Source organism: Corynebacterium guangdongense, assembly GCF_030408915.1.
GTDB classification, from domain to species: domain Bacteria; phylum Actinomycetota; class Actinomycetes; order Mycobacteriales; family Mycobacteriaceae; genus Corynebacterium; species Corynebacterium guangdongense.
In genome coordinates, this window is the sequence record NZ_CP047654.1 from 1,244,785 (window position 1) to 1,300,662 (window position 55,878).

General features: G+C 68.9%; 49 protein-coding genes and 7 tRNA genes (2 of these 56 cut by a window edge). 36 read left to right on the forward strand and 20 right to left on the reverse strand.

What is annotated here, in order from left to right; genetic code table 11:
- Both CGUA_RS05890 and CGUA_RS05895 read left to right on the forward strand, forming a co-directional pair.
- Positions 1-901, forward strand: the 3' portion of a protein-coding gene (locus tag CGUA_RS05890; protein WP_290198150.1) for a 3-isopropylmalate dehydrogenase. 119 nt of this gene lie to the left of the window's left edge; 901 of the gene's 1,020 nt are visible here — the last part of the coding sequence; its start codon lies beyond the left edge, outside the window; it ends in the stop codon at positions 899-901.
- A 254-nt stretch (positions 902-1,155) separates the two neighbouring features.
- Positions 1,156-2,832, forward strand: a complete 1,677-nt coding sequence (locus CGUA_RS05895; protein ID WP_290198151.1) for a cell wall-binding repeat-containing protein — start codon at positions 1,156-1,158, stop codon at positions 2,830-2,832.
- A 62-nt stretch (positions 2,833-2,894) separates the two neighbouring features.
- Here CGUA_RS05895 and dsdA read toward each other — a convergent pair whose 3' ends face one another.
- Both dsdA and CGUA_RS05905 read right to left on the reverse strand, forming a co-directional pair.
- Positions 2,895-4,241 carry a D-serine ammonia-lyase gene (dsdA, locus tag CGUA_RS05900; RefSeq protein ID WP_290198152.1) on the reverse strand — a complete coding sequence of 449 codons (1,347 nt, stop codon included), beginning with the start codon at positions 4,239-4,241 and terminating at the stop codon, positions 2,895-2,897.
- 26 nt (positions 4,242-4,267) lie between these two features.
- Positions 4,268-5,680, reverse strand: coding sequence for a GntT/GntP/DsdX family permease (locus CGUA_RS05905; protein ID WP_290198153.1), 1,413 nt, complete (start codon positions 5,678-5,680; stop codon positions 4,268-4,270).
- Positions 5,681-5,870: 190 nt separating this feature from the next.
- On the opposite strand from CGUA_RS05905, the gene CGUA_RS05910 reads away from it, so the two are divergent.
- The 5 genes from CGUA_RS05910 (at position 5,871) to CGUA_RS05930 (ending at position 11,018) form a co-directional block, all read left to right on the forward strand.
- Complete coding sequence (locus CGUA_RS05910) at positions 5,871-7,754, forward strand: putative nucleotidyltransferase substrate binding domain-containing protein (protein WP_290198154.1); 1,884 nt, start codon at positions 5,871-5,873, stop codon at positions 7,752-7,754.
- Between the two features lies 1 nt (position 7,755).
- Complete coding sequence (locus CGUA_RS05915; protein WP_290198155.1) at positions 7,756-8,370, forward strand: exonuclease domain-containing protein; 615 nt, start codon at positions 7,756-7,758, stop codon at positions 8,368-8,370.
- Between the two features lie 28 nt (positions 8,371-8,398).
- A complete protein-coding gene (locus tag CGUA_RS05920) occupies positions 8,399-9,205 on the forward strand; it encodes a fumarylacetoacetate hydrolase family protein (protein ID WP_290198156.1) in 807 nt (268 codons plus the stop codon).
- Complete coding sequence (locus CGUA_RS05925) at positions 9,192-9,812, forward strand: class I SAM-dependent methyltransferase (protein WP_290198157.1); 621 nt, start codon at positions 9,192-9,194, stop codon at positions 9,810-9,812. Before CGUA_RS05920 ends, CGUA_RS05925 begins: the two co-directional genes overlap by 14 nt.
- A gap of 120 nt (positions 9,813-9,932) precedes the next feature.
- Complete coding sequence (locus tag CGUA_RS05930) at positions 9,933-11,018, forward strand: inositol-3-phosphate synthase (protein WP_290198158.1); 1,086 nt, start codon at positions 9,933-9,935, stop codon at positions 11,016-11,018.
- Positions 11,019-11,052: 34 nt separating this feature from the next.
- Here CGUA_RS05930 and CGUA_RS05935 read toward each other — a convergent pair whose 3' ends face one another.
- Positions 11,053-11,346 carry an antibiotic biosynthesis monooxygenase family protein gene (locus CGUA_RS05935; RefSeq protein ID WP_290198159.1) on the reverse strand — a complete coding sequence of 98 codons (294 nt, stop codon included), beginning with the start codon at positions 11,344-11,346 and terminating at the stop codon, positions 11,053-11,055.
- Between the two features lie 64 nt (positions 11,347-11,410).
- The gene (locus CGUA_RS05940; protein ID WP_290198160.1) at positions 11,411-12,520 is read right to left on the reverse strand and encodes an isochorismate synthase; all 1,110 of its coding nucleotides are present in this window, start codon (positions 12,518-12,520) and stop codon (positions 11,411-11,413) included.
- 132 nt (positions 12,521-12,652) lie between these two features.
- Here CGUA_RS05940 and gltX point away from each other — a divergent pair, with 132 nt between their 5' ends.
- From gltX to CGUA_RS06000, 12 genes are all read left to right on the forward strand, one after another.
- Positions 12,653-14,143 carry a glutamate--tRNA ligase gene (gene gltX, locus CGUA_RS05945; protein ID WP_374725028.1) on the forward strand — a complete coding sequence of 497 codons (1,491 nt, stop codon included), beginning with the start codon at positions 12,653-12,655 and terminating at the stop codon, positions 14,141-14,143.
- A 151-nt stretch (positions 14,144-14,294) separates the two neighbouring features.
- Positions 14,295-14,366 (forward strand) — tRNA-Gln (locus tag CGUA_RS05950).
- A 33-nt stretch (positions 14,367-14,399) separates the two neighbouring features.
- A tRNA-Glu gene (locus CGUA_RS05955) sits at positions 14,400-14,472 on the forward strand.
- A gap of 83 nt (positions 14,473-14,555) precedes the next feature.
- Positions 14,556-15,359 (forward strand): DUF4349 domain-containing protein, encoded by an 804-nt coding sequence (locus tag CGUA_RS05960; RefSeq protein ID WP_290198162.1) that lies wholly within the window; start codon positions 14,556-14,558, stop codon positions 15,357-15,359.
- Positions 15,360-15,458: 99 nt separating this feature from the next.
- A tRNA-Gln gene (locus CGUA_RS05965) sits at positions 15,459-15,530 on the forward strand.
- Positions 15,531-15,563: 33 nt separating this feature from the next.
- Positions 15,564-15,636, forward strand: a tRNA-Glu gene (locus CGUA_RS05970).
- Positions 15,637-15,832: 196 nt separating this feature from the next.
- Positions 15,833-15,908, forward strand: a tRNA-Glu gene (locus CGUA_RS05975).
- Positions 15,909-16,165: 257 nt separating this feature from the next.
- Complete coding sequence (locus tag CGUA_RS05980) at positions 16,166-17,710, forward strand: Re/Si-specific NAD(P)(+) transhydrogenase subunit alpha (RefSeq protein WP_290198163.1); 1,545 nt, start codon at positions 16,166-16,168, stop codon at positions 17,708-17,710.
- The gene (gene pntB / locus CGUA_RS05985) at positions 17,710-19,191 is read left to right on the forward strand and encodes a Re/Si-specific NAD(P)(+) transhydrogenase subunit beta (protein ID WP_290198164.1); all 1,482 of its coding nucleotides are present in this window, start codon (positions 17,710-17,712) and stop codon (positions 19,189-19,191) included. Before CGUA_RS05980 ends, pntB begins: the two co-directional genes overlap by 1 nt.
- Positions 19,192-19,850: 659 nt before the next feature.
- Positions 19,851-19,926: transfer RNA gene (locus tag CGUA_RS05990), tRNA-Glu, on the forward strand.
- Between the two features lie 411 nt (positions 19,927-20,337).
- Positions 20,338-20,790 carry a nucleoside deaminase gene (locus tag CGUA_RS05995; RefSeq protein ID WP_290198165.1) on the forward strand — a complete coding sequence of 151 codons (453 nt, stop codon included), beginning with the start codon at positions 20,338-20,340 and terminating at the stop codon, positions 20,788-20,790.
- 267 nt (positions 20,791-21,057) lie between these two features.
- Positions 21,058-22,251, forward strand: coding sequence for a multidrug effflux MFS transporter (locus CGUA_RS06000; protein ID WP_290198166.1), 1,194 nt, complete (start codon positions 21,058-21,060; stop codon positions 22,249-22,251).
- Here the strand turns inward: CGUA_RS06000 and ald are convergent.
- The 5 genes from ald to CGUA_RS06025 form a co-directional block, all read right to left on the reverse strand.
- Positions 22,248-23,354, reverse strand: a complete 1,107-nt coding sequence (gene ald / locus CGUA_RS06005; protein ID WP_290198167.1) for an alanine dehydrogenase — start codon at positions 23,352-23,354, stop codon at positions 22,248-22,250. The genes CGUA_RS06000 and ald overlap by 4 nt on opposite strands.
- Before the next feature lie 117 nt (positions 23,355-23,471).
- Complete coding sequence (locus CGUA_RS06010; protein ID WP_290198168.1) at positions 23,472-24,014, reverse strand: Ltp family lipoprotein; 543 nt, start codon at positions 24,012-24,014, stop codon at positions 23,472-23,474.
- A gap of 231 nt (positions 24,015-24,245) precedes the next feature.
- On the reverse strand, positions 24,246-26,390 hold the full coding sequence (locus CGUA_RS06015; RefSeq protein WP_290198169.1) for an ATP-binding protein: 2,145 nt from the start codon (positions 26,388-26,390) through the stop codon (positions 24,246-24,248).
- Positions 26,387-27,040, reverse strand: coding sequence for a response regulator transcription factor (locus CGUA_RS06020; protein ID WP_290198170.1), 654 nt, complete (start codon positions 27,038-27,040; stop codon positions 26,387-26,389). Before CGUA_RS06020 ends, CGUA_RS06015 begins: the two co-directional genes overlap by 4 nt.
- 144 nt (positions 27,041-27,184) lie before the next feature.
- Positions 27,185-27,895, reverse strand: coding sequence for an IclR family transcriptional regulator (locus tag CGUA_RS06025; RefSeq protein ID WP_290198171.1), 711 nt, complete (start codon positions 27,893-27,895; stop codon positions 27,185-27,187).
- Positions 27,896-27,968: 73 nt separating this feature from the next.
- Between CGUA_RS06025 and leuC the strand changes: the two genes are divergently transcribed.
- A complete protein-coding gene (gene leuC, locus CGUA_RS06030; RefSeq protein ID WP_290198172.1) occupies positions 27,969-29,405 on the forward strand; it encodes a 3-isopropylmalate dehydratase large subunit in 1,437 nt (478 codons plus the stop codon).
- 14 nt (positions 29,406-29,419) lie between these two features.
- On the forward strand, positions 29,420-30,007 hold the full coding sequence (gene leuD / locus CGUA_RS06035) for a 3-isopropylmalate dehydratase small subunit (RefSeq protein ID WP_290198173.1): 588 nt from the start codon (positions 29,420-29,422) through the stop codon (positions 30,005-30,007).
- An 82-nt stretch (positions 30,008-30,089) separates the two neighbouring features.
- Here leuD and CGUA_RS06040 read toward each other — a convergent pair whose 3' ends face one another.
- The gene (locus CGUA_RS06040) at positions 30,090-31,091 is read right to left on the reverse strand and encodes an NUDIX hydrolase (protein WP_290198174.1); all 1,002 of its coding nucleotides are present in this window, start codon (positions 31,089-31,091) and stop codon (positions 30,090-30,092) included.
- A 144-nt stretch (positions 31,092-31,235) separates the two neighbouring features.
- On the opposite strand from CGUA_RS06040, the gene CGUA_RS06045 reads away from it, so the two are divergent.
- Together CGUA_RS06045 and CGUA_RS06050 are read left to right on the forward strand one after the other, a co-directional pair.
- Positions 31,236-32,234 carry an NAD(P)H-dependent glycerol-3-phosphate dehydrogenase gene (locus CGUA_RS06045; protein ID WP_290198175.1) on the forward strand — a complete coding sequence of 333 codons (999 nt, stop codon included), beginning with the start codon at positions 31,236-31,238 and terminating at the stop codon, positions 32,232-32,234.
- Positions 32,235-32,254: 20 nt separating this feature from the next.
- On the forward strand, positions 32,255-33,337 hold the full coding sequence (locus tag CGUA_RS06050; RefSeq protein WP_290198176.1) for a D-alanine--D-alanine ligase family protein: 1,083 nt from the start codon (positions 32,255-32,257) through the stop codon (positions 33,335-33,337).
- Here the strand turns inward: CGUA_RS06050 and CGUA_RS06055 are convergent, their stop codons facing one another.
- A complete protein-coding gene (locus CGUA_RS06055; RefSeq protein WP_290198177.1) occupies positions 33,338-34,333 on the reverse strand; it encodes a DUF3515 domain-containing protein in 996 nt (331 codons plus the stop codon).
- A gap of 35 nt (positions 34,334-34,368) precedes the next feature.
- Here CGUA_RS06055 and CGUA_RS06060 point away from each other — a divergent pair, with 35 nt between their 5' ends.
- From CGUA_RS06060 to CGUA_RS06095, 8 genes are read left to right on the forward strand one after another with little or no spacing between them, the layout of a single operon-like run.
- Positions 34,369-35,331, forward strand: coding sequence for a thiamine-phosphate kinase (locus tag CGUA_RS06060; RefSeq protein WP_290198178.1), 963 nt, complete (start codon positions 34,369-34,371; stop codon positions 35,329-35,331).
- Complete coding sequence (locus CGUA_RS06065; RefSeq protein WP_290198179.1) at positions 35,331-35,990, forward strand: uracil-DNA glycosylase; 660 nt, start codon at positions 35,331-35,333, stop codon at positions 35,988-35,990. The genes CGUA_RS06060 and CGUA_RS06065 overlap by 1 nt, the downstream gene beginning before the upstream one ends.
- 15 nt (positions 35,991-36,005) lie before the next feature.
- Positions 36,006-37,580, forward strand: coding sequence for a DAK2 domain-containing protein (locus CGUA_RS06070; RefSeq protein ID WP_290198180.1), 1,575 nt, complete (start codon positions 36,006-36,008; stop codon positions 37,578-37,580).
- The gene (locus CGUA_RS06075) at positions 37,581-39,722 is read left to right on the forward strand and encodes an ATP-dependent DNA helicase RecG (protein ID WP_290198181.1); all 2,142 of its coding nucleotides are present in this window, start codon (positions 37,581-37,583) and stop codon (positions 39,720-39,722) included.
- Between the two features lie 20 nt (positions 39,723-39,742).
- Complete coding sequence (locus tag CGUA_RS06080; RefSeq protein ID WP_290198182.1) at positions 39,743-39,952, forward strand: acyl-CoA carboxylase biotin carboxyl carrier protein subunit; 210 nt, start codon at positions 39,743-39,745, stop codon at positions 39,950-39,952.
- Positions 39,949-40,521: a 16S rRNA (guanine(966)-N(2))-methyltransferase RsmD gene (rsmD, locus tag CGUA_RS06085; RefSeq protein WP_290198183.1), complete on the forward strand. Its 573-nt coding sequence runs from the start codon at positions 39,949-39,951 to the stop codon at positions 40,519-40,521. The genes CGUA_RS06080 and rsmD overlap by 4 nt, the downstream gene beginning before the upstream one ends.
- Entirely contained in the window at positions 40,518-40,997 is a 480-nt protein-coding gene (coaD, locus tag CGUA_RS06090; protein ID WP_290198184.1) for a pantetheine-phosphate adenylyltransferase, read from the forward strand. The genes rsmD and coaD overlap by 4 nt, the downstream gene beginning before the upstream one ends.
- Entirely contained in the window at positions 40,994-41,731 is a 738-nt protein-coding gene (locus CGUA_RS06095) for a sulfite exporter TauE/SafE family protein (protein ID WP_290198185.1), read from the forward strand. The genes coaD and CGUA_RS06095 overlap by 4 nt, the downstream gene beginning before the upstream one ends.
- Here CGUA_RS06095 and CGUA_RS06100 read toward each other — a convergent pair.
- The 6 genes from CGUA_RS06100 to CGUA_RS06125 all read right to left on the reverse strand — a co-directional run bounded on the left by CGUA_RS06100 (position 41,728) and on the right by CGUA_RS06125 (position 46,258).
- Positions 41,728-42,795: an HNH endonuclease signature motif containing protein gene (locus tag CGUA_RS06100; protein ID WP_290198186.1), complete on the reverse strand. Its 1,068-nt coding sequence runs from the start codon at positions 42,793-42,795 to the stop codon at positions 41,728-41,730. The two genes, CGUA_RS06095 and CGUA_RS06100, sit on opposite strands and share 4 nt — an antisense overlap.
- An 80-nt stretch (positions 42,796-42,875) precedes the next feature.
- Positions 42,876-43,640, reverse strand: coding sequence for an amino acid ABC transporter ATP-binding protein (locus tag CGUA_RS06105; RefSeq protein WP_290198187.1), 765 nt, complete (start codon positions 43,638-43,640; stop codon positions 42,876-42,878).
- Complete coding sequence (locus tag CGUA_RS06110; RefSeq protein ID WP_290198188.1) at positions 43,633-44,583, reverse strand: amino acid ABC transporter permease; 951 nt, start codon at positions 44,581-44,583, stop codon at positions 43,633-43,635. The genes CGUA_RS06105 and CGUA_RS06110 overlap by 8 nt, the downstream gene beginning before the upstream one ends.
- A complete protein-coding gene (locus CGUA_RS06115) occupies positions 44,580-45,491 on the reverse strand; it encodes an ABC transporter substrate-binding protein (RefSeq protein WP_290198189.1) in 912 nt (303 codons plus the stop codon). Before CGUA_RS06115 ends, CGUA_RS06110 begins: the two co-directional genes overlap by 4 nt.
- A 57-nt stretch (positions 45,492-45,548) precedes the next feature.
- Positions 45,549-45,833, reverse strand: coding sequence for a hypothetical protein (locus CGUA_RS06120; RefSeq protein ID WP_290198190.1), 285 nt, complete (start codon positions 45,831-45,833; stop codon positions 45,549-45,551).
- Between the two features lie 38 nt (positions 45,834-45,871).
- The gene (locus CGUA_RS06125) at positions 45,872-46,258 is read right to left on the reverse strand and encodes a hypothetical protein (protein ID WP_290198191.1); all 387 of its coding nucleotides are present in this window, start codon (positions 46,256-46,258) and stop codon (positions 45,872-45,874) included.
- Between the two features lie 180 nt (positions 46,259-46,438).
- On the opposite strand from CGUA_RS06125, the gene CGUA_RS06130 reads away from it, so the two are divergent.
- Complete coding sequence (locus CGUA_RS06130) at positions 46,439-47,347, forward strand: GDSL-type esterase/lipase family protein (RefSeq protein WP_290198192.1); 909 nt, start codon at positions 46,439-46,441, stop codon at positions 47,345-47,347.
- 448 nt (positions 47,348-47,795) lie between these two features.
- Here the strand turns inward: CGUA_RS06130 and CGUA_RS06135 are convergent, their stop codons facing one another.
- Positions 47,796-48,140, reverse strand: coding sequence for a cupin domain-containing protein (locus CGUA_RS06135; RefSeq protein ID WP_290198193.1), 345 nt, complete (start codon positions 48,138-48,140; stop codon positions 47,796-47,798).
- A gap of 217 nt (positions 48,141-48,357) precedes the next feature.
- Positions 48,358-48,431: transfer RNA gene (locus CGUA_RS06140), tRNA-Leu, on the reverse strand.
- Between the two features lie 165 nt (positions 48,432-48,596).
- On the opposite strand from CGUA_RS06140, the gene polA reads away from it, so the two are divergent.
- Positions 48,597-51,221 carry a DNA polymerase I gene (polA, locus tag CGUA_RS06145; RefSeq protein WP_374725067.1) on the forward strand — a complete coding sequence of 875 codons (2,625 nt, stop codon included), beginning with the start codon at positions 48,597-48,599 and terminating at the stop codon, positions 51,219-51,221.
- A 265-nt stretch (positions 51,222-51,486) separates the two neighbouring features.
- On the opposite strand, the gene CGUA_RS06150 is transcribed toward polA, so the two are convergent.
- Positions 51,487-52,224 (reverse strand): class I SAM-dependent DNA methyltransferase, encoded by a 738-nt coding sequence (locus tag CGUA_RS06150; RefSeq protein ID WP_290198195.1) that lies wholly within the window; start codon positions 52,222-52,224, stop codon positions 51,487-51,489.
- Positions 52,225-52,510: 286 nt separating this feature from the next.
- Between CGUA_RS06150 and rpsA the strand changes: the two genes are divergently transcribed.
- From rpsA to coaE, 3 genes are all read left to right on the forward strand, one after another.
- On the forward strand, positions 52,511-53,980 hold the full coding sequence (rpsA, locus tag CGUA_RS06155) for a 30S ribosomal protein S1 (RefSeq protein WP_290198196.1): 1,470 nt from the start codon (positions 52,511-52,513) through the stop codon (positions 53,978-53,980).
- 175 nt (positions 53,981-54,155) lie between these two features.
- Positions 54,156-55,316, forward strand: a complete 1,161-nt coding sequence (locus tag CGUA_RS06160; protein WP_290198197.1) for a hypothetical protein — start codon at positions 54,156-54,158, stop codon at positions 55,314-55,316.
- Between the two features lie 10 nt (positions 55,317-55,326).
- On the forward strand, positions 55,327-55,878 hold the 5' portion of the coding sequence (gene coaE / locus CGUA_RS06165; protein WP_290198198.1) for a dephospho-CoA kinase. The gene runs 45 nt beyond the window's last position; the window shows 552 of its 597 coding nt (coding positions 1-552); the start codon lies at positions 55,327-55,329; its stop codon lies off the right edge, out of view.

Below are 55,878 nucleotides of genomic sequence, written 5' to 3' on the forward strand. Positions count from 1 at the left end.
CCGCTACCTGCGCACCGGTGACATCCTCACCGACGAGGACCTGGCCGCTCTGAAGGAGCACGACGTCATCCTGCTGGGCGCGATCGGCGCCCCGGCGGACGTCAAGCCGGGTCTGCTGGAGCGCGAGCTGCTGCTCAAGCTGCGGTTCTCCCTTGACCACCACGTCAACCTACGCCCGGTCAAGCTCTACCCGTCCTCGGTCTCGCCCCTGGCCGACCCGGGCGAGATCGATTTCGTCGTCGTCCGCGAGGGCACCGAGGGGCTCTACGCGGGCAACGGCGGCGTGCTGCGCAAGGGCACTCCGCACGAGGTCGCCTCCGAGGTCTCCCAGAACACCCGCTTCGGCGCCGAGCGCGTCGTGCGTGACGCCTTCGAGCGCGCGATGACCCGCCGCCGCAAGGTCACGCTGATCCACAAGAAGAACGTCCTGGTCAACGCCGGCGACATGTGGCAGCGCACCGTTGACGAGGTCGCCGTCGAGTACCCGGACGTCGAGGTCAACTACCAGCACATCGACGCCGCGACCATCTACATGGTCACCGATCCGGGCCAGTACGACGTCATCGTCACCGACAACCTCTTCGGCGACATTCTCACCGACCTGGCCGGCGCCGTCACCGGCGGCGTGGGTCTGGCGGCCTCGGGCAACATCGACGCCTCCCGGACCAACCCCTCCATGTTCGAACCAGTCCACGGCTCCGCGCCGGATATCGCCGGCCAGGGTATCGCGGATCCGACCGCCACCATCCTCTCGGTCGCCCTGCTGCTGCGCCACGTCGGCGACGAGGAGAACGCGGCCCGCATCGAGAAGGCCGTCGCCGAGGACGTCTCCGCCCGCGGCACGTCCACCGCCTCCACTTCCGAGATCGGCGACCGCATCGCCGCCGCGCTCGCGCAGTAACCTTTCCCACACGGCGCACCGCCCCTCCGGCAGGGGCGGTGCGCCGTGTCATTTCCTGACGCCGGCCGGCGCCGGCTCTGCCCCGGAATACACCCCCGGCACGGCCCCCACCCGGTGGTGGCTCGCTGACCCTCGGGGCGGGGCGCCGACGCTCGGAAAGGAGGGTGGGATAACGTGAGACGACCCTGAGTGACGTTGAGGTGCCCACCGGCACGCGTCACGAAAATGTTGACGAGAGGATTCTGGTGCATACGGTGCGTAGATCGCGGTCGCCGCTGAAGACGGCCACCATCGCGTTGGCCACGGCGGCCACGCTGGCCCTGACAGGTTGCTCCGCCGCGGGCCCCGACTCCGGGGAGGCCGGAGCCTCCGCCCAGTCCGGGGCGCCGAGGCTGGCGACCTCCGGCCCGGAGACGCTTGCCGACGCCGACGGCACCGGCCTGGACGTCACCCGGCGTTTCTTCGAGGCGGCAGACGAGCTTGTCGTCGCCACCGCCCAGGCCGACTCCCAGCGCACCGCGGCCACCGAGGCCGTCGAGCGGGGCGTGCCCATGCTCGTCTTCACCGGTGATAACGGGCAGGCCATCGTCGATGAGGCCGCCCGCCTCGGCGCGAAGGAGCTGCTGACCGCCGGCGAGTTCGAGATTCCGGAGGCCGGGGAACTGGAGGTCACCCCGCTGGCGGTTGGGGCCGCCGAGACGACGGCCTCCGCGGAAGCTGAAGCCGAAGCTGAAGCGGAGGCGGGCGCCACGGCCACCGCCACGGAGGCCGACGGCCCGGACGGGGCCTCGGATCCGGCGTTGCCGGTGCCGCCCTCGGAGCAGGAGGACCCGGCGCAGGCCGCCCACGAGGGTGACCCGGAGATCCTGGCCCTGGCCCGCGACATCGCCTCCCTGGCCCCGGCCCGCAACTCCGAACTGACGCTGCCGCCGCTGCTGGTCACCGAGCAGACCTCCCCGGCCGCGCTCGCCACCGCCAAGGCGGCCGGCGGCCAGACCCACCTGCTCAGCTTCCCGGACCCCCGCATCACCTCCGAGTCCATGGAGCTGGTCCAGGGCGGGGACACCATCGCGCTGGGCGCCCAGTTCGGCTCCACCGAGGAGTACGCCGAGAAGGTCGACCTGGCCGCCAACGGCGAACTGCCCGGCGGGGGCGGGCTGGCCTTCCCGGGGCGCCGCATGATCGCCATGTACGGCCATCCCTCCGGCGCCGCCCTGGGCGTGATGGGTGAGCAGTCGCCCACCGAGGCGGTGGAGCGCCTCCGGCCGATCGTCGAGCAGTACCAGGCGCTCGAGGAGCAGCCGGTGATTCCGGCCTTCGAGATCATCGTCACCGTCGCCAGCGAGTTCCCCGGTGAGGACGGCGACTACTCCAACGAGGGTGCCCCCGAGGACTTCGTCGGCTACATCGACGCCATCACCGAGGCCGGCGGCTACGCCGTTCTCGACCTGCAGCCGGGCCGGGCCTCCTTCCTGGAGCAGGCGAAGCGCTACGAGGAGCTGCTCAAGCGACCCAACGTCGGCCTGGCCATCGACCCGGAGTGGCAGATCGGCGCCGAGGAGATGCCCATGCAGCGCATCGGCAACACCACCGCCGCCGAGGTCGACGAGGTGGCCCAGTGGCTGGCGGATCTGACCCGGGACAACGACCTGCCGCAGAAGGTCTTCATCGTCCATCAGTTCCAGCTGCAGATGGTCCGCGACCGCGAGCAGATCGACACCTCCCACCTCGAGCTGGCCTTCGTGATCCACGCGGACGGCCACGGCACCCCGGACCTGAAGTTCGAGACCTGGAACGTACTGCGCCAGGGCCTGTCCGACGACTGGTTCATGGCATGGAAGAACTTCATCGACGAGGACACCCCGACCTTCACACCGGAGCAGACCTACGAGACCGTCAACCCGCGTCCGTGGTTCGTTTCCTACCAGTAGAGGGATGAAGACGACAGCACCACCGCGAGTACGCGGTGGTGCTGTCGTCTTTGCCGGAGGTGTCAGCGCGCGTTCTCGCGCAGCCGGGCGCCGGTGTCGAGGTAGGAGGCCATCTCCGGGGCCGGGACCATGGAACCGCCGGTCACCCACGCGACGTGGGTGCACTGCTCCAGGGACTCCGCGTCCAGCCCCAGGCGGGCCAGGTAATCGGCGTCGCCGGCGACGCGCGCGGGGCCGATCAGTCCGGCCGCGGCGGAGGGTTCAATGCGGATGCCTTCGGTCTCGTCGAGCAGGCTGATGAGGCGGTAGAGGTTGTCGTCGTCGACGGTGAGGTAGCCGTCGAGAAGCTTCTCCATGCGCTGGCCGACGAAGCCCGAGGGCCGTCCCACGGCCAGGCCGTCGGCCGCGGTGAGGTTGTCGATGCCGAAGTCCTGCACGCTGACCGCGTCATGCAGCCCGGTGTGCACGCCCAGCAGCATGGCCGGGGAGTGGGTCGGCTCGACGAAGATGCAGCGCACCGCGTCGCCCAGGGCCGCCTTGAGGCCGAAGGCCACGCCGCCCGGGCCGCCGCCGACGCCGCAGGGCAGGTAGACGAACATGGGGCGCTCGACGGTGGGGCGCACATCGTAGGCGGCGAGCTGGCCGGCGAAACGGGCGCCGGCGACGGCGTAGCCCAGGAAGAGGGTGACGGAGTTCTCGTCGTCGACGAAGTGGGTGAGGGGATCGCCCTCGGCCTCGGCGCGGCCCTGCTCGACGGCGACGGAGTAGTCCGACTCGTACTCGACGACGTTGACGCCGTGCTCACGCAGCTTGTCCTTCTTCCACTGGCGGGCGTCGGCGGACATGTGGACGCTGGCCTGGAAGCCCAGGGTCGCACTCATGATGCCGATCGACAAGCCCAGGTTGCCGGTGGAGCCCACGGCGACCTTGTGGCGCGAGAACAGCTCCCGGGCCTGCTCGGAGCCGAGTTCGCGGTAGTCGCTGTCCACGGTGATCAGGCCGGCCTCCAGGGCGATCTTCTCGGCGTGGGCGAGCACCTCGTAGATGCCGCCGCGGGCCTTGATCGAACCGGAGATGGGCAGGTGGGAGTCGAGCTTGGCCCACAGCTGCCCAGGCTGCTCCAGGCTGGCCTGGAGGGCGGGCACGCCCACGAGCGGGGACTCGAGGATGCCGTAGGTGCGGGTGGCGTCGGGGAAGACCTCGGCGAGGTAGGGGGCGAAACGCTTGAGGCGGTCGGCGGCGTCGCGGACGTCGGACTCGCTCAGTCCGACCGCGGCCAGACCCTCCTCGGCGGTGCGGGAGGTCGCCTCCGGGTTGAACCAGGACAGCTCCTCCAGGTTCTGCAGCCGGGTGATGAGCGGGAACTGTTCGCTGACGGCGGCGACGTCGACGGGGTGGTGCGTGTTCATGGCGGGGTCCTTTCGAGGGGCGGGGATCAGAAGAAGAGGGAGAGGAGAAGCACCATACCGAGTGCCACCACAGAGGTGACGGTGGTGCCCACGGTCAGCGTCCGGATGGACTGCTGGACGGAGATCTTCATGTAGGACTGGTACATCCAGAACAGCGAGTCGGTGACCTGGGTCAGGCCGATCGCGCCGGCGCCGATGGCCAGGGTCATGATCTCCGGGGACACGCCGGTGGTGGCCATCAGCGGGGCGACGATGCCGGCGGCCGAGATCATCGCCACCGTCGCGGAGCCGACCGCGAAGTGGAGGATGATGGCGATGAGCCAGGCCATGATGATCGGGCTGATGGGCAGGACGGCGAGGGCGTCGGCAAGCGCGGGGGCGATGCCGGAGGCGGTGAGCACGGCGTTGAAACCGCCGCCGGCGCCGATGATGAGCAATACGCCGCCGATCGGGGCGAAGGAGGAGTCGGTGATCCCGGAAATGTCCGACAGCGAGCGTCCCCGGGACAGTCCGAGGGAGTAGTAGGCGAAGAGCACCGAAATCAGCAGGGCGACGATCGGGTTGCCGATGAACCCGACGACAAGGCCCGCAGTCGACTCCGGATCGACGATCAGGTGGATGACGGTCTTGGCCACCATGATCAGAAGCGGCAGCAGGACGGTCAGCAGGGTGACGCCAAACCCGGGCAGCGCCGAAGTGGTGTCCCGGCGGGTGGCGGGCAGGGTCGCGACGCCCCCGGCGGTGGCGCCGGTGCCGCCCGTCTCCGCGGTCGCGCCGGAATCTCCGGAATCTTCGGAATCCTCGGCGTCCTCCTCGACTGCGAAGGCGCCCGGCACGAGCCTGGCGTAGAGCGGTCCGCCGGCGAGGGCGGCGGGGAGGGCGACGATCAGGCCGAGCACGATGACCGTTCCGACGTCCGCGCCGAGGGTGCCGGCGATCGCGGTGGCGGCCGGGTGCGGCGGCAGGACGCAGTGGACGGTCATCAGCGAGATCGCCAGGGGCAGGCCCACGGCGACACGGGAGATGCCGGCCGCGCGGGCCACGACGAAGACCAATGGAACAAGCAGAACGAAGCCGACCTCGACGAAGACGGGGATGCCGGCGATCAGGCCCAGCAGCGCCATGGCCACCGTGGCGCGCCGGGCGCCGAAGGCGTCGAGCAGCGAGAGGGCGAGGCGCTCGGCGCCGCCGGAGACCTCGAGCATCTTGCCGAGGACGGCGCCGAAACCGATGATCAGCACCAGGAAGCCGAGGGTACCCCCGACGCCCTCCTCGATGACGCCGACGACCTCGCCCAGCGGCACCCCGGTGACCAGGGCGACTGCGAGCGCGGCGAGGACCAGGGCGATGGAGCCGTGAAACCGCAGTTTCACGATGAGAAAAACGATCAGGGCGATGGCGGCCAGCAGAACGGCGATCAGCCCCGCGGTGGATGTCATGCGATCCCTCCTTCAATCATCAGACATTGGTGTTATTAAGACCCGGAAGAGTATACATAGCCGAAAGTGACGCCTGAGATAGGTTCCACGCAAAGGTGAGGGAGGACACCGGGACGGCGTCGAAAAGCCTTCCTGGGAGGGCGCGGGCACGTATCCTGTCTTTCAACCGACCCGTTCCGACCGCACCGACATGGAGGTATCCGCCGTGAGCGTTGAACTGGAGGAGGTTCGGCAATTCCTGGCCGCGCACGAGCCCTGGGCGCGCCTGCCCGACGAGGTGCTGGACAGACTGCCGTCGAAAATGACGATGCGCTACATCCGCCGCGGCGAGACCGTCATCGAGCTCGGCGGGCGCAACGACAACATGCACATCATCCGCTCGGGCGCCGTCGACGTCATCGGCCCGGACGGCATCCTGCTCGACCGCGTCGACGTCGGCCGGACCTTTGGCTACTCGACGATCGTCGGCGACCCGACCTCCGACTACAGCATCGTCACCGTTGAGGACTGCCTGGTGCTCGTCCTCCCGCGCGAGGAGTATGATCGGCTCGCCGCCGAGAATCCCCAGCTGACCAGGTTCTACTCCTCCCAGTCCCGCCGCCTGGCCCACGCCGCCCGGGAGCTGGAGATCAGCCGGGCGACCGACCAGTCGACGGCGGGGGTCCTTCATCAGAGCGTGGGCGCCGTCGTCGCCGGGCGCAGCCCGATCACGGTGGACCGCGGCGCCACCGTCAGCGAAGCCGCCCGCCGGATGGCCGAGCACGACATCTCCAGCATCCTGATCACCCGCGAGGGCCACGTCGACGGCATCATCACCGACAAGGACCTGCGCGCCCGGGTCGTCGCCGCCGGCCTCGACTCCACCGTCCCGGTCACCGAGGTAATGACCTCCAACCTCATCACGCTTGACCCGGAGCAGCTGGTCTTCGAGGCCTTGCTGGTCATGAGCGAATTCAACATCCACCACCTGCCGGTCACCTCACCCAGCTCGGTGCTGGGCGTCATCACCTCGGGCGACATCTCGCGGCTGCTGCGGGCGAACCCCGTCTACCTGGCCGGCGACATCGAGGGCCTGAGCCTGCCCGATCTCGAGGGCGCTTTTCGACGCGCCGCGGAGACCATCTCCCGTTCGCTGACCCAGACCATCTCCGCCGGCGAGGCCGCCCGCGTGCTCACCTCCGTCGCCGACGCCCTGGTCCGCCGCCTGGTCGTGCTGGCTGAACGGGAACTGGGCCCCGCCCCGGTCGAGTGGTGTTTCGTGGCCGTCGGCTCGCAGGGACGCCGGGAGATGGGACCGGCCAGCGACCAGGACAACGCCCTGGTCCTCTCCGACGACTACGTCGAGGCCGAGCACGGGGAGTACTTCGCGAAGCTGGCGGAATTCATCTGCTCCGGCCTCGATTCCGCCGGACAGGTCCTGTGCCCCGGGGACATGATGGCCGCCAACCCGCAGTGGCGGATGACCCGCAGCGAGTGGATCCACACCTTCCGCACCTGGGTCGGGGCTCCCCAGCCGGACGCGCTGCTCAACGCCCAGATCTACTTCGACATGCGCCCGCTGGCCGGGACGAGCGCCCTGGCCGAGGAGGTTCACGCCAACGCCGTGGCGCTGGCGCAGGCCGCCCCCCGGCTCCAGGCCCACCTCGCCGCCCTCGCCGTGCGCCGGGAACCGCCCCTGGGGTTCTTCCGTGGCTTCGTCGTCGAGCGCGGGGGAGAGTACGCCGACACCCTCGACATCAAGAAGGGCGGAACCTACCCGATCATGCAGATGGCCCGCCTCTACGCGTTGCAGGCCGGCGTGACCGAGGTCGGCACCCGGGAGCGCCTCGCCGCGGCGGCGGGGCAGACCCTCTCCTACAAGGCGGCGGTCAACCTCACCGACGCCTTCGACTACCTCTCCAGCCTCGCGCTGCAGCACCAGTCGGCGCAGTTGCGCGCCGGGAAGTCCCCGGACTACCACATCGACCCGGACCAGCTGACCTCCATGAACCGCGAGAACCTGCGGGACGCCTTCGGTATCGTCAAGAAGATGCAGACCGCGCTGGCCCAGACGAACCCGGTCAGGAGCACCTAGGATGAAGCTTCCCTGGCAGCCCCGGATCCCGGCGGCGACACCGGCGTGGGACACCCCCATCAGCGAGGCCCGACTGCTGGCCGTGGATGTCGAGACCACCGGGCTGGATCCCGACCGCGACCGCGTGGTCTCGGTCGGGTGGGTGCCCCTCGACGCCGACGGCATCGACCTGGGCGGCGCCCGCTACTACGTCATCACCGGCGGGCCGGTGGGCGACTCCGCGACCCTGCACGGACTCACCGACGACACCGTCGCCACCGGCGTCAGCGTCGAACAGGCGCACTCGGAATTCATCCACGCGCTGCAGGGGCGGATGATGCTGGCGCACTACGCCGACATCGAGCGCGGCTTCATGGCCAGGATCCACCGCCAGCTCACCGGGGAGCGGATCGACTACCCGGCCGTGGACACCTTCGCCATTGAACGCCGCCACATGGAACGCCTCGCCAGGTACCCGCGGGGCGAGGATCTGCGCCTGGCGCGGGTCCGGGAGCGCTACGGACTGCCCGGCTACGCCAACCACAACGCGCTCACCGACGCGTTGGCCTGCGCGGAGCTCTTCCTCGCGCAGACGGCCACCCTGAAAGTTGCCACGCTGAAGGACCTGCGTTACTAGCACGGGCCTCGGCGCTAGGATGGCCCTCATGCGTTTTGCACGAATTGCCACCCCAGAAGGACTGACCTTCGCCGTCATCGACGGTGAAGGCGACGATCACGCGAACCTGACCGCCAAGGCGATCAAGGGCACGCCCTACACCGAGCCGGAGTACACCGGCAAGGAATTCCCGCTCGCCGACGTGCGTCTGCTGGCCCCGACCCTGCCCAGCAAGGTCGTCGCCATCGGGCGCAACTACGCCGACCACGTCCAGGAGGTCTTCCAGCAGTCGGCCGAGCACCTGCCGCCGACGCTCTTCCTCAAGCCGCCGACATCGGTGACCGGACCCGGCGCACCGATCCGTATCCCGGACTTCGCCACCAAGGTCGAGTTCGAGGGCGAGCTGGCCCTCATCGTCGGCAAGCCCTGCAAGAACGTCAAGGCCGCAGACTGGAAGTCCGTCATCCGCGGCGTCACCATCGTCAACGACGTCTCCTCCCGTGACCTGCAGTTCGCCGACGGCCAGTGGGCGCGCGCGAAGGGCATCGACACCTTCTGCCCGCTCGGCCCGTGGATCGAGACCGATCTGGAGAAGTTCGAACTCGACAACCTCCCGATCAAGGCGCACCTGACCCACGACGGCGTCACCGAGACCAAGCAGGACTCCAACTCGGACCAGATGATCATGGGCTTCGGCGAGATCCTCGAGTTCATCACCGCGTCCATGACCCTACTGCCGGGCGACGTCATCTGCACCGGCTCCCCGGCCGGCACCGAGGCCATGACCCCGGGCGACACCATCGCCGTCGAGATCCCCGGCATCGGAGTTCTGGAGAACCCTGTTGAGCAAGCATAAGCACGACCACCCGCACACCCACGGACGCCATCACCACCCGGGCAACCATGAGCCGGTGGACTTCGAGGAAATCTACGCCTCCGGGGTCCAGTGGTCGGGCAACCCGAACGACACCCTGGTCCGGGTCGTCTCCGACCTGGAACCGGGAGCCGCCCTCGACCTGGGCTGCGGCGAGGGCGCGGACGTCGTCTGGCTGGCCCGGCAGGGCTGGGAGGTCGTCGGCGTCGACCCGTCGACGACGGCCGTCGAGCGTTCCGCCCGGCTCGTGGAGCACAACGGCCTCGGTGACTCCACCGAGCTGATCACCGGTGGGATCGAGGCCGTGGCCGACCGCGAGTTCACCCTCGTCAGCGTCTTTTACGTCCCCTTCCCTGGGGAGGACACGGTCACGGTACCGAGGCTGGAGAAGCTCGTCGCACCCGGCGGGCACCTGCTCTTCGTCCACCACGACTTCCCCGACGGCCGGGTGCTCTCGCCGCGGGCCGTCGCCGAACAGCTGAGTGAGCTGGAGGTGATCTCCCTGGAGACCACCGAGCGCCACGTCACCGGCGGCGCCGGCGCCCACCACCGTGTCGACGTGGTGCTGCTGGCCCGGCGCCCGGAGTAGTCCGGCCTGCTGACCTGTGCCCTTGACCGATCAAGGGCAGTTCCCGCTCCCGCCCGGGACGGGGGCTGCCCTAGCCTGGATAGTTGTCGCTTTGATTTTCAACTATTAGGAGGCTGCCCCATGGGCAAGATTCGCGTCGCCATCGCAGGCGTCGGCAACTGCGCCACGTCGCTCATCCAGGGCGTGGAGTACTACCAGGACGCCGACCCGGCGACGAAGGTTCCGGGCCTGATGCACGTGCAGTTCGGAAAGTACCACGTCAGCGACCTCGAGTTCGTCGCGGCATTCGACGTCGACGCCGCCAAGGTCGGCCTGGACCTGGCCGACGCCACCGAGGCCAGCGAGAACAACACCATCAAGATCTGCGACGTCCCGCAGACCGGCGTCACCGTCCAGCGCGGCCCCACCCTTGACGGCCTGGGCATCCACTACCGCGAGACCATCACGGAGTCCGCCGAGGAGCCGGTCGACGTCGTCCAGGTCCTCCGGGACGCCGAGGTCGACGTCCTCGTCTCCTACCTGCCGGTCGGTTCCGAGGAGGCGGACAAGTTCTACGCCCAGGCCGCGATCGACGCGGGCGTCGCCTTCGTCAACGCGCTGCCGGTCTTCATCGCCTCCGACCCGGAGTGGGCGAAGAAGTTCGAGGACGCCGGCGTGGCCATCGTCGGCGATGACATCAAGTCCCAGGTCGGCGCCACGATCTCGCACCGCGTCCTGGCCAAGCTCTTCGAGGACCGCGGCGTGCGTCTGGACCGCACCATGCAGCTCAACGTCGGCGGCAACATGGACTTCAAGAACATGCTCGACCGCAACCGCCTGGAGTCAAAGAAGATCTCCAAGACCCAGGCGGTGACCTCCAACATCAAGGAAGGCCCGCTGGCCGGCAAGGTCGAGGACCGCGGCGTCCACATCGGCCCCTCCGACTACGTCCCCTGGCTCGACGACCGCAAGTGGGCCTACGTCCGACTGGAGGGCACCGCCTTCGGCGACGTCCCGCTGAACCTGGAGTACAAGCTGGAGGTCTGGGATTCCCCGAACTCCGCCGGCATCATCATCGACGCCGTACGCGCGGCCAAGATCGCCAAGGACCGCGGCATCGGCGGACCGATCCTGCCGGCCTCTGCGTACCTGATGAAGTCCCCGCCGGTGCAGATGGGCGACGAGGAGGCCCGCGAACAGCTCGAGGCCTTCATCATCGAGCCTTAAACCGGCCAGGCGACGGGGCACGGGCCCGTCGGGATCACTCCCGGACAGGCTCGACCCGCTGGATCACCTCGTAGTTCGCCACGTCGTAGTTCTTGGTCGACTCGTCGTCCTGCCGGGGGTTGGCCTGGCGCCAGGCCCGGTGGGAGGCCTCGTCGCGCCAGAATGTCAGCAGCTGGTACGGGGAGCCCTCGCTGAGGGGGCGCAACAGCTGGAGTCCCTCGAAACCGTCGACGATATCGACGAATCCGCGACGGAAAGCGAAGCTGCGCTCAAATTCCGCCCGGGCGGGGGCGGGCACGGCGATCGAGGTGATCTTGCAGAAGCTCATCGGGGACTCTCCTGGGGGCTCGGTGGTCAATGCCGCCCAGCCTAGCCCGGCCCGGGGATCCGGCCTAGAGCCCCAGGGAGTTGAGGATCGTGCGCAGCTTCGCGGTGGTCTCGGCGAGCTCGTCCTCGGCGTCGGAGTCGGCGACGATGCCGCCGCCGGCCCAGGCCCGGGCGCGGGCGCCGTCGGCGGAGACCTCGGCGCAGCGGATGGCCACCATGTATTCGCCGTCGCCGTCCCCGTCGCACCAGCCGACGGCCCCGGCGTAGAAGCCCCGGTCGGATTCGGCGGTCTGGATCAGCGCCTCGGCGGCGTCGGTCGGGGTGCCGCACACGGCCGGGGTGGGGTAGACCCGCAGCGCCAGCTCGAGCGCGGTGGTGGAGGGATCGGCCAACCGCCCGATGATCGGGGTGGCCAGGTGCCACATCTCGTTGGTGCGGGTCAGTTCCGGATGCGTGGGCACGTCCAGGCGGGTGCACAGCGGTCCCAGCGTGTCGCGCAGGTGGTCGACGACGTAGGCGTGCTCCTCGAGATCCTTCGCCGAGGTGCGCAGACGGTGGCCGACGACCGCGTCCTCGTCGCGATCGCGGGCGCGGGCCGCGGAACCGGCCAGGGGATAGGCGGTCACCGTCGAGCCCTGCCGCTTGACCAGCACTTCCGGGGAGGAGCCGACGAACATGCTGTCGCGGCCGGCCGGGGAGAGGTCGGCGATGAAGCCGTCCCGGTTGTAGCTGCGGTCGATGAGGCGGGCGGCGACCAGCAGCGGATCCACCGGCGGGTCGAACGCGATGTCCACGGCGCGGGCCAGCACGACCTTCTCCAGCTTCGACTGGCGGATGGTCTCGATGGCGGCCTCCACCCGGCGCAGATGCTCGTGCGGATCCGGATCGAACCCGACGATCGTGGCGTGCAGCCGCGAACCGGGACCGTAGCGGTAGTAGGAGTGCGGCTCCAGCGGCCCGTCCTCGCGGATGATGTGCTCCGGGACGGTCAGGGCGGCGGGCGCCGAGCGGTCGAAGGGCAGCGCGCCGACCACCATGTCCACCTCGCCCGCGCGCAGCGCGTCGGCGGCGTCCCAACCATCGGTGAAGGTGCGCTTCGCTCCCTGCGTGCGCACGGACCCATGAGCTCGGGAGAGCAGGAAGTCCGGTGCAGTCACCGGTCGTTGATCAGACATAGGCCCCGAGTCTACTGCGCCGGGGTCACGGCGCGAAGATCGGCTCGGCGCCGGCGCCCGTGCGGGAACGCGTCCTCCGCGCGTCGTCAGGCATGCGCATGTGCGCTGGTGGGCTGGTCTAGCATGGACCGCATGACTTCAGACGTACGCGTTCGTTTCTGCCCGTCGCCCACCGGTACCCCGCACGTCGGCCTGGTGCGCACCGCCCTGTTCAACTGGGCCTACGCCCGCCACACCGGCGGCACCTTCGTCTTCCGCATCGAGGACACCGACGCCGCCCGCGACTCCGAGGAGTCCTACCAGGCGCTCATCGAGACCATGCAGTGGCTCGGCCTGGGCTGGGACGAGGGCGTCGAGGTCGGCGGCCCGCACGAGCCCTACCGCCAGTCGCAGCGCATGGACATCTACGCCGACGTGCTCAAGAAGCTCATCGACGCCGGCGAGGTCTACCCGGCCTACTCCACCGCCGAAGAGGTCGAGGAGCGGCACAAGGCCGCCGGCCGTGACCCGAAGCTGGGCTACGACAACTACGACCGCACCCTCACCGAGGAGCAGATCGCCGCCTTCGAGGCCGAGGGCCGCCAGCCGGTCTGGCGCCTGCGCATGCCGGAGAAGACCTGGTCCTGGACCGACCTGGTCCGCGGCGAGGTCGAGTTCAAGCCGGAGACCCAGCCGGACTTCGTCGTCGCCCGATCCAACGGTGCGCCGCTCTACACCCTGGTCAACCCGGTCGACGACGCCCTGATGCGCATCACCCACGTCCTGCGCGGCGAGGACCTGCTGTCCTCGACCCCGCGCCAGATCGCCCTCTACGAGGCGCTGCAGCGCATCGGCGTCACCGACTTCACCCCGCAGTTCGGCCACCTGCCCTTCGTCATGGGCGAAGGCAACAAGAAGCTGTCCAAGCGCGACCCGCAGTCCAACATTTTCAACCACCGCGACGCCGGCATCATCCCGGAGGGCATGCTCAACTACCTGGCGCTGCTGGGCTGGTCGCTTTCCGGCGACCGCGACATCTTCACCCGCGAGGAGATGGTCGAGGCCTTCGACGTCGCCGACGTGCTGGGCAACCCGGCCCGCTTCGACGACAAGAAGCTGCTGGCCATCAACGCCGACCACATCCGCCTGCTGGCGCCGGCCGACTTCGAGGCCCGCCTGCGCGCCTACCTCACCGAGCACACCGAGTTCCCGGTCGACTACCCGGCCGAGAAGTTCGCGATCGCCGCCGAGCTGACCCAGACCCGCATCAAAACCCTCGGCGAGGCCTGGGGCCTGCTCAAGTTCCTCGTCACGGATGACGAGGACCTGGTCCTGGACGAGAAGGCCGCCAAGAAGAACCTCAAGGAGGCCGCGATCGCGCCGCTCGACGCCGGCATCGCCGCACTGGAAGCCATCGCCGAGGGCGAGTGGACCACCGCCACCATCGAGGCGGCCCTCAACCAGGCGCTCATCGAGGAACTCGAGCTCAAGCCGCGCGTCGCCTTCGGCGCCCTGCGCGTCGGGGTCTCCGGCGAGGCCGTCTCCCCGCCGCTGTTTGAGTCCATGGAGCTGCTGGGCAGAGACTCCACCCTGGCCCGCCTGAAGGCCGCCCGCGCGGTCACCCCGTTCCAGGCGGGGCAGTAGGACGCTTGTCGACGCCCGGCCACTTCCCGGTCGGGCCTCCCTCCGTGCAGATGGGATGAGCTGCGGATTTGCCGTCGGAGATGCTCTGCGATTAAGGTAGCCAGCGTTGGATTCCACGGCCTGCGGAACATTCGCCGGCGAAGCAATCTGATGGCCTATGGTGTAATTGGCAACACAGCGGTTTCTGGTACCGTCGTTCTAGGTTCGAGTCCTGGTAGGCCAGCGGTGAACACTGAAAATTGTTCACGTCCTTTAAGCCCCGTTCGTCTAGTGGCCTAGGACGCCGCCCTCTCACGGCGGTAACACGGGTTCAAATCCCGTACGGGGTACAAACAAGCGAGGCAGTCTGATTTCGGTCAGGCTGCCTCGTTTTGCTCTTGCGCGGCCCCGGCGGGCGGGGGAGGCTGGGAGCATGAGCATTATCCGACGCCGGGTCGCCGTCACCGCCCTCGTCCTCGCCCTCGGGGGCCTGGCGGGGTGCGCCGACGCCGGCGACACCACAGACGCCATTATGCCGGAGATCGCCGAGCGCCCCAGTGACCCTGCCGCCGCGGAGCAGGCACCGGTCGAGTCTCACGTGGTGACGACGGGGGAGGCGTCGATAAGCGTGCGCGACCCAGAGCGGGCGGCGGAGGAATTCTCGACGGTGGCGCGGGAGTCGGAATCGCGGGTGGTGTTCTCGGACGTGTCGACGACCGGGGAGCGGACCTCGGCGCACGTGACCGTGCGGGTGCCGACGGAGCGTTACCAGGAGCTGGTGGATCGGCTCGACGAGTTCGGGAAGGTCACCTCGCTGACGAGCACGGCCACCGACGTCGGCCAGCAGGTGGTCGACCTCCAGGCCCGGCAGGCGGCGCTGCAGACCTCCATCGACCGACTGACCGCGCTCATGGATGAGGCCACCACCGTCGCCGACCTGCTCGAGGCAGAGAACATGCTCACCCAGCGGCAGGCGGAACTCGATTCCCTGACCGGCCAGCTGGACTACCTCAACGACCAGGTGGCCATGTCGACTCTCACCGCCAGCTTCCATGAACCCGGCGACGGCGACACCTCGCTGATCGGGCGCGCCTGGCGGGCGCTGCTCGACTCGGCCTCCTCGCTGCTGATCTTCGTCATGGCCGCGCTGCCGTGGGCGGTGCTCATCGGCCTCCTGGCGTGGCTGGCGAGGATCCTCATTCGGCGCCGCCGCGGGCCGGACGCCTCCGCACGGTAGCTCAGCGAGCCGCCCAGAGGGATTTGGTGGAATTCCACGGCTGTGGTTATAGTATTAACCGTTGCGCAGCCCGGGAACGCTCCTGAGCAGCGAGAACAATGGCCTATGGTGTAATTGGCAACACTCCGGTTTCTGGTACCGTCATTCTAGGTTCGAGTCCTGGTAGGCCAGCAGTGAACGCTGACAAATGTTCACGTCCTTTATGCCCCGTTCGTCTAGTGGCCTAGGACGCCGCCCTCTCACGGCGGTAACACGGGTTCAAATCCCGTACGGGGTACACATAAGCGAGGCAGTCTGATTCCGGTCAGGCTGCCTCGTTTGCCGTTTCCGTGGTGCTTCACGGGGGCGCGTCGTCGGCGGCCGCCACAGCCCCGGCCTACCGCCATATGTGCGAGCAGGCGATTTGCGTCGCCGGTTGGTGTCGCGCTAAGTTATCCAAGTCCGCAGCGAGAGATCGCCACGGAAGTCCTTATGCCCCGTTCGTCTAGTGGCCTAGGACGCCGCCCTCTCACGGCGGTAACACGGGTTCAAATCCCGTACGGGGTACCACTTGACACGCCCTCCCGGCACAGCGCCGGGAGGGCGTGTCTGTTTTCCGGCCCCCGTCGGGCGAGGGGCCCGGCCGGGAGGCGGTGGTGAGCGGCGGGATCTCAGCACCCGTCGGCCGCGTCCGGATGGCCGCGACCCGACAAAATAAATTTGTTGGTTTCGGCCCGGTTGCTCCCGTTTCTGTTCTATTGTTGATGACGTTGGAAAGATGGATGTCATTTTCCAACTTTAGGACGACAAGAGTGAGGAGTCATCAGATGCTCATAGGCATCCCCCGGGAGCCGGCGGCGCTGGTTTCCGCCACTCCGGACACCGTGGGCAAGCTCATCAAACTGGGCTACGACGTCGCGGTCGAATCCGGAGCCGGCGAGGCAGCCAGCTTCCCCGATACCCACTACCGGGACGCGGGAGCGCGCATCGTGGGCGGCGAGGAGGTGTGGGCTGCGGACATCATCACCACCCTGGACGCCCCGTCACCGGTACAGCGCCAGGCTCTCGCACCGGGCGCGACACTGATTTCCCGGCTGGCCCCGGGCCGCAACGAGGACCTCGTCGCAGAGTTCGCCGCCCGCAACGTCACCGCCGTGGCGATGGACGCCGTTCCCCGCATCAGCCGCGCCCAGTCCATGGACGTGCTGAGCTCCCAGGCCAACATCGCCGGCTACCGGGCGGTCATCGAGGCCGCCGCCGCGTTCGGACGCCTGTTCACCGGCCAGGTCACCGCCGCGGGCAAGGTTCCGCCTGCGGTGGTCTACGTCATCGGCGCCGGGGTGGCGGGCCTGGCGGCGATCGGCACCGCGAACTCGATGGGCGCCATCGTCAAGGCGACGGACCTGCGCCCGGAGACGGCGGAACAGGTCGAGTCCATGGGCGCCGAATTCGTCCCCATTCCAGCGGCGACCGAGCAATCGGAGGACGGCTACGCCAAGGAGATGACCGCAGATCAGGCCCAGGCCGCGGCGCAGCTCTACGCGGAGCAGTCCGCCCAGGCGGACATCGTGATCACCACCGCCAACATCCCGGGCCGCACCTCCCCGATCCTGCTCACCGCCGAAGACGTGGCGAACATGAAACCGGGTTCGGTCATCGTCGACATGGCCGCCGCCAACGGCGGCAACTGCGAACTGACCGTGCCCGAGGAGGTGGTGGTCACCGCCAACGGCGTCACCATCATCGGCTACACCGACTTGTCCGGCCGCCTGCCGGCGCAGGCTTCCCAGCTCTACGGCCAGAACATCGTCAACCTGCTCAAGCTGATGACTCCGGGCAAGGACGGCACCCTCGCCTTCGATCTGGAGGACGAGATCGTCCGCGGCATCACCGTGACGCGCGCGGCGGCGGAGAAGTCCGCGGCCGAGGTCCTGTGGCCGCCTCCGGCGGTGAAGGTGTCGGCGAGCCCGGCCACCGCGCCCGCGGAGGCGTCCGCCTCCGCGGTCAACGAGCCCGCCCCAGAGGCACCCTCTTCCGGGGCGTGGAAGTGGATCGCCGGCCTGCTGGGCGCGGCCCTGGTGCTGGCGAGCCCGATGCAGGTGGCGGGGGAGTACATGCTGCTCCTGCTCGCCGTCGTCGTCGGTTTCTACGTGATCACCGCGGTGACGCACAAGCTGCACACTCCGCTGATGTCGGAGACGAACGCGATCTCGGGAATCGTCGTGGTCGGCGCGATTTTGCAGGTCGGGTCATCCAACCTGCTGGTCGCGGGTCTGGCGTTTGCGGCGATCGTCGTCGCGTCCATCAATATTTTCGGTGGCTTCGCGGTGACCGGCCGGATGCTGCGCATGTTCGACGGGGGTAAAGACTAATGACCACCTACTCAGCCCAGGCGGCCACCGCCGTGCCCGTCGCGGCACTGGAAATGACCGACAAGATCACCAACCTGGCGTACCTTGTCGCGGCGCTGCTGTTCATTCTCGCCCTGGCCGGCCTCGCGAAGCAGGAGACCGCGTCGCGCGGCAACCGCTTCGGCATGGCGGGCATGGCCATCGCCCTGGTGGCCACCGTGCTCAAGGCCGTCGTCGCCTCCATCGACGCCGGGGAGGACTCCAGCGGCCCGGTGGTCACGCTCATCCTTATCGCGGTGGCCATGCTCATCGGCGCGGCCATCGGCATTCCGCGGGCGAAGAAGGTCGAGATGACCGGCATGCCCGAACTGATCGCGCTGCTGCACAGTTTCGTCGGCCTGGCCGCGGTGCTCATCGGCCTGAACTCCTTCATCCACCCCGACGCCAACGCGGAGGCGATCGCCTCCTTCCACCTTGGTGAGGTCTACCTGGGCGTCTTCATCGGCTCCGTCACGCTGACCGGCTCGATCGTCGCCTACCTGAAACTGTCGGCCAAGATGAGCGGCAAGCCCCTGGTCCTGCCGGGGCGGCACCTGCTCAACGCCGCGGTCATCCTGGTGTGCCTGGTCGGCATGGGAGTGTTCATCTGGGCGGGCCACGCCAACCTCACCCTCGCGTGGATTGCCATGGCGGTCAACCTCGTGCTCTCGCTGTTCCTCGGTTTCCACCTGGTGGCCGCCATCGGCGGCGGCGACATGCCGGTCGTGGTGTCCATGCTCAACTCCTACTCCGGCTGGGCCGCGGCCGCCGCGGGCTTCATGCTCTTCAACCCGCTGCTGATCATCGTCGGCGCACTGGTCGGTTCCTCGGGCGCCTACCTGTCCTACGTCATGTGCCAGGCGATGAACCGCTCCTTCATCTCGGTCATTCTGGGCGGTTTCGGCGGTGACAGCGCGGCCGACGGTGACGAGCGCGACTACGGCGAGCACACCGAGATCACGGCCGCGGACACCGCGGAGCTGCTCAAGAACGCCAAGACCGTCATGATCACGCCGGGTTACGGCATGGCCGTCGCCCAGGCCCAGTACCCGGTGGCGGCACTGGTGGCCAAGCTCAGGGAGCACGGCGTCAAGGTCGCCTTCGGCATCCACCCCGTGGCCGGTCGTCTGCCCGGCCACATGAACGTCCTGCTCGCCGAGGCCAAGGTCCCCTACGATCTGGTGCTCGAGCTCGACGAGGTCAACGATGACTTCGGCGAGGTCGACGTCGTCCTCGTCATCGGCGCCAACGACACCGTCAACCCGATCGCCGAGGAGCCGGGCTCGCCGATCGCCGGCATGCCCGTGCTCAAGGTGTGGGAGGCCGGGGAGGTCATCGTGTTCAAGCGCTCGATGGGCTCCGGCTACGCAGGCGTGCAGAACCCGCTGTTCTTCAACGAGAACACCGACATGCTTCTGGGCGACGCCAAGACCTCCGTCGAGGAGATCAACGCCGCACTCTGACCCGCCCGCGGCGCTTGCCGACGCCCCCTCCGGTCATAACCGAGTATGACCAGTGCCCGCCGGCACTGGAGTGGCCTGCGGGGACGGCATCGGGTGGGGGCAGACCGGGGTCGATTTTCGCCGGGACCCTTCCCCTGAACCGGGCCCCGGCCTAGGGTCATAGGTAACGGAGAGATTCTCGATAGGGAGAGAAAATCTCCGGTCCGCTGAACCGACAGGAAGGAGAATGAATGGCAGAGTCCATGGAAGAACATTCGTCCCGACGCCCCATCACACCGGACCGAACGCAGGCATAAGCCATAATCCACCTTCCCCAGGCGACAGTGATTCGCGAAGTGGAGCTACACCGGTTAACCGGCAACGGTGAACAGATGCGTCAGAGGAATCAGCGAACTGAATAACCACCAGGTGTCCACGGCACAGAAATTGTCTCGCGGGGAAGAGGAGTGGGTGGCCAGTCCTCACAACAAGTACCGCACCAGCGCCGGCTGGGACAGAGCGTGGAAGTCAGAGACTCGCTGACGGTAACGAACGGGACGCCTCGCCCCCGTCGCCCCACACTAGGGCGGCGGGGGTTCCCCTATTTCCTCCTGACCTGCGATTTGGTTGACGGCTACACGGGATCGTAAACTTAGCGACGTTGCTGAAACAGCGAACGCGCCCCGTTCGTCTAGTGGCCTAGGACGCCGCCCTCTCACGGCGGTAACACGGGTTCAAATCCCGTACGGGGTACCACCATGTGTCTGCGCATGCGCGAGCACGAACATCAGCGGGAGAGTCAGGTCTTCGGGCCTGGCTCTTTCGACATTTTCCCGTACGCCACTGGTGTTGAATCATCAGCGTGGGCGAGAAGGTCCTGAATGCCTGCCCTGCAGCGCTCAGCACTTACCGATCCCGGCGATGCCGAACGGAATGTGCTCGCCCTGCCACAGGCGGGAGCGGCCTGCACCTGGGGACAATCTCCCGGTCCGCGGTGTCTTCATCCAGCCCGCACCGGTTGCCAGCGGTGGGGCGTCGCTGCGCGCTACGAACCGGGGGCAGGCGCTTGTTGACCGTATCGGAGGGATCGGTAGGGGGATCTGTTTGAACAGTTTCCCTCCCGGCGGGCTCTGCGCGAGGATAATGGCGTCCATGGACCCTCATGTCATGGCACACGCGATCAGCCTGTCGAGGAAAGGCATGCTCGCCGACGAAGGCGGCCCTTTCGGCGCGGTCATCGTCCGCAACGGGGAGATCATCGCCGAGGGCAACAACATGGTCGTGGCCACCGGGGACCCGACCAATCACGCCGAGATAGTGGCCATCCGCCGGGCCACGGCCGAGCTGGGTCGTTTCGAGCTGTCCGACTGCGAGCTCTATGCCAATTGCGAACCCTGCCCCATGTGTCTGGGGGCGATCTACTGGGCCAAGGTGGGGAAGGTGTATTTCGCCAACACCCGCGACGACGCCGCCCGGATCGGTTTCGATGACTCCCTCATCTACGAGGAGCTGGCCAGGCCGATAGGAGAAAGGCAAATCGAGTTCGTGCACGTCCCGGATCCGCGGGCGCAGGAGGTCTTCGACGAGTGGCTGGCCAAGCCGGACCGGGTCGAGTACTAAGAGGGGATGCTGGGCTCGGACCGAACCCCCTTTAAGGCGGGCGGCGACTGCCGCTGCCGTCAGTAACCGTGGGTATATCCGGAAGAGGCCGGGTGCCCGTGTGTCACGCCTCTGATGTGGGGATCAGCGACGGCCGGCACCCCGCCAGCTGGGGGCAGCACGGCTGGTGCGGTTGCGCGAGATCGGGCACACCGCCGTTCTGGGCCATCCCGGCATCGTGGACGAGCTGGTCACCCTCGCCCGGACCGGCCCGTACAATCAGCGCCCATGAACACAAGGAAGGACAGACTGTCCTGGGGACTGTTGTCCGCGATCGCCCTCCTGTCGGCCTCCGGGCCCTTCGCCATCGACATGTACGTGCCGGCGATGCCGCTCATCGCCACGGACCTGGACACCACGGCCGCCATGGTGGCGCTGACCCTGTCCGGTTTCGTGGCGGGCCTGGCGGTGGGCCAGCTGGTCGCCGGGCCGCTCTCCGACGGGCTGGGCCGCAAGAAGCTGCTCGTGCCGAGCGTCCTGCTGGCGCTGCTCGCCGCCGTCCTCGCGGCAGTGGCCCCGACCATCGGCGTACTCATCGGGGCCCGGTTCATCCACGGTCTGGCCTCCGGCGCCTGCGTGGTGCTCGCCCGGGCGGTGATCCCCGACCTGCTGGAGGGACCGGCCGCGACGCGCTCCTTCTCGCTGATGATGTCGGTGCAGACCATCGCCCCCATCGTGGCGCCGGTGGTGGGCGGCTTCCTCGTCGGCCCCGTCGGCTGGCGGGGGCTGATGTGGGTGCTCGCCGGCATCTGCGCCGTCCAGCTCGTGGTGGCGCTGCGCTTCATCCCGGAAACCCTGCCGCCGCAGCGGCGCAGCCCGAACACCGTGGCCGGGGTGCTCGGCAACTTCCGTTACGTCCTGGCCTCGGCTCCCTACCGCGGCTTCCTGGTCGCCTTCGCTTTCTCCTTCACGACGATGTTCGCCTACATCGCCGCCTCCTCCTTCGTCGTCCAGGGGCAGCTGGGCTACTCGGTGCGCTTCTACTCGCTGATGTTCGGCGTCAACGCGGTCGGTCTGCTGCTGGCCAACATGCTCAATGCATGGCTGGCCACCCGCATCCGGATTCAGACCACGCTCAAGGCGGCGATGCTCATCCTCATCCTCGCCAGCGGCGGCATTCTGCTTTTCTTCGCCCTGGGCACCTGGCCGGACCCGGTGTTCTTCATCCTGCTCTTCATCGGCATCTGCCAGGTGGGCGTCCTGCTGCCCTCGCTGATGTCGATGGGCCAGCAGGAGGTCCGCGAGCGCGCCGGGTCGGCCTCGGCACTGATGGGATTCTTCCAGTTCGGCCTCTCGGCGCTCATCGGCCCGCTGGTCGGCGTCGGCGCCAACCAGGGGATGACGATGGCCGCCGGCATGCTCATCAGCTCGCTGATCGCCGCCGGCGGCCTGTCCTACGGACTGCTCAGGCACCGCGACTAGCGGAGGACCTCCGCGATGGTCATCGGCTCGACGCCGTAGGTCTCGGCCACCGCCGGGTGCACGATGCGGTCAGCATAGGTGTTTAGCCCGTCCGCGAGGTGGTGGTTAGCCGCGATGGCCTCACGCCAGCCCCCTGCCAAGGCGCTGACGTAAGGCAGCGTCGCGTTGGTCAGCGCGGCGGTCGAGGTGCGGGGGACGGCGCCCGGCATGTTGCCGACGCAGTAGAACACCTTGCCGTCGACGGTGAACGTGGGGTCTTCGTGGGTGGTCGGGCGCGACCCCTCGAAGCAGCCGCCCTGATCGATGGCGATGTCGACGAGCACTGAGCCCGGGCGCATCTGGGCGATCATCTCGCTGGTCACCAGCTTCGGGGCCGCGGCGCCGGGGATGAGGACCGAGCCGATGACCAGATCGGACTCCGCGACGTTCTCGGCGATGGAGTACTCGTTGGAGGCCAGGGTGTTGACGTCGTTGCCGTAGAGGTTCGAGATCTCGCGCAGTCGCTCCAGGTTGATGTCCAGCAGCCGCACGTCGGCGCCGAGGCCGCCGGCCATGCGGGCGGCCGCTTCGCCGGCGATGCCGCCGCCGATAATGGTGACCTTGGCCGGCTGGGTGCCCGGGACACCGGCCATGAGGATTCCGGACCCGCCCAGCGGGGACATCAGGTGATATGCGCCGACCTGGACCGCCAGTCGGCCAGCGACCTCACTCATCGGCGACAACAGGGGCAGGCCCCGGTCGCCGGTGACGCACTCGTAACCGAAGGCGGTGGTTCCGGACTCGCGCAGCGCGCGGGTGACCGCGGGCTCGGCCGCCAGATGCAGGTAGGTGACCAAAAGCAGGTCGGGGCGAAGGAAGGCGAGCTCCGCGTCCTGCGGTTCCTTGACCTTGAGCACCATCTCGGCGGCCCAGGCCTCGGCGGCGGTGTCGACGATGCGTGCCCCGGCCCTCACGTAATCCTGGTCCGCATACCCGGACGCCGCGCCCGCCGTCGTCTCCACGATGACGTCGTGGCCCTGCTTGCACAGTTCCCGGGTGCCGGCGGGTGTGAGCGCCACACGGGATTCGTTGTTCTTCGTTTCTCGGGGGCAGCCGATCAGCATGGTCAGGTTCCGTTCGTCGGTGCAGGGACGGTGATAATGCCGACAAGTCTAGGCGTGACCTGCCGCATAGCGGGTATTGGTCTGCTCGCGGTGTCACACCCGATCCGGCGAGTCCACCTACAGGCCTACGCTGGTCACCCCGTGCTGGGCCTGCTCCGGTGTGACCTCCTCGAAGATCAGCTGGTCGTAGAGCCCGGAAGCCGAGAACGCCGAGTACTCCATGTAACTGGCCGCCTTTTCCGCGGCCTCCGCGTTCCAGTCGGCGGAGACGTTGTTCATCACGTAGGTGATCTGTTCCGGGGTGAATTCCTCGTATGCCAGCTGCTCGGCCAACCCTCCGGCGGAGAAACCGGAATAGGCGAGGTAGCTCTCCGCGGTCCCCAGCGCCTGCTGGTTCCAGTCTGCGGAGACGTTGTCGACGCCGTACTGGGACTCGGACTCTGTGTATCCCTCGTAGAGCAGCTGCTCGTAGAGTCCTACCTTGGAGAATTCCGAGTACCGGAGGTAGGACTCGGCGGAGCGCAACGCGTTGCCTTCTGCGACACCAATCCCGGCGGTGTCCGCGTCGGCGTAGGCTGCCTGGCGTTCCGCGACTGCCTGCGGAGCGCTGGTGCCCGAGGTGACTGCGAGTGCGGAAGAAGCGCTGGTCGTCGGCCTCACCGGTGGCGTGCTGGGGTCCGTGACACGGAGGGGGAGCTGCTCGGCGTCAGCGACGGGGTGGTGACGGGCGTCTCCGCTCTCACGGAGGTGGTCACGCGGATGGTGGAGGTGATCGCGGCCGCCGAGGTGGTGGGCTTATCGTTGCCGGCGACGCCGCACGCGGCCCGCGTGCCCAGCGTGAGGGCTCCGGTCGTCCGAATCCCGTTCGAAAGATTCGTCGGGGCTGCCCGCCTACAGGCTGATGCGACGAGGTTCGCTGGTCACGAGCGTGGCGTAAGACGAACGTCCCGCTGGCAGGAGTCGCAGGGTCAGGCTGTCTCCCGGCTTCAGCACCTCGAGGACTGTGGTGAGGGTGTCGATGAGGACGGCGTGGCGCTCCTCGTCGGGCGGGGTGGGGAAGCGGTCGCCGATCAGCCGTACGTTGATGCCCCGGTCCCGTGCCCGCCACACGGCCTCGGTGATTTCGGGGACGTCCAGCAGGGGGGAGCGGATGGCGTCGCGCAGCCGCTTCTCCATGAGCGCGGCGGTGCGGGCGTCGCGCACGCTGGCGACCTGCTTGTTGAGCCACTCGCTGGAATCACGGACGTAGCTGCGCTGGGCTGTGGCCTGCTCGAGCTGGACGAACTCGTTCTCCATTTCCCGCTGCAGCACCGGAATCCGGCGCACCGTCCGATCGAGCAGCCAGGGGATGACGGAGGCGGGCGCCAGCAGCGTGACCACCGTGAGAAAGACCACCGGGGGAATGCTGACCTCCCCCGTGAGGGCGAGCTGTGCCCCGGAGAGGACGACGAGGATGCCGAGCGTCGCCCAGGCCAGCAGCACGCGGCCGCGCAAGGCGAGCAGGGCCAGGATAATGGCGGCGGCGTAGACGGTCCAGGCCTGTGGCCAGTAGTCGGGGAACTGCGTGCCACTGAGCTGCTGCCCCGTGACCATGACCAGCACCGACGCCGCCGAGATCGCGGCGGGCCCCGCCGGAGCCACCGACCCGGAGCCACGCGAGAAGGCCACCAGCGAGACGGCGGCCGGAATCAGCAGCCAGAGGTCGCCGCGGTCGGATATCCACGCCATGAAGAAAAACATCACCAGCATCGCCGAGCGGTAGAGCGGATGCAGCAGATACTCGATTCCGATCCTGGCGCACCATGACAGGTCCGGTCCCCTCGGCGCCTCCTCGTCCCCGGGCGCGCCGGTGCCGGGGCTCCAGCCCAGGCTCACGGCCGTGCCTTCTCCTGGTGAGGTCCGGATGTCCGCCGACACACCCTCCGCGGCGTCGACGCTGCGCAGGATGCTCGTGCGCACACCGGCGCGGTCGCTAGGAATCTCGGACAGCACGAACCCGGGTCCGTCGTCCTCGATCACGACCCGGACTCCCTCGTCCACCGAAATGCGCATGCTTCTCGACGCCTGCGGGGCGTGCCGCCGCGAGTTGGCGAGCGCCTCCGCCGCGGCGTCGAGCAGCACCGCGGCCGCGGGGCCGGGAATCGTCGCGGAGAGGTCCACGCGCTCCGGCACGTCGACCCGGGCGTCCGCTCCCGCCACGCCCACCAGACGGGTGACTAGATCGGATACCGGCCACGGGGGCGCGGACACCGCGGTGAGAATATCGGTGCTGATCTCCTCCGGGGACATCCGCCCGGCGGCCACGGACCTCAGATCCGCGAGCACCTTGTCGTGCAGGTGCGCAAGGAACCGGGCCTCCAGCTCCCGCAGCCGCACAGAACGGGCGACCTGGACGGCGGCACGATACTTGGCCGTCGCCGCATCATCGAGCAGGCGCGAGGTCGACACCAGACGGGACATGATGAGCAGGAACGGCGTCAACGCCAGCCACCCGTGGGCCGCGTTGAGGAGGAGATAGCCCGGATCGTCCCAGGGGAGGGCGACGTTGAAGGTCGTGCCGGCCGCGATCAGCAGCAGTGCGGCGAGAAGACCCGGCCACGTGGGAAGGACGAGCTGCAGCAGCACCGCGGGCAGCCCGGTGAAGTCGCCCAGATAGAGATGCTCCAGCGGACTGGCGCCAGTGAGCAGGAGGAAACCGCCGTGAATTACCAGCAGCCCGACATAGACGGCAATCGCGACGGTGCAGGCGGCCAGGTACGCCGCCCGGGTGTGCGCCGCCAGGGCCGCCACCCCCAGCAGGGAGCAGCCGACGAACGCGAGCAGGGAGAGCTTCACCTCGACGGGGACATGCGTGTCCGGCTGGGTGAAAAGCTCGATGCCCGGCCGGGAGATGGCGGGCAGGACAACGAAGCTGATGCTCCAGACGATGGTGGCGTTGCGGAAGAAAGCCAGTTCCGAGACGTGCGCCTCCGGCATCGGCGGTTCAGCCGTCGCGGACACTGCGGCGGACGGGCGGGGGGCGGGTTCGGTGATCATGTGTCGATCGGCCGGGGGTCGGTCGGGCCGGGCAGGTACCCGTCCTCCTGGGCGCGCAGGAGCATGTCGATCTTGGTCACCGCGTTGCGGCCGGTCACGGAGTACTTGAGGCGGATGCGATCCAGGTAGTCGTTGACGGTCTCCTGTGAGATCCCCAGCAGGCTGGCGACGCGCCGGGCGGATTCTCCGGAGGCGTAGAGCTCCAGCACCTCGCGCTGGCGGGGGGAGAGCGAGTCCTCGGCGAAGCGCCCGTCCGAGTCAATGACCGACGCCCAGTTGGCGCTGGCGTAGGTGCCTTCCGTCGCGATCGTCCGGATGGCTTCGGCGAGCTCCTGGACGTCCGCGGACTTGTCCAGGACGCCGTGCACGCCGGCCAGCAGCGCCCGGCGGATGAGGTAGGGGGATTCCAATGAGGAATAGACCAGCACCCGGCATCCCAGCTCCGTCAGGGTGGTCGCGTTGATGAAGGGGTCCGAGGAGTCGTGGAGGCGCAGATCCAGGAGCACCACGTCGGGCACCCCCACGGCCTCGATCTCGTGCGGGGAGGTGAACCCGCCGAGGTACTCGATGTCGTCCCGGCCACGCAGCGCGTGGGAGATGCCCACCAGGGTGGCGCCATGGTCGTCGACTGCGGCCACTGTGATCGTCATAACAGGGAGCCTATTGCCTGGGAGTCAGCTGCGGGACGAATTGGGGGAAATCCAGCCCCTTATGTGGTGCCCCGGAAGATGGGGGCGGGTGAGGGTGTCGGGCGTCGGCCGTGACTGGAGCTCCGGTGTCGCCGCCGGAGGCGGCTAGAGCTGCTCGGACAGGGCTCGGGCGGCGGCTCCGAGTTCGGCGCCCCACACGTTCGCCGGGGCAGGCTTGAGGCGTTCGGCCGGCCCGGAGACGGAGAGCACGGCGACGAGTTCACCCTCGTGGTCGAGCACCGGGGCCGAGAGGCTGGCCAGGCCGACCTCGCGCTCGGCGACCGATTCGGCCAGGCCGGCGGCGCGCACCCGGGTGAGTTCCTCGGCGGACCAGTGGGCGTCGTCAAGCAGCCGACGGCGGGCGTCCTCGGGGGAGAAGGCGACGAAGACCTTGGCCGCGGAACCCTGGCTCAGTGGCAGCTGGGAGCCGACGGGCACGGTATTGTGCAGGCCGGTGGCCGGCTCCTCGGCCGCGACGCAGGTGCGGGTGGTTCCCGTGAGCTGGTAGAGCTGCACGCTTTCGCCGGTGGTGGCGACGAGCTCGATCATGACGGACTGGGCGGCGTCGAGGAGCCGGGAGCGCTCCGGGGAGGCGAAGGAGGCCAGCCAGGAACCCGTGGTCCAGCGGCCGTCCCCGGTGCGGGAGAGGATGCGGTGGGCCTCGAGCGCGGTGGCGAGGCGGTGCGTGGTGGCGCGGGGGAGGCCGGTGGACTCGCAGAGTTCGTTGAGCGTCAGCGGGGCCACGGCGACGGCGTCGACGATCATCACCGCCCGGTCGATGACCTGAATCCCGGAAACTGCGCTATACTGTCCCATACCATGACATTAACATCCCATTGTGTGAGATGCACGCTGGGGTGAGGCAACAACACAGAGAAGGTGACACGCTTTGTCCGCAGACAACGTTGCGACCCAGAAGCTGACCCTCGCCGAGAAGGTGTGGCGCGACCACGTCGTCTCCGCCGGCGAGAACGGTGAGCCCGACCTGATCTACATCGACTTCCAGCTCCTCCACGAAGTGACCAGCCCCCAGGCCTTCGACGGACTGCGCATGGCCGGCCGTCCCATGCGCCACCCGGAGCAGCACCTGGCCACCGAGGACCACAACGTCCCCACCGAGGGCATCGTCACCGGCTCCCTGCTGGAGATCAAGGAGAAGACCTCCCGCCTCCAGGTCGAGACCCTGCGCGACAACTGCGCCGAGTTCGGCGTGCGACTGCACTCCATGGGCGATCGCCAGCAGGGCATCGTCCACACCGTCGGCCCGCAGCTGGGCATCACCCAGCCGGGCATGACCATTGTCTGCGGCGACTCCCACACCTCCACCCACGGCGCCTTCGGCGCCATGGCCTTCGGTATCGGCACCTCCGAGGTCGAGCACGTCATGGCCACACAGACCCTCTCCCTCAAGCCGTTCAAGACCATGGCCGTCGAGATCGACGGGGAGCTGCAGCCGGACGTGACCTCCAAGGACGTCATCCTGGCGATCATCGCCAAGATCGGCACCGGCGGCGGGCAGGGCCACGTCATCGAGTTCCGCGGCGAGGCCATCAAGAAGCTGTCGATGGAAGCCCGGATGACCATTTGCAACATGTCCATCGAGGCGGGCGCCCGCGCCGGCATGATCGCCCCGGACCAGAAGACCTTCGACTACGTCGAGGGCCGCGAGTTCGCCCCCAAGGGCGCCGACTGGGACGAGGCGGTCGCCTACTGGAAGACCCTGCCCACCGACGAGGGCGCCGAATTCGACACCGTCGTCCACCTCGACGCCAACGAGCTGACCCCCTTCGTCACCTGGGGCACCAACCCGGGCCAGGGCGTCGGCCTGGGCGAGACCGTCCCCGGCCCGGAGGACGCCGAGGACGAGAACGACCGCATCGCCATCGAGCGTGCGCTGGAGTACATGGACCTGACACCGGGCACCCCGATGCGCGACATCAAGATCGACACCGTCTTCCTCGGCTCCTGCACTAACGCCCGCATCGAGGACCTCCGCACCGCCGCCGAGGTGGTCAAGGGCCGCACCATCGCCTCCGACACCCGCATGCTGGTCGTGCCCTCCTCCGCCGAGGTCAAGATCCAGGCCGAGGAGGAGGGGCTGGACAAGATCTTCACCGAGTTCGGCGCCGAATGGCGCACCGCCGGCTGCTCCATGTGCCTGGGCATGAACCCGGACCAGCTGGCGCCGGGGGAGCGCTCCGCCTCCACCTCCAACCGCAACTTCGAGGGCCGGCAGGGCCCGGGCGGCCGCACCCACCTGGTCAGCCCGCTCGTCGCCGCCGCCACCGCCGTCAAGGGCCACCTGGCCAGCCCGTCCGATCTGTAAGGAGTCTCGACACCATGGAAAAGTTCACCACCCACACCGGCGTCGGCGTGCCGCTGCAGGCCTCCAACGTCGACACCGACCAGATCATCCCGGCCGTCTACCTCAAGCGCGTCTCCCGCACGGGCTTCGAGGACGGGCTCTTCGCCAACTGGCGTCGCAAGGAGGACTTCGTCCTCAACCAGGACGCCTACCGGAACGGCTCCGTGCTGGTCACCGGCGCCGACTTCGGCACCGGCTCCTCGCGTGAGCACGCCGTCTGGGCGCTGCAGGACTACGGCTTCAAAGCCGTGTTCAGCCCCCGCTTCGCCGACATCTTCCGCGGCAACGCCGGCAAGGCCGGCCTGCTCGCGGGCATCATGTCCGAGGGCGACGTCGAGCTGCTGTGGAAGCAGATGCAGGAGAACCCGGGCCTGGAGCTGACCGTCTCCCTTCAGGACCGCACCGTCACCGCCGGCGACAGCGTCTACTCCTTCGAGATCGACGACTACACCCGCTGGCGCCTGATGGAGGGCCTCGACGACATCGGCCTGACCCTGCGGAAGGCCGAGGAGATCACCGCCTTCGAGGCACGGCGCCCGTCCTGGAAGCCGGCCGTTCGCTAACGCCCGCTTATCGACGCCCGACCGTCGCCCCGCACCCTCCGGTGCGGGGCGACGGTCGTCGTGTCCGGGGGTGGGGCGGGCCCTACTTCACCGGCAGGGGCGAGGCCATGTAGTCCGCCCCGGTCAGCTGCCCGTTGTTGAAGGCCAGCACCCACACGGACCCCTTCTTGGCCTCCAGATCCGCCGGCAGCGGCAGGCGGCCGTTGGCGGAGAGCCACTGGATCATCTCCGGGATGGCTGTGCCCTGGGAGACCACGGCGGTGGTGCCGCCCTCGTCGACCAGCTTCATGAACCGGGCCTGTGCGGCTTCCCGATCCGTCAGCCAGGCGGTGTCGCCGAAAAGGGGATCGACGATGACGTCGACCCCGAGCTCGTCGGCCAGGGGCGTGGCGGTGGCGGTGCAGCGGTCCGGCTCGGCGGAGAACACCCGGTTCGGCTTGAAGGGCAGGAGCATCGGCACGAGCATTTCCGCCTGGCGCCGCCCCTTCTTCTCCAGCGGGCGCCGGCTGTCGTCGCCGGTCCACTTCCCGCGGGAGTGCGCCTTGCCGTGGCGGACATAGAGGATGCGGGTGGTGGCCGGCAGCTTGAAGCGCTTGAGCGCCTTGTCCAGCACCTCGGAGTCCACCTCGTAGCTGAGCAGCTCGCGGGCCTGGTCGACCGGCAACCAGCGGATCTCGTCGACCTCGCCGTTGGGGACGAACTCGCCGCCGATGACCTCGCCGGTCCAGTAGTAGACGACCTTGGTGCGCCCGGCGACGGGGTAGGAGACGTGACCGAGCAGCTTGCCCAGGCGCACCTCGTAGCCGGTCTCCTCGAGGATCTCGCGGGCGGCGGTGGTCGACAGGGCCTCACCCGGGTCGACCTTTCCCTTGGCCAGCGACCAGTCGTCGTAGTGTGGGCGGTGAATGACCGCGACCTCGATGCTGTCGAGGTCGGAGAGGTCGCCGCGCCAGAGCACGGCGCCGGCGGCCAGGGTGGTGCGCGGGTACAGGGAGGTGGGGTCGGCCGGAATCTCCTGGTGGCGGCCGGTGACGCTGCGCTCGCACGCGTTGTCCTTATCGACTTCGTACGGCTTCTTCGGCATCGATGTCCTCCTGTGTTGATCGCGGGCCCGTCCTCGCCGGTCCCATCCCGAACATTCTCCACTACGTGGGCATGCTTCGCACCTTGGACCCCATCCTTTAGAGTAGGGATTTCATGGAATTCACGATGAATGGAGTGGGCGCGCATGGTCAATGTGGCCGTCATGGGAGCAGGATCCTGGGGCACGACCCTGGCCAAGGTCTTCGTCGACGCCGGTAACTCCGTGCGCCTGTGGGTCCGCCGCCCCGAGCTGGCCGAGGCCATCGCCCGCACCCGCCACAACGAGGACTACCTGCCCGGTGTCGAGCTGCCCGCGGGCATCGAACCGACCACCGACGCCACCGGGGCGCTGACCGGCGCCGACATCGTCGTCTTCGCGGTGCCCTCGCAGACGATGCGCGAGAACCTCGCGGTGTGGACGCCGATGCTGCCCGGAGACGCGACGCTGGTGTCGATCTCCAAGGGTATCGAGACCGACACCCACCTGCGCATGTCCCAGGTCATCGCCGAGATTACCGGCGTTGCCCAGGACCGCATCGCCGTGCTCTCCGGCCCGAACCTGGCCCGCGAGATCGCCGCCGAGCAGCCCGCCGCCACCGTCATCGCCTGCCCGGACGAGAACCGGGCGAAGCTGGTCCAGGCCGCCGCGGCCACCTGGTACCTGCGCCCGTACACCAACACCGACGTCGTCGGCTGCGAGATCGGCGGCGCCTGCAAGAACGTCATCGCCCTGGCCTGCGGCATGGCCGCCGGCCGTGGGCTGGGCGACAACACCCTGGCCACCCTCATCACCCGCGGCCTGGCGGAGATCACCCGCCTCGGCGTGGCGATGGGCGCCGACGCCCGCACCTTCTCCGGGCTCGCCGGCCTGGGTGACCTGGTCGCCACCTGCGTCTCGCCCCTGTCACGCAACCGCTCCTTCGGCGCCCGCCTCGGCGAGGGCGGCTCGCTGGAGGAGGCGAAGGAGGCCACCCACGGCCAGGTCGCCGAGGGCGTGCTCTCCTCGCGCTCCATCTTCCAGCTCGCCGAGCATGCCGACGTCGAGATGCCCATCACCCAGGCGGTCTTCGAGGTCTGCCACCAGGGGGTGTCAGTCGATTCCACGGTCGCGGCATTGATGGGTCGCTCCAAGAAGTCGGAGTAGCGGACGGTAGGCTCATCGGGGTGATTGACTCCCCGATTTCTGACACCAGCTCCCGCATCCGAGTCGCCGTCGTCTACGGCGGACGCAGCCTGGAGCATTCGATCTCGTGCATCTCCGCGGGCGCGGTCATGGCGAACCTCGACCGTGGGCGCTATGACGTCGTCCCGGTCGGCATCACGAGGGACGGGCTGTGGACCGTGGGCACCGAGGACGCCGAGGAGCTGCGCGCCCACGGCGACACCCTGCCGGAGGTCAAGCTCCGGGACGAACTGGCGCTGAGCCTCAACCGCCGCGGCGAGATCACCAACACCACCACCGGCCAGGTCCACGCCACCGTCGACGTCGTGCTGCCGATTCTGCATGGCGCCTTCGGCGAGGACGGGACCATCCAGGGCCTCTTCGAGATCGCCGGCGTGCGCTACGTCGGCCCGGGCGTGCTCGCCTCCGCGGCCGGGATGGACAAGGAGTTCACCAAGAAGCTCATGGTCGCCGAGGGCCTGCCGGTCACCCCCGAGGTCATCCTCCGCGGCCGCGACGAGCTCACCGACGCCGAGAAGGATCTGCTGGGCCTGCCCGTCTTCGTCAAGCCTGCCCGCGGCGGATCCTCGATCGGCATCTCCAAGGTCGATCACTGGGCCGGGCTCGCCGACGCCGTCGCCCTGGCCCGGGAGTCCGACGAGAAGGTCATCGTCGAGGCCATGATCCATGGCGTCGAGGTGGAGGTGGGCGTCCTGCAGTTCCCGGACGGCTCCCTGCTCGCCTCCGAACCCGCGCAGCTCAACGGCATCGAGGACTCGGCGGAGGGCTTCTACGGCTTCCACACCAAGTACCTCGACGACGTCGTCACCGCCACCATCCCGGCGAAGCTGCCCCCGGAGACCATCGCCCGGCTCAAGGACCTGGCAGTGGAGACCTTCACTGCCCTGGACTGCAAGGGCCTGGCGCGCGTCGACTTCTTCGTCACCGAGCAGGGCCCGGTCCTCAACGAGATCAACACCATGCCGGGCTTCACGCCGATCTCGATGTACCCGCAGGTGTTCAAGGCCACCGGCGTCAGTTACGTCGAGCTGCTCGACACGCTCATCGCCACCGCCCTGGCCTGATCACTGCTCCGGGGTCTCGGCGGCGATGACGTCGCCGAGCTCGACCATCGCGGCGCTGGCCGCGGCCATCGGGGCGCTGACGGCGATGTCGACGGAGCGGCCCAGCGCGTACCAGATCGACGCGGTCGATCCGTTGACCAGGGCGGTGTCCTCGAACCACGGAATCTCGTTGATCTGGGTCAGACGCTCGCCGGCGGCGTAGTTCGGCGGCGGCATTACCCCGCAGCGCAGCACGATCGGCTCCTGGCCGGGGTTGACCCATACGGCGGTGTCGGACTGGTCCGACCCGGTGCGGGTCCAGGCGTCAGCGAGCGTCTCCGGCAGCGCGGGCAGCAGGTCCGCGCAGACCTCGGGGGCTGGGGCGGCCTGCAGCTCGCTGAGCGGGGCCGGATTCGGCTGGTGGGCCTGCGTCGGCAGGGCGCCGACCGGCTCGGCGAGTGCCCCGACCGGGTTGTCCGCGCGGCCCAGCGCCGCCTCGTCGGCGGTGACCGCGACGACCGGGCGGCGGTCCAGGGTGTACCAGGTCGCCAGCGTCGACTCCGGGGTCGCGTCCTCGACGACCAGCCAGTTGACCCCGTCGATCTCCACCGGCTGCGAGTACTCGGTGTACTGCAGCGGCAGATCCACGCCGCAGCGCAGCGTCACCCGCTCGGTGGAGGAGGAGGCCCAGGCGGCGGTGCCGGCCGGGGCGGGTTCGGCGATTTCGGCGCGATCGTGGCCGATGAGCGTGTCCGGGAGGGCGTCGAGAAGCGTCGAGCACTCCGCCGACTCCGCCAGCGGCGCCGGCAGCGGGGCCACCGGAACCGGCACGTCGCCGGCGCGTTCGGAGACGACACGGGCGCCGAACAGCACGCCGAGAACGAGCACAACGGCCACGCCGAGGGCGACGTAGGCGGGCGTCCGGCTAAATTGGTGGGGAGCGGAAGCCGTCGCACCGGCCGACCGTGTCCCGGAAGCTGCATCGGTCTGACGGGGCCGGGAGGCGTTGGTGTCCATGGCTGTGCATTCTATCGAAAGGTTGATCCCTCGCTGTGACCACTCCTGCGACCCCAGGTCCCACCGTCGGCGAACTCGGCGAACACGCGGTGATCGACGTCATCACCCGCGCCGCCCCGAGCGCGCTCAACGGCGACGACGCCGCGGTGCTCTTCCACGCCTCCCCGAACTCCCGGGCGGTGGCCACCACCGACACCCTCGTCGAGGGCCGGCACTTCCGGCACGACTGGTCCACCCCCGAAGAGATCGGCCAGAAGGCGGTGCTGCAGAACTTCGCGGACATCGAGGCCATGGGCGCCCGGGCCATCGCCTGCCTGCTGGCCATCTCCACCCCGACCTCGATGCCGGTGTCCTTCTTCGCCCGCCTCGCCGCCGGCATCGACAGCCGCGTCAAGCAGTACTCCGCCGAACTCGTCGGCGGCGACGTCACCTCCGGCAACCAGCTGGTGATCACTGTGACCGCCCTCGGCTCCCTCGGCGGTTCGCTGCCCTCGCTCAACCTTGACCGGGCCCGCCCGGACCAGCGGCTGGTCGCCCACGGACGGCTCGGCTGGTCGGCGGCCGGCTGGGCGCTGCTGGAATGCTTCGGCCGCGCGGGCGTGCCGGCGCAGTTCGAACCGCTGGTGCGCGCCCACTGCGCCCCCGAGCTGACGCCGGGCCGCGGCGTCGTCGCCCGGGCCACCGGCGCCTCCGCGATGACCGACAACTCCGACGGGCTCATCGTCGACGCCGGCACCATCGCCCGGCGCTCCGGCGTCGCCATCGACCTCGACCGCGACGCCATCGCCCCGGACGCCCTGCTCGTCGAGGCCGGCGACCTGCTCGGCGTCGACCCCTGGCACTGGGTGCTCAGCGGCGGCGAGGACCACACCCTCCTGGCGACCACCGCCTACGACCCGCCCTCGGGCTTCCGCACCATCGGCGCCGTCCAGCGCGGCGCCGGCGTCACCCTCGACGGGGTCGAGCCCGCCTACCAGGAAGGCTGGGTGAGCTTCTGATGGACCTGCGTTCCCGCCCGCTGCCAGTCCACGAGTCGTGGCGCCCCGTGCTCGAGCCCGTCACCGAGCGCATCCACGACATGGGGGACTTCCTGCGCACCGAACCCGCTTTCCTCCCGCCCGGCGAGGACATCCTGCGCGCCTTCCAGGACCCATTCGACGCCGTCAAGGTCCTCATCCTCGGCCAGGACCCCTACCCGACGCCGGGCCACGCCATGGGCCTGAGCTTCTCGACGCGCCCCGGCGTGCCCGCCCCGCGCTCCCTGGTCAACATCTACGCCGAACTGGAGTCCGACCTCGGCGTCGCCCCCAAGGCCGACGGCGACCTCTCCGCCTGGGCCGGCCGCGGGGTGCTGCTGCTCAACCGTGTTCTCACCGTCCGGCCCGGGGAAGCGGCCTCCCACCGCGGTAAAGGGTGGGAGCTTGTCACCGAGACGGCCATCACCGCCCTGGCTCGGCGTGGCCGCCCGCTGGTCTCGATCCTCTGGGGCCGCGACGCCCAGACCGCGGCGCGCTTCCTCGGCGACTCGCCCCGCATCGAGTCCGCCCACCCTTCGCCGCTCTCGGCGCGGCGCGGCTTCTTCGGCTCGCGGCCCTTCTCCCGCGCCAACGAGGCCCTGACCGCGCAGGGGGCGGCCCCGGTCGACTGGTCCCTGTAGGTAGACTCGGAACCCATGTCCTACCCGAGCCAGCTTGACGGCACCCATCTGCACCGATGGGTCAGCCGCGCCGTCGCCGAGTTGTCGGCGCGGCGCGCGGAGATCAACGCGCTGAACGTGTTCCCCGTCCCCGACGCGGACACCGGCTCGAACATGACCCACACGATGGAGTCGGCGCTGGCGGCGGTCGAGGACCTCGCCGAGGACGAGCGTTCCTCCGCGGCCGCGGTCACCCGGGCCCTGGCCGTCGGCGGCGTGCGCGGCGCCCGGGGCAACTCGGGGGTGGTCCTTTCCCAGGTGCTGCGCGCCCTGTCGGAGGCGGCCGTCAAGGAGCCGCTCGGGGCGCGGATGCTGGCTACGGCCCTGGAGATCGCGGTCAAGCTCGTCGACCGCGCGATCAGCGAGCCGGTGGAGGGCACCGTGGTCACCGTGCTGCGAGCGGCCTCCGTCGCCGCCCGCCAGGCGGCCGACGCGGACGTCTCGCTCCACGACACCCTCTGCGCGACGGTGGCCGCCGCGCGCACCGCGCTGGCCAACACCCCCTCCCAGCTGCCGGCGTTGCAGGCAGCGGGCGTCGTCGACGCCGGCGGAGCGGGCCTGCTGGTGCTGCTGGAGGCGCTGCTGGCGGAGGTCAGCGGCGCGAAGGATCTGCCGGAACGCCCCGCCGCCCGGCTTGCCGACGCCACCGCCTTCGACTCCCACGGCCAGGCCGGGGACATCGAGGTGATGTTCTACTTCGTTGGCGATCTCGACGGGCTCGAAACCCGCCTGCACCCGCTTGGCGACAGCCTCGTCATCGCGCGGGCCAGCGAGGACGCCGGCACCGTCCACGTCCACTCCGCCGACGCCGGGGCAGTCATCGAGACGGCCTACGCGCTGGGCGCGGTCAGCGACCTGCGTCTGGAGGTGCTGCCCTCGGCCCCGATCGTCGAGGCCCCGGAGCGCATCATCGTCGCTCTCACCCCGCCCGGGGCCATCGCCGACCTCTACCGCAATGGCGGGGCCTATGTGGTGACCACCGAGTCCGACACCGACGGGGATCCGGAGACGGACCTGGTCACCGACATCCTCGCCACCGTCCGGTCCACTAACGCCCACGAGGTCATCCTCCTTCCCAACGGGCTGCTCTCCCGGCGTCAGCTTTCGGCCGTCGACAAGGCGATCCGCGCGTTCGCCCAGGACATCACCCTGCTGCCGACGAGCCGGCTGGTCTCGGGGATAGCGGCGCTGACCGTCCACGACGCGGAGCAGCCGCTGGCCACGGCCGCCTACTCCATGGCCGAGGCGGCCGGGGCGATGCGCACCGCCGTCGCCGTGCGTGCGGAACGGGCCGCACTGACCGCGGCCGGCCCCTGCGCTCGCGGCGACCTGCTGGTCGAGGCCCACGGCCAGATCGTCGCCGTGTGCGATGACCTCCACGACGCCGTCCTCGCCGCCTCCCGGCACCTGCTGGAGGCCGGGGGAGAGCAGGTCACCGTGCTCAGTGCCGAGGACGTGGACACCCGGGAGCTGGAGGACGTCCTCCGGGTCGCGGTCATGGCCTACCCGGGCGACGGGCTGGCCGCGGCCGCGGAGATCGGGGTGGAGTAGATGCTGGGCTGGCGCGACGAACGGGAGCTGGCCGCGGTCCTGCCGGCGAAGGAGGCCGCGGCGATCACCAAGGCCTTCGGCTACACCCGCTGCTGGCAGCTGCTGGAGCATTACCCCCGCACCTACGTGCGCCACGGCAGCGCCGCCCACCTGATCGACGCGCGCGACGGCGACGTCGTGACGTTGTACGGCACCGTCGTCAAGCAGTCGACCCGCCCCACCCGCAAGCGCACCAAGTCCGGCCGCCCGCTCATGCTCACCGAGGTCTTCATCCGCGACGAGCTGACCCGCATCAAGGCGACCTACTTCGGCTCCTGGTACGCGGAGAAGCAGCTCACCGAGGGCGCCCGCGCGATCTTCTCCGGAAAAATCCGCCACTACCAGGGTCAAATGCAGCTCTCCCAGCCGGATTTCTACCTCGTGGCCAGCGCCGACGGGCAGCCGCGCGAGGGGGACCTGGCGACCGGCTCGCTCAAGAAGCTCGCCGCCTACGGGGAGCTCGACACCGTGCTCGGCAACCGCGCGATGCTGCCGGTCTACCCGGCCACCGCGCAGGTCACCTCCTGGCAGCTGATGGGCGCCATCGACCTCGTCCTCGAGACGCTGCCGCCGATTCCGGAGCCCCTGCCCGCGCCCCCGGCCGGCCTGCCGGACTTCGACTCCGCCCTCCGCGACGTCCACGACCCGAAGGACCAGGACGCCGTCGACCGCGGGCTGGCCCGCCTCAAGTACAACGAGGCGCTGGCGCTGGCGCTGGTCATGGCCGTGCGGCGCCAGGACACCGAGGCCCAGAACGCGCCCCCGCTGCCCCGCGTCGAAGGACGGCAGCAGGACCAGCTCCTGCGCGCGCTGCCCTTCCCGCTGACCCGCGGACAGCAGGAGGTGCTCAGCGAGATCTCCGCCGACATCTCCCGCGCCCACCCGATGAGCCGCCTGCTGCAGGGCGAGGTCGGCTCCGGCAAGACCATCGTGGCCCTGCTGGCGATGCTCCAGGCCGTGGACAACGGCCGTCAGTGCGCGATGCTCGCCCCGACCGAGGTCCTCACCGTCCAGCACGCCCGATCCCTGACCAGGACGCTGGCCGCCGCCGGCTCGACCGCCACCGTCGTCGCCCTGACCGGCTCCATGCCCACCGCCGTCAAGCGGGAGGCCCTGCTCAACATCGTCTCCGGGCAGGCCGACATCGTCGTCGGCACCCACGCGCTCATCCAGGACGCCGTCGAGTTCTTCGACCTGGGCCTGGTCGTCGTCGACGAGCAGCATCGCTTCGGCGTCGAGCAGCGCGACCGGCTGCGCGGCCAGGGCCGCGACGGCGCCACCCCCCACACCCTGGTGATGACCGCGACGCCGATCCCGCGCACCATCGCGATGACCGTCTTCGGCGATCTCGCCGTCTCCACGCTCAAGGAACTGCCCGGCGGGCGTAAACCCATCCAGTCCGCGGTGGTCCCGGAGGCCAACCCCCGCTGGGTCGAGCGCGCCTGGGAGCGCATCCGCGAGGAGGTCGCTGCCGGGCGCCAGGCCTACGTCGTGTGCCCGCGCATCGACGACGACGGCGGCGTCATCACCGTCGCCGCCTGGCTGCGGGCCACCGAGTTCAAGGACCTGCACGTCAGCGTGCTCCACGGGCGCATGAAGGGGGCGGAGAAGGACGAGGTGATGGCTGATTTCGCGGCCGGCGGCATCGACGTGCTCGTGGCCACCACCGTCATCGAGGTCGGCGTGGACGTGCCCAACGCCACCGTCATGATGATCCGCGAATCCGAGAACTTCGGCGTCAGTCAGCTGCACCAGCTGCGCGGGCGCGTCGGCCGGGGCGGCCACGCCTCCCTGTGCCTGTTCCACACCACCGCCGAACCCGGCAGTCCCGCGGCCGTTCGAGTCCAGGCTGTGGCCGAGACCTCCGACGGATTCGCGCTGGCGGACCTGGACCTGTCCAACCGCCAGGAGGGGGACGTGCTCGGGACCAGCCAGTCCGGCACCCACCGCACGGTCAAACTGCTGAACCTGCTCACCGACCTGCCCGTCATTGAACAGGCCAACGCGGACGCCGAGAACCTGGCCCGCCGCGACCGCGGCCTCGCGGAGCGCCTGACGGCGGACATCGGCGAAGACGACCGGGAGTTCCTGGACAAAACCTGAGGGACGGTAGGGTGAGTGCCATGGAAATCTGCGCCCCCTTCGCCGGGATAGTCCACTACCACGTGGCCGTCGGAGACACCGTCGCCACAGGCGAGCCGGTCGCCACCGTCGAAGCCGTCAAACTCGAGGTTCCCGTCCCGGCACCCGGGCCGGGGGTCGTCACGGCCCTCGGGTACGAGGATTTCGCCGACGTCGTCGGCGGCGATGTGCTGGCGGTGGTGGCCAAATGACGCGCATCATCGCTGGCGAGGCCCGCGGCCGGACCCTCAAGGTGCCGCCCGCCGGCACCCGCCCGACCAGCGACCGCGCCCGCGAGGGACTGTTCTCCTCCCTGGACGCCCGCTTCGGCTTCGGCGACGCCCGCGTCCTCGACCTCTTCGCCGGCTCCGGCGCGCTGGGCCTGGAGGCCGCCAGCCGCGGCGCCGCAGAGGTCCATCTCGTCGAGGACGACGCCGCGGCGATCGCGGTGATCGGGCACAACGTGGGCGTCGTCAAGCATCCCCGGGTGCGGGTGCACCAGATGAAGGCGTCGACCTACCTGGCCACAGCCCCGCGCGAGGCCTTCGACATGGTGCTCGCCGACCCGCCCTACGACCTCGCCGACGAGGCCGTCGTCGAGATGCTCGAGGCGCTCCGGCCCGCGCTGGCCGACGGCGCGGTCGTCGTCGTCGAACGCCACCGCGAATCCCCCGATACCGCCTGGCCCGCCGGGTACACCCCCACGGGACAGAAACTGAAGAAGCGCCTCTACGGCATCGCCCGCATGGACATGGCCACATACGCCCAGGAGCACCGATGACCACAGCCGTCTGCCCAGGATCCTTCGACCCCGTCACCTTCGGCCACCTCGACATCTTCACCCGCGCCTCCGCCCAGTTCGAGGAGGTGACGGTGCTCGTGACCGGTAACCCGCACAAGCACTCGGGGCTCTTCTCCATCGAGGAGCGCATGGCGCTCATCCGTGAGGTCACCGGGCACCTTCCCAACGTCACGGTCGACTTCTGGGCGGGCCTGCTCGTCGACTACACCACGGCCCATGGGGTGACCGCTTTGGTGAAGGGTCTACGATCTTCGCTGGACTATGATTACGAACTTCCCATGGCACAGATGAACCGGCGCCTGACCGGAGTGGAGACGTTCTTCCTCATGACCGACGAGAGATTCGGATACGTCTCCTCGTCGCTGTGCAAGGAAGTCGTGCGCTACGGCGGTGACGTCTCGGGGCTGGTGCCTGAGGTTGTGCATGAGGCTATGAAAGCGAAACTCCGAGAATGATGCTCCTGATTGTCTTCCTGGTCGTCGCCGTCGGCGCGTTGATGCAACGCATTTCCGGCATGGGCGTCGGCCTGATCGCCGGCCCCGTGCTGGCGATCCTGCTCGGCCCCGTCGAGGGCATCCTCGTCATCAACGTCATCGCGTTCATCAACGCGGTCGTGACGACCTGGACCGTCCGGGACCGCGTGGACTGGAAGAAGTTCGCCCTCATCGGCGGCGCCCTGATCTTCGGCATCGTGCCGGGCGCGCTGCTGGTCGCCAACACGAACTCGGCGCTGCTGCAGATTCTTCTCGGCGTGCTCCTGCTGCTGGCGCTGGCGGTCACCACCTTCGCCAAGCCCTACATCCCGAAGGTCGAGGGTAAGGTCCCGGCGGCGGTCTCCGGCGTCATCGGCGGCTTCATGAACACCCTCGGCGGCATCGCCGGGCCGGCGATCACGGTCTACGCGCAGGCCTCGCGCTGGGATCAGCGCACCTACGCCGCGACGCTGCAGCCGATCTTCATGGTGGCGGGCGCGCTGTCCTTCCTGGCGAAGGTGCTGGCCGGCGCGGGGGATCTCTCCAACACCGATCCGTGGCTGTGGCCAGTCGCGATCGTCGCGCTCTTCCTCGGCGTGTTCCTCGGTGTGAAGCTGGAGGATCGCTTCTCCAAGGCCACCGCGCGCCGGATCGCGCTGTCATTGGCCACCCTCGGTGGCGTCACCGCGATCATCCGTGGCGTCTCCGCCCTTTAGCCTCTGCGCTTGAGGGCGCGGATCGCCCCCAACCGCGCCGCCGGGTGCTCGTTGCGCCGGGGCGGCCCGGTGCCGGGCGGGTCCCACCAAATTTCTCCGCCGCGCCGGAAGAGGCGGCCGCGTCCCCGGTGTCCGTTGACGCCGTTGTGGTAGCCGCAGGCCGTGCTCAGACCCACGGCGTTGGTGTCCCCGCCGTGCAGCCATTCCAGCAGGTGGTGAATCTCGCACTCGTCGGCGGGTTTGTTGCATCCCGGCCAGGGACAGACGGGGTTCTCCAGCTTGGCCATCAGCCGCTGCTTGTCGTTGGCCAGTCGCTCGGTGCGGTAGGTGTTGACCAGGCCCTCCTCGGGCACGGCGAGGGTGAGGCCGAGGAAGTCAGCGTGTTTGAGGTTGAGGTATTCCGCGCCGGTGACGACGGCCCCGTTGGTCAGCACCAGCTCGATCTCGGGGCCGTCGCCGTTGAGGATGGTCGTGAGGTCGTCGATGGGAACGGTCGCGTAGGTGACGACCGTCGGCTCGGCGAAGCCGGTGCGCATCTTCGTGAAGAACTGCTCCGCCTTCTGCTCGGCCGTGCCGCGCAGGTTCGACACGACGCCCGTGATCTGGTGGGCGGGCCCGGTCAGGTGCAGCGTCTGCTCGCGGGCGGCGTGGTCGGCGGTCACCGAGAGTCGGGTGCGCGGGCAGGGGGCCGGGTCGTCGGCGTTGAGCTTGTCGACGAGCCGGGCGGCGAGCGCGTCCACCTTGGCGTAGCTGCCGGGCGCCCGGCAGAGATCGAGGACCAGCCCCCAGCGTCGGCGTGGGTCGGTGACGCGTCGGGAAGCGCGGTGGATGAGCGCGAGGGTGTCGAGGGAGTGGCGGTTGGCGCGGGCGGCCTCCCGGGCCTCGGCCTGCGTGCGGGTCGACGCCGTGGGGCCGAAGAACAGCTCGGCCAGGGTGCCCAGACGCAGCGCCTCGGCGGGGGAGAATCCGAGGGCGGCCAGGTCGTGTTTCGACAGGCCGACGGCGTCCTCCAGCAGGGTCATGCCGTGCTGGAGGAGTGTGCGGAGCGTGTCGAAAGGGCGCATGCCCCGCACACTAGGGCGTGCGGGGCATGGCTGCTTTCGTCGGCCTGCGGCGGGTTTAACAACCCGGGTTGTCCACAGGTCTAGAGGAGCGAGGACAGGAAGTTCTGCGTGCGCGGCTCCTGCGGGTTATCGAGGACGTCACGCGGGGCGCCCTTTTCGACGACGACGCCGCCGTCCATGAAGACGACCTCGTCGGCGACCTCGCGGGCGAAGCCCATCTCGTGGGTGACCACGAGCATGGTCATGCCGTCGGCGGCGAGCTGCTTCATCACGCGCAGGACCTCGCCGACCAGCTCGGGATCCAGCGCCGAGGTCGGCTCGTCGAAGAGCATGAGCTTCGGATCCATCGCCACGGCGCGGGCGATGGCGACGCGCTGCTGCTGGCCGCCGGAGAGCTGGACCGGGTAGGCGTCGGCCTTGTGGGCCAGGCCGACCTGGTCGAGCAGCTCCAGGGCGCGCTTCTTCGCGGCCTCGGGGCGGATCTTCTTGACCTGGATCGGGGCCTCGATGATGTTCTCCAGCGCCGTGCGGTGCGGGAAGAGGTTGAACTGCTGGAAGACCATGCCGATGTCCGCTCGCTGGCGGGCCGCGTCACGCTCGGAGACCTGGTGCAGGACACCGCCGCGCTCCCGGAAGCCGATGAGCTCGCCGTCGACGTAGAGGCGGCCGGCGGTGATGGTCTCCAGGTGGTTGACGCAGCGCAGCAGCGTCGATTTGCCGGAGCCGGAGGGGCCGATGAGACAGGTGACCGCGCCGGTGGGCACCTGCAGGTCGATGCCCTTGAGCACCTCGAGGCGGCCGAAGGACTTCCAGACCTGCTGGGCGTCGATCATGAGGTTAGTCATTGCGGTTCTCCTTCGGAACGTCGGCGACGACGGTGACGTTGCCGGGAATGGTGCCCTCGGCGTCGGCGAGCGTGGCCAGCTGACGGGCGGTGAGCTCGCGCGTCGCACCCTTCTCGAAGTGCTTCTCCAGGTAGTGCTGACCGACCATGAGTAGCGAGGTGATCGCCAGGTACCAGGTCGCGGCGACCAGCAGCATCGGCACCGGTTCGAACAGGGCGGCGGCGATGTCCATGGAACGGCCGTAGAGCTCGGCGGTGTAGGGGATGGCGACGACAAGCGAGGTGGTCTTGAGCATGGAGATCAGCTCGTTGCCCGTCGGCGGGATGATGATGCGCATCGCCTGCGGCAGCACGGTGCGGCGCATCGTCAGGCCCCAGCCCATGCCCAGCGCCTTGGACGCCTCGAGCTGGCCCTCCGGGACCGAGGAGATGCCGGAGCGGACGATCTCGGCCATGTAGGCGGCCTCGTTGAGGCCCAGGCCGACGACGGCCAGGATGAAGGCGTTGGAGAGCACCCCCTCGAGCGAGATCTCCGCGACGCCAAGGTTGATGGATTGATAAATTGCGCCGAGCAGGCCCCAGAACACCAGCTGCACATAGACCGGGGTGCCGCGGAAGATCCAGAGGAACGCCCAGGCCACACCGCGAAGCACCGGGTTCGGCGACATCCGCAGCACCGCCAGGATCACGCCCCCGACGACGCCGATGAGCATGGCCAGCAGGGTGATGGCGATGGTGTGCAGGGCCGCAGCGGCGACGCGGGTGTCGAAGAGGTAGGCGCGGTAGGTGTCCCAGCCGTAGGCCTCCTGGCCGAGGGCGTTGATGACGAACGCACCGGCCAGCAGGAGGAGGATGGCCGCGAAGATCCAGCGCCCCGGGTGGCGCAGGGGTTTGGCCTCGATGCGGGCGGGGCGCTCGGGGCGCGGGGTGGTGGCTGTGGTCACTGCGAGATTCCTTCCACGGGCTGTTCGTTGATCAGTGCGGTGTCGACCAGTCCGTCCTCGATGGACCACTGGGCCAGGATGTCGGCGTAGGCGCCGGTCTCGATGAGGTGCTGGAGGGCGGCGGCGGTGGCCGGGCCCATCTCCGAGTCCTTGTTCACGGCGAAACCGTAGGGGGCCGCGTCGAAGATCTCACCGACGAGTTCAAGGTCGCCGTCGGAACGGTTGACCGCCCACGCGGTGACGGGGGAGTCGGCGCTGAAGGCGTCGGCGCGCCCGATCAGGGCGGCCAGCGCGGCGTTGTCGGAGGTGTCGTAGGACAGGACCGTGATCGGCTCCTGGCCCGACTCTTCGCAGGCCTGCGCCTTGGGACGCACGTCCTCGGTCTCGGAGACGGTGGTGCGCTGCACCGAGATGACGAGGCCGCACGGATCCTCCGGGCTGGTCTCGGCGTCACCGGTCGGGCGGGCCCACTGAATGCCGGCGTAGAGGTAGTTGACGAAGTCGAAGGTCTCGCGGCGCTCGGGGGTGTCGGTGAACCCGGACACACCCATGTCCACGGTGCCTGCCTGAAGTGAGGGGAGGATCAGGGCGAAGTCCTGCTCGACAGGCTGGAATTCCAGTCCCATCACGCTGGCGATCGCCGCGGCCAGGTCCATCTCCACGCCGATGACGTTGCCCTGGGAGTCCTTGAACTCGAAGGGCGCGAACGGGGGATTGGTCCCCACGCTCAGCACGCCGTCGGCGCCGACCTCCTCGGGGACCATCGCCGCGATCTCCGGAACCTTCTCCGGAAGAATCGGGGACCAGCCCTCGGGGTTGCCGCCCTCAACATTGGTCACGCACCCGGACAACAGCGACGCCGCGGCCACGACAGTGGTGGCCGCGATGGCAGTTCTGCTAGGGGTCATGGGCAAAGATATTACCGCGCGGCCGGCGCTGGGCGGAGTGCGGGGTTCGGGGCGGTTCTAGGCGGTGGAGAGCGGGATTTCCGCGCCCTGGGGGAGGACGTCGGCCAGCTGGTGGAGGACCAGCCCGGCGAGGAAAAACACGGAGGAGCCGACGGCGTAATCCGCGGAGAGCAACCGGACGGCCTCCACGTTCTGCTCCCCGGTGGCGCTGTCGGAGGAGAGCAGATCCCAGCCCTGGGAGCCGTAGGTCATCTGCTCCGGCAGATCCTGGGCGTGGGCGGCGCCGGTGCCCGCGAGGGTGACGGCGGCGGCGGTGGACAGGGCGACGAGTGTGCGGCGCATGTTTTTCCTTCGTGCGGGGAATTAACGACGCAGCAAGTCTAACCGGGGGTCTGAAACGAGGTGGGCGTCAGTGCGACGTCCTCGTGGCGGTGGATGCTCACCCACGGCAGCAGCATGGAGCGCACCCGCCAGTCGACCGTGCCGGTGATGGTGCGGGCGGTGTCACGCCCGCGCAGGGCCCGGATCTCCGAATGCTCACCCGGCCGGATTGGGCCGAGTGCCTGCCGACGTCCGTCGGTGCCGGTGAACCATGCTTCCTGGACCTCGATGTCGCGGGAGATGTTGGTGAGAAACACCCGCTCATCCGCCGCCGTCAAGGCCCACAGCGTGTCGGCCCCGCCACGCATCAGTTCTTCCCGGCGGCTGTGGAAGGACGAGCGGACTCCGCCCGTCGCCACCGACGCAATGTTGCCCAGCCGTGTCATCAACGCACCTCCCGTGTCTTGCGTTCCTGTACTGGCTCCCATAGTAGTGCCCCGCAGGGCTAGTCGAGGCGCCGGCGAAACACCGCTAAAGAAGCGTTCCCGAACACCCGGAATGCACCGGTCGGCTGGGTTAGGGTCGGTAGACAGAACCCGAAGCCGAGCAGAGAAAGTCAGAGTGAGATGTCGATAACCCCGCCCGTGCGCCGCCACACCGCCGTGCTCGCCACGGTGCTGCTGCTGCTCGCTCTCGTCACCACGCCGGCGCCGGCCCGTGCCGGGCAGGCAGGCAACGTAGTCACCTTCGGCGACTCCTATACCGCGAGCCCGGACCAGCTGTTCAATCACTACCGCAACAGTTCGACCGGCAGCGCCGGCACAGTCAGCTCCGGCAGCTCCGGCAGCTCGAACCCGCTGGCGGCGCCGGACGGGTACCCGAGCCGGCTCGGGTGTCTGCAGGCGCCGACGAACTGGCCGCGTCAGCTGGCCGCTCAGACGGGGCTGCCCGTCGACGACTGGTCCTGCACCGCCGAGACCTCGCAGTCGGTGCTCTCGCGCATCGACGCCGCCATCGGCCACGGCGACATCCACGCTTCGACCCGGGCGGTTATCCTCATGATCGGCGGCAATGACTTCGGGCCTTTCGGGATGCGCGAGGGTGCAGACGTGTTCAACTACGACGCCATGGTGGCGCGCTACAGCGACAACATGCGTGCCGCCGCCGCCAGGATCCGCTCGGTCGCCCCCACCGCACAGCTGGTCATCGCCGGCTACCCGCAGATCACGGACGGTCAGGCGCTGTGCTTCTTCAACGTCATCCCGACCGTCCCGCTGGGGGTCCCGGTGCCGGGCCACGCCGCCGAGAACGCCCTGGCCGGCATGCAGGCCGCCGGCGCGGCTGCCGCGGGCGTACGATTCGTCGACAATCGGGCGCTGACCAGCGGGCACAGCACGTGCAGCCGCAACGATTCCCGGCGTTACGTCGCGGGCATCGTCGACACGACCTCCCCGGCATATCCGATGTCGCTGCATCCGACCGACCTCGGCCATCAGGCGCTGGCGCGCAACAACGCGGCCGCCATCGGTTTCTGAAACCTCGGCGAGAGGAAAGGCCCGGACCAGGGATCGCTCCTGGTCCGGGCCGCGTGCTTCGATGTCCCAGACCGGATTCGAAGTGATGGCCCTCGCCGGGGGGTCATTTCGGCCGAAAACAGGGCCTGTGCTGGGGAAGGGAGCCTTCTCGCCCTGCACGCGGGCCGGTCCGCTGGCCATCCCCCGCCTGAAGCCAGGGTTTGCCACTGGTTTCGACGTCCCCGCGAGAAGAAGCTGAAGTGTGGGAGGGGTCGGTCGACCATCCGTGGCCCGTCGGCCGTCGAGTATCCGGGATTGCAGGCAGTGACCGTCGGCGGTGCGGCGGTCTTCTGCAGGGACAGGGGAGCGAAGGCCCCGGCGATGGATGTGCGGAGGTCCTCGGGGATGGGTGTCTGGCCCGCCTGCGTCGTTTCGACCACGCACCCGGCTCCGGGGAGTTTAAGAAACGCTACTGGGGCGTGGGGCCGAGCGCTTCGCCCCCGTGCCCGCCTGCGGCTCCCTTGAGTTCGATGAGGATCGAGTGGGTCGGCGTGTCACCCGTGTTCTCCCCGGAGTGACGCTGCGCGGGTATCCACACAGCTTGTCCGGAATCGAGCTGGGTGTCGAATGCACGATCGCCGGCGAAGAGCCTGCGTGAGAAGGAGGTCAGCGTGACCATGACGGTATTCGGATGGTCGTGGGGTGTGGTCCGATCACCCGGCTCGTCGACGTATTCGAGGACGCGAACGAAGTCATTTTCCCACAGCGTGCGGTAGTGATCGGGGTTTGTCAGCGTCGGATCATCAGCGAGCATACACTGACGTTACTCCCGCTCACTCGGGGGGAACAAGGGTGCGCCAAAGAATCTGAGGCGTCCGATTCCACAGCGGGCGCGGCAGGACGACCCGGAGCGCGGGGAGGCCTCGGCAGCTACGGACCGCTGACGGCGTGGTGTGCCCCGGAGGTGGTGGTGAGGACCACCGGGGCGGCAGGCACCCTGCCGCATTTCTGCTGGCAGGGGCCTCGAGTTGTACCCCAGGTCGGACTCGAACCGACAACCCTCGCATTTTGAGTGCGATGCCTCTGCCAATTGGGCTACTGGGGCGCGCTGGCGCACAAGGCGCACGCACCGTCATATTCTAACGGACGATGATCCGGGGAGGTGAAATCGCCCCGCTGACACCGCCGCCGTCCGGGCTGTGTGAGGTCCTCGCTACACTGGGTCGGCGTGAGCACCACCAAGAAACTTCTGCTGATCGACGGCCACTCGATGGCGTTCCGTGCCTTCTACGCGCTTCCTGCCGAGAATTTCTCGACCACCGGCGGCCAGCACACCAACGCCGTCTACGGGTTCCTGTCCATGCTGGCGACGCTGCTGGCGGAGGAGAAGCCGGATCATATGGCGGTCGCCTTCGACGTCGGCCGCCAGACCTTCCGCACCGAGATGTTCCCGGAGTACAAGGCGCAGCGCGAGGCCTCGCCGCCGGAGTTCAAGGGTCAGGTCCAGCTCCTTGACGAGATGCTGAACATCCTCGGCATCACCACCCTGAGCGTCCCCAACTTCGAGGCCGACGACATCATCGGCACGCTGGCCACCGCCGCCAACGAGCTCGACTACGAGACGATCATCGTCACCGGTGACCGGGACTATTTCCAGCTGGTCAACGACGTCACCACGGTGCTCTACCCGATCCGCGGCGTGTCCAACCTGGCCCGCTACACCCCGGAGGCGGTGGCGGAAAAGTACGGGCTGACGCCGGCGCAGTACCCGGATTTCGCCGCCCTGCGCGGCGACCCCTCGGACAACCTGCCCAACATCCCCGGCGTCGGGGAGAAGACCGCCATCAAGTGGATCACCCAGTACGGCAGCCTGGATGCCCTGCTGGCCAACGCCGAGGAGATCAAGGGCAAGGCCGGCGACAACTTCCGGGAGCGCCTCGACCAGGTGCGGATGAACCGTCGGCTGACCCAGATGATCACCGACATGGAGCTCGAGGTCGGACCGGACGACCTGGACTTCCGGCCCGCCTCGGTCAGCGAGGTCGCCGCCAAGTTCGACGACCTCGAGTTCGGCGTTAACCTGCGCGAGCGCGTCCTGTCCGCGGTGCCGACGGACGGCTCCGAGATCGACAACGGGGCGGTCGAACTCTCCGACGTGGTCATCGACGAGGAGCCCCTGGCGCAGTGGCTCGGCTCCCGGGCCGGTCAGGGCCTGGCGGTGTTCACCACCGGCGCCGCGCACCCCTACGGCGGCGACGTCACCACCCTCGCACTCGCCGACAAGGACCGCCACGCCGTCGCCTATGAGATGGCAGAGCTCAGCCCCGAGGACGAGCAGGTGCTGGCGGCCTGGCTCGCCGATGCCGACGCCCCGAAGTACCTGCACGACGCCAAGGCCGCCTTCCACATGTTCGCCGGTCGGGGCCTCGAGCTCAACGGCATCGCCCACGACACCGCCGTCGCGGCGTACCTGCTGCGCCCGGGCCAGCGCACCTACGAGCTGCGCGACGTCTACCAGCGTCACCTCCAGCGCACCCTCGCCGAACCCAGCGACCAACTCTCGCTGCTCGACGACGGCACCGACACCACGCTGGTCGATTCCGCCGTCGCCGTCCTGGAACTGGCCGAGGAACTGACCAGGCAGCTTCAGGACATCGCGGAGTTCGAGCTCTACCTCGACCTCGAATTGCCGCTGGTCTCCATTCTGGCCCGCATGGAACGCGTCGGCATCGCCGTCGATCTGGACGTCCTGGAGGAGCAGCTCAGCACGTTCACGGCGCAGACCGCGGAGGTCGAGCGGCAGGCCCGTGAGGTGGCCGGTGAGCCGGACCTCAACCTGTCCAGTCCCAAGCAGCTCTCCGAGATCATGTTCAGCGAGGACAAGCTGAACCTGCCCAAGACCAAGAAGACCAAGACCGGTTATTCGACCGCGGCCAAGGAAATCGAGCAGCTCGCCGCCAAGGTCGAGCACCCCTTCCTCGATCTGCTCATGCAGCACCGCGAGTACCAGAAGATGAAGACCACGCTTGAGGGACTGATCAAGACGGTCCAGGACGACGGCCGCATCCACTCGACCTTCAAGCAGACGGTCGCCTCGACGGGGCGGCTGTCCTCGACGGAGCCGAACCTGCAGAACATCCCGGTGCGCACCGAGGCCGGCCGGAAGATCCGTTCCGCCTTCGTGGTCGGCGAGGGTTACGAGACCCTGCTCACCGCCGACTACTCCCAGATCGAGATGCGCGTCATGGCCCACCTCTCCCAGGACCCCGGGCTCATCGACGCTTATCAGCACGGCGAGGACCTGCACAACTATGTCGGCTCAAAGGTCTTCGACGTGCCGATCGACCAGGTCGATCCGGACATGCGTCGGCGCGTCAAGGCCATGAGCTACGGACTGGCGTACGGGCTCAGCGCCTTCGGCCTGTCCCAGCAGCTGTCCATCCCCGCCGGCGAGGCCAAGGCCATCATGGAGTCCTACTTCGAGCGCTTCGGCGGGGTGAAGGCCTACCTGCACGACGTCGTCGACCAGGCCCGCAAGGACGGCTACACCGCGACCGTCTTCGGACGCCGCCGGTACCTGCCGGAGCTGAACTCCGACAATCGCATCGCCCGCGACAACGCCGAGCGCGCCGCGCTCAACGCGCCGATTCAGGGCACGGCCGCCGACATCATCAAGGTGGCGATGATCCGGGTCGAGCGCGCGCTCGCCGAGGCCGACCTCCGCTCCCGTGTTCTGCTCCAGGTGCACGATGAACTCGTCGTCGAGATCGCCCCGGGCGAGCTGGAGCGGGTCCAGCGTATTCTCGAGCACGAGATGGACGGGGCCATCACGCTGCGTGTCCCGCTCGAGGTTTCGGCCGGGCACGGGGACAACTGGGACGAGGCGGCCCACTAGTTTTATGCCCCGGGGGTACGGTGGCGGCACGGATAAGATCCGTGCCGCCACCGCCGTCTCGCTCGCCCGTGGTCCAGGGCGCCCGCGCGCCCGCCGACACCGATGACGTGCCCCCGTTCGGCTAGGTCTCCGCGGAGGTCGCCGCCGACGAAAGCGGCACCCGTTCCGCCCGGGGCGCACGGCTGCTCGTCGACGCCGGCTACGCCCACGTCATCGACCTCGGGGGCATCGGCGACGTCGAGGCCATGGGCGGGCGGGTCGTCCCCTAGCCCAGTTGAGCCACGAAGATCGCCGTTCCCGGAAAGATCCGCCCCCGCAGTGGCGACCACTGGCCCCAGGGCTCGGTGAGCTCCGCGGGCCATTCGGGCTCAATGACGTCGAGGACCCGGAAACCGGCGCCCACCAGGGCGCGGATCCAGTCGCCGACCGTCCGGTGATACTCGATATAGGTCAGCGTGCCGTCCTCGTCGTACTCGGCGTAGTGATTCTCGAAGTAGGGGATTGCCGCCCCCAGGCCGGCGGCGCCCGGATCGTCCGGGAAGATCCATCGCATCGGGTGGTTGACGGAGAAGACGAGGCGGCCGGCGTCGGCAAGCACGCGGGCGACGTCACGGAAGACCGCCTCGGCGTCGGGGACGAAGGGCAGGCCGCCGAACGCGGAGAAGACGACGTCGAAGGCGCCGTCACGGTAGGGCAGCGCCTGCACGTCGGCCTGGACCAGGTGGAGCGCTCCCTCGGCGCGGGCCAGCATCTCGGCGGAGATGTCGAAGCCGGTGACGAACCCGGCCCGGCCGGCGGCGAGCCAGCTCGAACAGGGGGCGGAGCCGCAGCCGAGCTCGAGCACGGACTTGTCGGAGACGTCGCCCAGGAGGCGGGCGTCGGCCTCGTGGATCATTTCCGGGCTCCAGTAGAAAGAGGAGAGGTAGGGGCCGTGCTCGGCGTGGTAACGCTCGGCGTCGGAGTCCCACCACTGGCGTTGGGCGCGGGCGGCGTCGTTGGTCATGCCCGAGAGCCTAACCGGCGTGACGGGCGGGGCGGGCTGGGGGATTGGGGTGAACCCGACTCCAACTTCCGTTGGGGGCGACAAGCTGCGGTTTCAAGGTTTGATTCATCGGGGAATACCGGTTAGTGTGGAGTAGGCGTGTCGTCACCCGTGCGCGTATCCGGCCATAATAGGAGGGCTGGAGCGACGTTTACGGAGAGATCGGCCGGCGAACCCCTCGTCTCACCGAGAGAAACGCATCTGTCCATTTTCGATCTCCTATCCCAGTCCGGAGCAAATACTTCATATGCCCACTTCCAACACCCCGCAGGTTGCCATCAACGACATTGGCACCCCGGAGGACTTCCTCGCGGCCGTCGATTCCTCCATCCCTTACTACAAGGATGGCGACATCGTCACCGGCACCGTCGTCAAGGTCGACCACGATGAGGTCCTCCTCGACATCCGGTACAAGACCGAGGGTGTCATCCCCTCCCGCGAGCTGTCCATCAAGCACGACATCGACCCCGATGAGGTCGTCGAGGTCGGCGACGAGGTCGACGCCCTGATCCTCACCATGGAGGACAAGGAAGGTCGACTCATCCTGTCCAAGAAGCGTGCTCAGTACGAGCGCGCCTGGGGCAACATCGAGGAGCTCAAGGAGAAGGACGAGCCGGTCACCGGTACCGTCATCGAGGTCGTCAAGGGCGGCCTGATCATCGACATCGGTCTGCGCGGCTTCCTGCCGGCCTCCCTCGTCGAGATGCGTCGCGTCCGCGACCTGGATCCGTACATCGGCCAGGAGCTCGAGGCCAAGATCATCGAGCTGGACAAGCACCGCAACAACGTCGTGCTGTCCCGCCGTGCATGGCTCGAGCAGACCCAGTCCGAGGTCCGCTCCGAGTTCCTGCACCAGCTGCAGAAGGGCCAGGTCCGCAAGGGCGTCGTGTCCTCCATCGTCAACTTCGGCGCCTTCGTCGATCTCGGCGGCGTCGACGGCCTGGTTCACGTCTCCGAGCTGTCCTGGAAGCACATCGACCACCCGTCCGAGGTCGTCACCGTCGGTGACGAGGTCACCGTCGAGGTCCTCGACGTCGACATGGACCGTGAGCGCGTCTCCCTGTCCCTGAAGGCCACCCAGGAAGATCCGTGGCGCGTCTTCGCCCGCACCCACGCCGTGGGCCAGATCGTCCCGGGCAAGGTCACCAAGCTCGTCCCGTTCGGCGCCTTCGTCCGCGTCGAGGAGGGCATCGAGGGCCTGGTTCACATCTCCGAGCTGGCCCAGCGCCACGTCGAGGTCCCGGACCAGATCGTCAACGTCAACGAAGAGGTCATGGTCAAGGTCATCGACATCGACCTGGACCGTCGTCGTATCTCCCTGTCCCTCAAGCAGGCTGACGAGGACTACACCGAGGAGTTCGATCCGTCCCGTTACGGCATGGCCGACTCCTACGACGAGCAGGGCAACTACATCTTCCCGGAGGGCTTCGACGCGGAGACCAACGAGTGGATGGAAGGCTTCGAGGAGCAGCGCGCCAACTGGGAGGCTCGCTACGCCGAGGCCGAGCGCCGCTACCAGGCTCACGCCGCTCAGATCGCCCGTCACGCCGAGAAGGCCGCCGAGCTCGACGCTCAGCCGGCCAACTACTCCTCCGACTCCGCTGACGAGGGTGCTGCTCCGGCACCGGCCGCTCAGCAGCCGGTCGAGGAGCAGGGTGGCACCCTGGCATCCGACGAGCAGCTCGCTGCTCTGCGCGAGAAGCTGACCGGCAACTAGTCCGGTTTAGCTGACCGAAGCGCCCTCCGAAGAGATTCGGGGGGCGCTTCCCTCGTTTCCCGATGCGGAGCAGTCAACGATTCGGTCACAGTCGCGCCTTGCCCTCCCGTCGGGGCAGTCGATGGACGATAGTGGAGGGAACGCGGGCGCACCCACGAGACCGGAGGAGACGAGGATGAGAAGGTGGTTGGGGCTGGCGGTGGCCTTCACGTTCCTGATTTCCGCGTGCGAGGAGCCCGTCCCCGTTCCCACGGCCGTCTCCTCAGAACCCTCCCTTCCCGCGCCGACACCGACGCGCGGAACGGCGGTGCGGTCCGTGACCCCGGTCAGCGACCGTCCCGTCCCGGCGCCGGCGCCCGACACCTCGAACGCGGCATCCCAGCCCCCGAGTCCGACCGTCACCGAGACTGAGGGCGTGGCCTGCCCGGAACCGGCGATGGATCTCGCCTCCACCGCCCTGGGCGCCTGGCTCGCGTCTGGCGTCATCCCCACGGACCGTCCGGGTGAGGTCTTCGCCTTCGAGGTTGCCGACAACCAGTTCAGCCCGTGCGAGGAGCTCAGCTGGGTGGTGCTCTCCGACCCGGCCGGGGTCCCGGCGCGCGACACCACGGTATTCTTCGCCGGAGCCGAGCTCGTCACCGAACCCGCCCCGGCGCTGCTCCCGCCGGTCGCGGCGGTGGAGAAGCGCGCCGACGGCAGCGTCGCGGTGTCTCGCCAGGACGGGGGAGAGGCCACCTACCGGCTCGCGGCGGAGCGCCTGCTCGTCACGGGGGAACCGCCGGACGCCCCGCACCTGGACCTCGGGCGCGCGGGTCCGCCGCCGCCGGCCACGCCCCGCCCCCACGGCAACGCCTACACCCGCCCCTGGGACCATGAGCGGCCGCGCGGGGCGCGCTACTCCATGGAGGTGGGGGAGACGCGCATCATCTGCGACTTCGCGCTCTTCAATGACCTGCAGCTGGTGTGCTACTCGCCGACGGACAGCCCCTGGCCGACGGTCACCGAGAACGTCCCGGCCGAGACCCGCACCAGGGCCAACGTGGCAATCCTCAACTTCCAGTCGCTCTGGGCGGTGAGCACTCTCTCGGACCCGTTCATCGCCGCGGACAGTGAGGCGCAGCCCCTGCCGGAGGACTCCGTCACGCGCATCGACGACGTGTTCGTCGACACCCGCGGTAACGTCGCCAAGATCTACGACTCGCGCTGGGCCTACGTCATCGGCGAGGGCGTCGCCATGCCCGCCAAGTCGCCTGCCCCGCCGATCGACACCTCCCGCTGGCCGGAGGATCTTCGGCCGTGGGAGCCTGCGCCCAACGGAGCGCCCGCAGCCAACTAAGCTGGCGCCCATGAAGATCATCGGGCTCACGGGCGGCATCGGCAGCGGAAAATCCACGGTGGCGGGCATGCTCGCCGACGCCGGGTACCCGGTCGTCGACGCGGACCGGCTCGCGCGCGACGTCGTCGAGCCTGGCCAGCCCGCCCTGGCGGAACTGGCGGCGGCCTTCGGCGACGACGTGCTCGACGACACGGGCGCGCTGCGGCGCGGGGTGCTGGCGTCGCGGGCGTTCGTCGACAAGCAGCACACCGAGCTGCTCAATTCGATCACCCATCCCCGCATCCAGGAGCTGCGGCGGCGTCGCTTCGCCGAGGCGGAGGCCGCCGGTGCGGAGGCGGTCATCTACGACATGCCGCTGCTGGTGGAGCAGGGGGCGGACCGGGAATGCGACCTGGTGGTCGTCGTCGACGTCGAGGTGGAGGAGCGGGTCCGCCGCCTGGTGGAGCACCGCGGGCTGGCTGCCGCGGACGTGCGGCGGCGCATCGCCCAGCAGAGCGACGATGAGACCCGGCGGGCGGCGGCGGACGTCATCATCGACAACAACGGCGCGGTGAGTGCTCTG

What these genes read in the sequence shown, in the direction of transcription:
- CGUA_RS06055 (WP_290198177.1), bottom strand. Translation starts at nt 34,333, where the DNA reads ATGGACACCAACGCCTCCCGGCCCCGTCAGACCGATGCAGCTTCCGGG.
- CGUA_RS06080 (WP_290198182.1), top strand. Translation starts at nt 39,743, where the DNA reads ATGGAAATCTGCGCCCCCTTCGCCGGGATAGTCCACTACCACGTGGCC.
- CGUA_RS06150 (WP_290198195.1), bottom strand. Translation starts at nt 52,224, where the DNA reads ATGACCAACGACGCCGCCCGCGCCCAACGCCAGTGGTGGGACTCCGAC.
- CGUA_RS06000 (WP_290198166.1), top strand. Translation starts at nt 21,058, where the DNA reads ATGAACACAAGGAAGGACAGACTGTCCTGGGGACTGTTGTCCGCGATC.
- dsdA (WP_290198152.1), bottom strand. Translation starts at nt 4,241, where the DNA reads ATGAACACGCACCACCCCGTCGACGTCGCCGCCGTCAGCGAACAGTTC.
- gltX (WP_374725028.1), top strand. Translation starts at nt 12,653, where the DNA reads ATGACTTCAGACGTACGCGTTCGTTTCTGCCCGTCGCCCACCGGTACC.
- CGUA_RS06135 (WP_290198193.1), bottom strand. Translation starts at nt 48,140, where the DNA reads ATGCTCGCTGATGATCCGACGCTGACAAACCCCGATCACTACCGCACG.
- CGUA_RS06120 (WP_290198190.1), bottom strand. Translation starts at nt 45,833, where the DNA reads ATGCGCCGCACACTCGTCGCCCTGTCCACCGCCGCCGCCGTCACCCTC.
- CGUA_RS06095 (WP_290198185.1), top strand. Translation starts at nt 40,994, where the DNA reads ATGATGCTCCTGATTGTCTTCCTGGTCGTCGCCGTCGGCGCGTTGATG.
- CGUA_RS06065 (WP_290198179.1), top strand. Translation starts at nt 35,331, where the DNA reads ATGGACCTGCGTTCCCGCCCGCTGCCAGTCCACGAGTCGTGGCGCCCC.
- CGUA_RS05910 (WP_290198154.1), top strand. Translation starts at nt 5,871, where the DNA reads ATGGAGGTATCCGCCGTGAGCGTTGAACTGGAGGAGGTTCGGCAATTC.
- leuD (WP_290198173.1), top strand. Translation starts at nt 29,420, where the DNA reads ATGGAAAAGTTCACCACCCACACCGGCGTCGGCGTGCCGCTGCAGGCC.
- CGUA_RS05940 (WP_290198160.1), bottom strand. Translation starts at nt 12,520, where the DNA reads ATGTCTGATCAACGACCGGTGACTGCACCGGACTTCCTGCTCTCCCGA.
- CGUA_RS06115 (WP_290198189.1), bottom strand. Translation starts at nt 45,491, where the DNA reads ATGACCCCTAGCAGAACTGCCATCGCGGCCACCACTGTCGTGGCCGCG.
- pntB (WP_290198164.1), top strand. Translation starts at nt 17,710, where the DNA reads ATGACCACCTACTCAGCCCAGGCGGCCACCGCCGTGCCCGTCGCGGCA.
- rpsA (WP_290198196.1), top strand. Translation starts at nt 52,511, where the DNA reads ATGCCCACTTCCAACACCCCGCAGGTTGCCATCAACGACATTGGCACC.
- CGUA_RS06075 (WP_290198181.1), top strand. Translation starts at nt 37,581, where the DNA reads ATGCTGGGCTGGCGCGACGAACGGGAGCTGGCCGCGGTCCTGCCGGCG.
- CGUA_RS06020 (WP_290198170.1), bottom strand. Translation starts at nt 27,040, where the DNA reads ATGACGATCACAGTGGCCGCAGTCGACGACCATGGCGCCACCCTGGTG.
- CGUA_RS05905 (WP_290198153.1), bottom strand. Translation starts at nt 5,680, where the DNA reads ATGACATCCACCGCGGGGCTGATCGCCGTTCTGCTGGCCGCCATCGCC.
- CGUA_RS05915 (WP_290198155.1), top strand. Translation starts at nt 7,756, where the DNA reads ATGAAGCTTCCCTGGCAGCCCCGGATCCCGGCGGCGACACCGGCGTGG.
- CGUA_RS05930 (WP_290198158.1), top strand. Translation starts at nt 9,933, where the DNA reads ATGGGCAAGATTCGCGTCGCCATCGCAGGCGTCGGCAACTGCGCCACG.
- CGUA_RS06100 (WP_290198186.1), bottom strand. Translation starts at nt 42,795, where the DNA reads ATGCGCCCTTTCGACACGCTCCGCACACTCCTCCAGCACGGCATGACC.
- CGUA_RS05960 (WP_290198162.1), top strand. Translation starts at nt 14,556, where the DNA reads ATGAGCATTATCCGACGCCGGGTCGCCGTCACCGCCCTCGTCCTCGCC.
- CGUA_RS06025 (WP_290198171.1), bottom strand. Translation starts at nt 27,895, where the DNA reads ATGGGACAGTATAGCGCAGTTTCCGGGATTCAGGTCATCGACCGGGCG.
- CGUA_RS05995 (WP_290198165.1), top strand. Translation starts at nt 20,338, where the DNA reads ATGGCACACGCGATCAGCCTGTCGAGGAAAGGCATGCTCGCCGACGAA.
- CGUA_RS06125 (WP_290198191.1), bottom strand. Translation starts at nt 46,258, where the DNA reads ATGACACGGCTGGGCAACATTGCGTCGGTGGCGACGGGCGGAGTCCGC.
- CGUA_RS05920 (WP_290198156.1), top strand. Translation starts at nt 8,399, where the DNA reads ATGCGTTTTGCACGAATTGCCACCCCAGAAGGACTGACCTTCGCCGTC.
- CGUA_RS06015 (WP_290198169.1), bottom strand. Translation starts at nt 26,390, where the DNA reads ATGATCACCGAACCCGCCCCCCGCCCGTCCGCCGCAGTGTCCGCGACG.
- polA (WP_374725067.1), top strand. Translation starts at nt 48,597, where the DNA reads ATGGCGTTCCGTGCCTTCTACGCGCTTCCTGCCGAGAATTTCTCGACC.
- CGUA_RS06040 (WP_290198174.1), bottom strand. Translation starts at nt 31,091, where the DNA reads ATGCCGAAGAAGCCGTACGAAGTCGATAAGGACAACGCGTGCGAGCGC.
- CGUA_RS05935 (WP_290198159.1), bottom strand. Translation starts at nt 11,346, where the DNA reads ATGAGCTTCTGCAAGATCACCTCGATCGCCGTGCCCGCCCCCGCCCGG.
- rsmD (WP_290198183.1), top strand. Translation starts at nt 39,949, where the DNA reads ATGACGCGCATCATCGCTGGCGAGGCCCGCGGCCGGACCCTCAAGGTG.
- CGUA_RS06070 (WP_290198180.1), top strand. Translation starts at nt 36,006, where the DNA reads ATGTCCTACCCGAGCCAGCTTGACGGCACCCATCTGCACCGATGGGTC.
- ald (WP_290198167.1), bottom strand. Translation starts at nt 23,354, where the DNA reads ATGCTGATCGGCTGCCCCCGAGAAACGAAGAACAACGAATCCCGTGTG.
- CGUA_RS05980 (WP_290198163.1), top strand. Translation starts at nt 16,166, where the DNA reads ATGCTCATAGGCATCCCCCGGGAGCCGGCGGCGCTGGTTTCCGCCACT.
- CGUA_RS06130 (WP_290198192.1), top strand. Translation starts at nt 46,439, where the DNA reads ATGTCGATAACCCCGCCCGTGCGCCGCCACACCGCCGTGCTCGCCACG.
- CGUA_RS06045 (WP_290198175.1), top strand. Translation starts at nt 31,236, where the DNA reads ATGGTCAATGTGGCCGTCATGGGAGCAGGATCCTGGGGCACGACCCTG.
- CGUA_RS06160 (WP_290198197.1), top strand. Translation starts at nt 54,156, where the DNA reads ATGAGAAGGTGGTTGGGGCTGGCGGTGGCCTTCACGTTCCTGATTTCC.
- coaD (WP_290198184.1), top strand. Translation starts at nt 40,518, where the DNA reads ATGACCACAGCCGTCTGCCCAGGATCCTTCGACCCCGTCACCTTCGGC.
- CGUA_RS06105 (WP_290198187.1), bottom strand. Translation starts at nt 43,640, where the DNA reads ATGACTAACCTCATGATCGACGCCCAGCAGGTCTGGAAGTCCTTCGGC.